The organism is Prevotella sp. P4-51, from assembly GCF_002251455.1.
Lineage (GTDB): Bacteria > Bacteroidota > Bacteroidia > Bacteroidales > Bacteroidaceae > Prevotella.
Map to the genome: position 1 here is coordinate 57,672 of NZ_NPJM01000066.1, position 57,671 is coordinate 115,342.

A 57,671-nucleotide genomic window follows, 5' to 3' on the forward strand; every position below is an offset into this window, starting at 1 on the left:
TATATATACGCATACTACATGATGTGCAGGGCGATAAACGACGGAGTGCAAGACACCCCAAGAGACAAGACCATGTAAGATAAAAACAATTACCCACAACCACACGCGACAGATATGATATCCATCCATTGCACCCTCGTAGGTTTCAGACATCACGCATGGCGTGGCACACAGCTCGAAGAGCGACTGGCTCGGGCCATAGGCCAAGAGGTGGTGCTGATGCGCGACCGTGAAAACCACCGCAACCCCGAGGCCGCCATTGCCTGCATAGACAGCGAGGTGGTGGCATATGTCAACAACGACGACTGCCACCGCATAGCCGCCTATCTCGACGCCACGGAGTATGGGCTGCTCTACGGCGTGATAACTGCTGCCGACGCCCACTCCTGCCGGTGTCATGCCGAGATGGAGGTGGACAAGGAGATATACATAGAACCCCTGATGAGCGACGGGCGATATGACGAATGGGATGAAGCCTGGAGCCATATACCCATAGCCCGACTGGGCGACGACGAACTGCGCCAGGACATGCTCCAGCGCCATGTGCTGGCACAGCTGAGCCACCACACGGCGGCGAGCGACAATCTGTGCAGAGACATAGAGCGATATATGCAAGGGATGCGCTATGACCTGAGTGGCGAGGCTTCGCAGACGCGACGCACCATAGCCGACAGGCTGCTGGCGAGTGGCGACGAGCAGCTGGCAGAGTATGGCCGACGCATGGATGTGGCCATAACCGAGATGGGCAACAACGAGGTGTGTGCAGACATAGCCCACCACATCACCCGCAGACTGGCGCAGAGTGCGGGCGTGGCCGACGCGCTGCGACACATAGGTGGCATAGACCGCCACGAGATGGAGCAGGCGCTGAAGGCTATGCCCCACGGGCTGCACGACGAGTATCGGCTGTCGGTGGCCGACTTTGTGTCGCGCGCCTACTATCTGCAGATACCCCGCCGCATACTGCGCCGTTTTGTCAGTGCCGAGCTGCTACTGGACCGTCTCGTCCATGCCGATGCCGCCGACGGCGCCAACGAAGAGATAAGACTTGCCGCCATCGAATATATAAGTCGCGCCAACCCATATATCACCCCGGGATGGCTGTCGAGGGCCGATGCGCTCTGGAGCGACATCATCGAGCAGTATGCCCTAAGGCTCACCCGCCTCAACGGCGCCAAGGACACACGGTTCAACGCCCGGTTTGTCTGCCAGGTCATGGGCAGGCTCATAGACTTGGGCATCTATGACGACGCGGTGTCGCAAGCCGAATACGGACGACGCATGGCGCTGAACGGAAGAGACATGCGGTCGTCGATAAACCGGGCGCTGATAGACGACGAGGAGACCCGCAGAGCCATCGGGATGATGGTAGAAAGATACAGATAGGCAGAGGCCACGAGGGCGATGGCCATGGCTGTCACCACTGTTACACACCTGTTATATTTCATGTACACTATATCGTTGATGGCAAAGTTGGAAGTGCTTAACTTTGCAGCGTCTAATCAAAACTAGCAGGTAACATGAAACAGAACAAAAGAAAAAGAAACAAGCTGTGGACAGCGATAGCTGCGACATGGCAGAGATGGAAACGACGACACCGCACGGCAGCCCAAACCATACTGGCAGACGAAGAACTGTGGCTGCAGGCTCTGATGACAGCATCACTGATAGCACTCTACATGAAAAAACACTGAGAAACACACTGACTGAAACACAACAGACAAACTACAGGATAACAATGGAAATTAAACTTACACGAATAGCCCGACGCAAGGACTACACCATAGGTAGGATGGAGATAGACAACGAGTATATCTGCGACACGCTCGAACCCACGTGGCGCGACCTGGCCCACGGCGGTCGCAAGCAGAAGGGAAAAACAGCCATACCCGAAGGGCGGTATGCCCTGGTGGTGACCAAGTCGCCTAAGTTCAAGAAGTGGCTGCCTCTGCTGCTCGGCGTGCCAGGTTTCGATGGTGTGCGCATACACTCTGGCAATACGCCCAAAGACACGCAAGGGTGCATACTGGTGGGACAAAACCGGAAGAAAGGCATGGTGCTCAACTCGCGCATAGCCATGGAAGAGATAATGAAGATACTGGACAGCCGCAAAGCCGGCGAACCGGTTTTCATCACAATCGTGTGAACGCTGCAGGAGCAGCACCACACGCCGGGTGACGACGGAAAGAGGCGTGACCCCCGACAACAAAAATAATAAAACAATCTGCCAGCCACTGGAGCGCTGGCAGATTGTTTTGCGTTTATACCCAGAGGGTCGGCAGAAGGATGTCTATGACCGAGACTGCGATGGAGCCACTCGGACAGCCCACAGGGGTACGGAACAGCGATGCAGCCATAGGGGCAGAGCCCGAGGGCGGATCATCGCTGGCTGAGTTTGTCTATCATAATGCGGGCGGCATTGTCGGGTGCCACCTCGTCGCCCAACCGTCGCTGCACCTCGGCATAGCCCTCGAGCATGGTGGCGCGGTCGGCTCCGCCAGGGAGTATGCGCTCCAGATGGGATGCGATGCCTTCGAGGGTAAAGCGGTCGGCAAGCAGCTCGGGCACCACCTCGCTGTCGGCGATGAGATTGACCAGACTGATGAAGCGCACATGGATGATGTGGTTGAACGCAAAGCGGATGAGCCGTGGCACCGGCGTCTTGTAGCACACCACCTGGGGCACGCCGAAGAGTGCCGTCTCGAGGGTGGCGGTGCCGCTGGTGACGAGCGCCGACACAGCATGGGAGAGCAGCGGATAGGTCTCGTTGCGCACCATCGCCACATCGTGACCCTCGAGGAAGGGCGCATAGTAGGCATCGTCTATCGAGGGTGCTCCTGCCAGCACCATCTGGTACTGGCGGGTAAGTCCGCGCCGCTCGAGCAGCCGCTCGGTGGCAGCAATCATCATAGGCAGATTGTCCTTGATTTCCTGTCGACGGCTGCCGGCAAGCAGGGCTATGATGGGGCGGTCGTCGAGCTGGTGACGGATGCCGAAATCCTGGCGCGACTCGGTGTAGGATGCCCTGAAGTTGCGCACCTCGTCGGCAGTGGGGTTGCCCACATAGTGGATGGGATAATGATGGCGCTCCTCGAAGAACGGCACCTCGAAGGGGAGGATGGAGAAGAGCTCGGAGACATCGCGCTTGATGTTGCGGATGCGCCACTCCTTCCACGCCCATATCTTGGGCGAGATGTAGTAGAACACGGGGATGCGGGTGTGGCTGTGCAGATACTGGGCGATATTGAGATTGAAGCCCGGATAATCGACGAGGATGACCACGTCGGGCTGCCACTCCACAATGTCGCGCTTGCACATGGCCATATTGCGGAAGATGGTGGGCAGATGCAGCAGCACGGGCACGAAGCCCATGTAGGCCAGTTCGCGGTAATGGCGCACGCGGGTGCCGCCGACTGCCGTCATCAGGTCGCCGCCGAAGAAGCGGAACTGGGCGTCGGCGTCATACCTACAGAGCGACTGCATGAGATGGCTGGCATGCAGGTCGCCGCTGGCTTCGCCTACGATAAGATAGTATTTCATAGTTTCCAGTTGTTGACAGTATCTATCATCTGATAAGCAGTAACATCAATGGTGGTGGGGGTAACAGCCACATAGCCGTGGGCAAGTGCCCACTGGTCGGTGTCCTGGGCATCGGGCTCGGCATTGCGGTAATGGCCCACCATCCAGTAGTAAGGATAGCCGAGAGGATGGCGCTGGGGGGAGACCTCGTTGACCCACTCGCCGAAGGTCATGCGGCAGGCTCGGATGCCTTCAAAGGTCTTGCGGTCGGGGAAGTTGACATTGAGGCAGACGCCCTTGGGCAGTCCCTCGGCCAGCACCCGCTCTACCACGCGGCGCACATAGTGGGTGAGGTGGGTCTGCGACGACTGGGGGTTGTAATCGCAGTTGGAGAACGCCACCGAGGGAATGCCCTTGATGCAGCCCTCGACAGCCACTCCCATGGTGCCCGAATAGTGGTTGTTGACGGTGGAGTTGTCGCCATGGTTGATGCCACCGATGACAAGGTCGGGAGTGCGGCCTCCACAGAGCTCATCTACAGCCAGTTTGACACAGTCGACGGGGGTGCCGTTGGTAGACCATACCTCGACTTCGCCCATATTGTTGCGGCGCGTCAGGCGCAGGGGGACAGTGGCAGAGAAAGCGCGGGAAAAGCCCGAGCGGGCAGAGTCGGGCGCGCAGACGATAATCTCGCCCATATCGCCAATCATCTCGACAAGCGAACAAATACCTACGGCATCGAAGCCGTCATCATTGGATACCAATATCAGTGGTTTATTAATACTCATTATTTTTCGTTATTTTTTCGCTACAAAAGTACGAAAAAAGGGCCAAGAATACGACTATATCATATAAAATATGTATCTTTGCAGTCTAAATAATCGATAGAATTACATAGGAAATGGGAAAAATTATAGCTGTGGCAAACCAGAAAGGCGGTGTAGGTAAAACTACTACTACGATAAACTTGGCCGCCTCGTTGGCAACTTTAGAGAAAACCGTGCTGGTGGTAGATGCCGACCCACAGGCCAACGCTTCGAGCGGATTGGGCGTAGACATCAAGGAGGTGGACTGCTCGCTCTACGAGTGTATCATTGACCACACCGATGTCAAAGAGGCCATCTACACCACCGACATCGACGGTCTCGACATCATACCCAGCCATATCGACCTGGTAGGTGCCGAGGTGGAAATGCTCAAGATAAAGAACAACCGCGAGAAGATGATGAAAGAACTCCTTGCACCCATGCGCGACGAGTACGACTATATACTGATAGACTGCGCGCCTTCGCTGGGACTTATCACCGTCAACTGTCTCACTGCCGCCGACTCGGTTATCATCCCCGTACAGTGCGAATACTTTGCGCTCGAGGGTATCAGCAAGCTGCTCAACACCATCAAGATCATCAAGAGCAAGCTCAACCCGAGACTGGAGATAGAAGGCTTCCTGCTCACGATGTATGACAGCCGTCTGCGTCTGGCCAACCAGATATACGACGAGGTGAAGCGCCACTTCCAGGAGCTGGTCTTCAAGACTGTCATCCAGCGCAACGTGAAGCTGAGCGAAAGCCCGAGCCACGGACTGCCCGTGATCCTCTACGACGCCGAATCGGCTGGTGCCAAGAACCATCTGAACCTGGCCAAGGAAATCATTGACAAAAACATGTAAGACTATGCCTCCACACAAGAAATTCAACATATCGGGCAAAGGCACCGCGCTGGGACGCGGACTCGATGCGCTCATCTCAACCGAAGATGTAAGGACGAGCGGGTCGTCGACCATCAACGAGATTGCCCTCAACCAGATAGAACCCAACCCCAACCAGCCACGCCACGAGTTTGACCAAGAAGCTCTCGACGAACTGGCTACAAGCATACACGAACTGGGCATCATCCAGCCTATCACGCTGAGACAGGTGGCCGATGACAGGTATCAGATTATTGCCGGCGAGCGCCGTTGGCGTGCCTCCCAGCTGGCTGGGCTTGAAACCATTCCCGCCTACATCCGTACCGTCAACGACGAGAACGTGATGGAGCTGGCTCTGGTCGAGAACCTGCAGCGCCAGGACCTCAACGCCATCGAAATCGCTTTGGCCTACGAGCATCTGCTCGAAGGTAGCGGCATGACTCAGGAACGCATCAGCGAGCGCGTGGGCAAGAGCCGTACTGCCATCACCAACTATCTGCGTCTGCTCAAGCTGCCTGCTCAGGTCCAGATGTCGCTCCAGAAGAAAGAACTCGACATGGGCCACGCCCGCGCTCTGTTGTCGCTCGAGTCGCCTACCCAGCAGATTAAGCTCTTCAAGGACATCATCAAGAACGGTTACTCGGTGCGCAAGGTCGAAGAACTGGTGAAGCGCATCAAGAACGAAGAGCAGATGGACAATGACCAGAGCAACATACAGAAGAACCCGCTCAGCGAGAAGTTGGGCACGCTGTCCAAGCAGCTTTCGGGCGTACTGGCCACCAAGGTCCAGATGACCTGCACCAGTAAGGGCAAAGGCAAGATAAGCATCCCCTTTGCCAACGAGAGCGAGCTGGAGCGTATTCTGCTGATGTTCGACAAACTCAAAGGCTAATCAACGTGAAGTCATACACTAAGTTATATCTCATAATACTGGTGGTTTGCATGGCCATGACTATGCCCCTGACAACCGCTGCCCAAAGCCGGAAGACCGACTGGGGCACCACTCCCGCGCCGCAGAAGAAGGACACGGTCAAGGTGGTAAAGGGCACAGCCGAGGCGATCAAGGACACGGTCAAGGCTACCAAGGACGCAGAGACAGTTATCTCTACCAAAGGACTCACCACGCCCGACACTGCGCAGACTGTGCAGGCAGAGACGCCGCTGACCCTCACGCCCGACACGCTGACCCAGAAGAAGAAGAGAGACTGGAGCACGTGGCGCCCAGAGACCAAGCGCGCAATGTGGCTTGCCCTGGTGCTGCCCGGAGCCGGACAGATATACAACCGCAAGTACTGGAAGCTGCCCATCATCTACGGTGGTTTTGTAGGCTGTGCCTATGCGCTGCGCTGGAATAACATGATGTACAAGGATTATTCCCAGGCCTACATGGACTTGATGGACAACGACCCCAACACCCAAAGCTACAACAAATTCCTTTATTTGGGCAACCAAATAGATAACAGCAACAAAGAATATTACCAGAAACTGTTCAAGAACCGTAAGGACAGATACCGCAAGTGGCGCGACATGAGTGTCTTCGCCATGGTTGGCGTGTATCTGATATCCGTGGTCGACGCCTACGTTGACGCGTCGCTGTCAGAGTTTGACATATCGAGAGACCTGAGTATGAAGGTAAGTCCCGCAGTCATCAAGGAGCGCAGCGAATGGACAAGCTACAATCCGCTCAACTCGTCGGCAGTGGGGCTGCAGTGCTCGCTGACATTCTGAACTATCTCTGGGAAGACAAAAGACAAACAAGAAAAGATATCTTATTATATAATGAAGAGAATATATGCGATTATGACCGTTTTGGCCCTGTGTGGATGGAATACTACCCAAGCCCAAAACGTGGAAACTGAAATAACGGTAACAGACAAAGGAAAAGAAGAAGTAATCGAACTGCCGCAAGGTATGATCACAGAGGTTGACAGCCTGCTGCATCTGTATAACACCAAGACTTACATGAAGCCGGCGACAGACTGCAATGTGCCCAACGTCAATCCCATATATACCAAGGAGGAGTATATGGAGAGGCTCAAGCGCATCCCGTCGGTGATAGAAATGCCCTACAACGACATCGTCCAGACATTCATTGACCGCTACAGCAGCCGCTTACGCCGTTCGGTAAGCTACATGCTGGGCGCACAGAATTTCTATATGCCCATTTTTGAACAGGCGTTGGAAACCTACGGACTCCCCCTCGAACTCAAGTATCTGCCCGTAATCGAGTCGGCGCTTAACCCCAAAGCCGTATCGAGAGTCGGCGCCACTGGTCTGTGGCAGTTCATGCTCAAGACAGGCAAGAACTACGGACTGGAGGTCAACTCGCTGGTCGACGAGCGCCGCGACCCCGTCAAGGCATCCTACGCCGCAGCAAGGTATTTGAGCGACTTGTACAAGATATTCGGCAACTGGAACCTGGTGATTGCCGCCTACAACGCCGGACCTGAAAAAATCAACAAGGCCATTCACCGTGCCAACGGAAAAGCAGATTATTGGGAAATTTATCCCTATCTCCCCCAGGAGACGAGAGGCTATGTACCTGCTTTCATAGCCGCCAACTACATCATGACTTATTACTGCGACCACAATATCTGTCCGATGGAGACCGACCTGCCCGCCAAGACAGACACCGTGATGATAGACCGCGACGTACACTTTGAGCAGATAGCCCATGTGCTCAACATGGACGTGCGCCAGATAGAGGAGCTCAACCCCCAGTATCGCCGCGATATCGTCAACGGCACCTCCAAGCTGTCTGCGTTGAGGTTGCCATCGACCCAAATCACCCAGTTCATCGACAATCAAGACTCCATCTTCGCCTACAAGGCCCAGGACCTGCTGTCCAAGCGCGAGGAGGTGAAAGTCAACGACGACGTGCCCACCTACACCAAGTCGAGCAAAAGCAAGAGCCGACGAAAAGGCAGAAGAGGCAGAGGCAGCAGACGTGTGACCATCAAGAACGGCGATACGCTGTCTGAAATTGCACACCGCAACCACACCACGGTAGCCAAGCTCAAGAGGCTCAACAAGATAAGTGGAACCAACATCAGAGCCGGCAAGAAAATCAGAGTCAAGTAAACCCTCGTATATCAACCCTACAACCCTAAGGATATGGAAAGTCAGTTGCCTAAGACCAAAGAAGAACTGGAAGAGCAGATGGTAGACGATGCCTTCCAGCACCTCAAAGATACGTATCTCGCGTCGCGCCACCGCAAGAAAATAGATATTATCAACAAGGCTTTCAACTTCGCCCGCCAAGCCCACAAGGGCGTGAAGCGACTGTCGGGCGAGCCCTATATCCTGCACCCCATCGCTGTGGCGCAGATAGCCTGCGAGGAGATGGGACTGGGCTCGACCAGCATCAGCGCAGCCCTGCTCCACGACGTGGTCGAAGACACCGACTACACCGTCGAGGACATCGAAAACATCTTCGGTGCCAAGATAGCGCAAATCGTTGACGGACTAACCAAAATCAGTGGAGGCATCTTCGGCGACCATGCCTCGGCACAGGCAGAGAACTTCAAGAAACTGCTGCTCACCATGAGCGACGACATAAGGGTCATCCTCATCAAAATCTGCGACCGACTACACAACATGCGAACCCTCGAGTCGCAGCCCGCCAACAAGCAGTACAAGATAGCAGGCGAGACCCTGTACATCTACGCCCCCTTGGCCAACCGACTGGGCCTCAACAAAATCAAGACCGAGCTCGAGAACCTCAGTTTCAAGTTCGAGCACCCCGAGGAGTACGCCAACATCACCAACAAGCTCAACTTCACCAAGGAGGAGCGCGACAAGCTCTTCGAAGAATTCACCGCCCCCATCAGGCAAGCCCTCGATGCGGCTGGGGTGAAATACAAGATTATCGCCCGCGTCAAGAGCCCATACTCTATATGGAACAAGATGCAGACCAAGCACGTCACCTTCGAAGAAATCTATGACCTCCTTGCCGTACGTATCATCTTCACACCCAAGGTAAGGGAAGAGGAAATCAACGAGTGTTTCAAGATTTACGTCGCCATAAGCCGCATCTACAAGTCTCATCCCGACCGCCTGCGCGATTGGCTCAACCACCCCAAAGCCAATGGCTATCAGGCCCTGCACGTCACACTGATGAGCAAGCAGGGACGATGGATAGAGGTGCAGATACGCTCCGACCGCATGGACGAGATAGCCGAACAGGGATTTGCCGCCCACTGGAAGTACAAGGAGGGCAACGACAGCCAGGACGGAGATATCCAGGAGGACGAGGTGGAACTCAACAACTGGCTGCGCACCATCAAGGAGATACTCGACGACCCACAGCCCGACGCCATGGACTTCCTCGACGCCATCAAGCTCAACCTCTTTGCCTCAGAGATTTTCGTCATCACCCCCAAGGGCGAAATCAAGACCATGCCCGCCGGCAGCACCGCCCTCGACTTCGCCTTCCAAATCCATACCTTCCTCGGCAGCCACTGCATCGGTGCCAAAGTCAACCACAAGCTGGTGCCGCTGAGCCACAAGCTGCAGAGTGGCGACCAGGTCGAAATCCTCTCGTCCAAGGCACAGCACGTGCAGCCCTCGTGGATTAACTTCTGCTCGTCGGCCAAAGCCAAGGCAAAGATACAGGCCATCCTGCGCCGCGAAAACCGTGAAATCCAGAAGAAGGGAGAGCAGGTTCTGACCGACTGGATGAAGAAGAACGACTTCGAGCTTACCACCTCCAATCTGGACAAGCTCTGCGAGTATCACGACATGCAGAAGCACGACGACCTGTTCCTCGCCATCGGCGAGCGCACCATCCTGCTCGGCGAGAAAGACATAGACAAGCTCAACGAGAAAGACAAGAAGAGCACCTCGACCTCCAGCTGGCGCAAGTACGTGTCGTTCCTCGGCCTCGACAAGAAAAAGAAGAAGGATGAAGACGACACTGTGGAACCCGTCACCGTCAAGGAGGGGTTCAACAAGAAGAAGCCGTGCATTATCAACGAAGAGCACATCGGCAAATACTTCTTCCGCGACTGCTGTCACCCCATTCCCGGCGACGACATCCTGGGTTACATCGACAACAAGAACCATATCGAGATACACAAGCGCAACTGCCCCGTGGCGAGCCGACTCAAGACGAGCTACGGCAACCGCATACTCGACGCCAAGTGGGATATGCACCGGCTGATGTTCTTTGATGCGACCGTAGAAATCAAGGGTATCGACCGCAAGGGTATGATATTCGATGTGGCCAAGGTCATCACCGACGAGCTCGACATCAACATCCACCGCGTCACGGTCACCGCAGACGAGGGCATCTTCGACGGTTCGATAGAGCTTCGCGTCCACGACCGTAGTGATGTCAAACTCATCATGGACCGGCTCAAGAAAGTGGATGGCATACAGGAAGTGATGCGCATCAACTGATACTGCCGCCATGCCTGCCACAAGCGCACGCACAGGATACAGCAAGGTAAGACTCCACATCGGGTCTTACCTTTTTTTGTTGTCCTCCCAGCAGACGGGCATTGCCGCCTGCACGCCAGTCATTATCGCCACAGCCGCGCAGAGCCCATTCACGCTCGCACTGACCACAGCGGGTAGCTCGTAACATAAGCCACGTGGGCTCGTGTCGTATGAAACGTGGGCTCGTGCCTTACGTTACGTGTCCTGTACCTTACGTTACGAGCCAGCAACCATCATCACAGACACGACTATCCATGACCATTATTGCAATGTCTATCATAGCAGATGCCCAGATTGCACTGAGCAGCGCTCTCGCCCTGTTCGGCAGCGAGCCGATACCAGTGGGCATCCTCGTCGTCGCTCTGGCCTCCCCCCAGCCCTTCCTGAAAACAGAAGGCAAGATAGTACTGGCCGCGACCGTCGAAATCAAGGGCATAGACCGCAAGGGTATGAACTTCGATGTGGCCAAGGTCATCACCGACGAGCTCGACATCAACATCCACCGCTTCACTGTCACCGCCGACGAGGGCATCTTCGACGGTTCGATAGAGCTTCGCGTCCACGACCGTAGTGATGTCAAACTCATCATGGACCGGCTCAAGAAAGTGGATGGTATACAGGAGGTGATGCGCATCAACTGAGACTGCCGACGCGCCAGCCACTGACACGCACACAGGATATAGCAAGGTAAGACTCGCCATCGGGTCTTACCTTTTTATTCGGCAAGCCCCCATAGGCGGAGCCGTAGGGCTGACCTATGGGGGCGAGTACTGTGCAGACGGGGCTGCGGCAGCCATGCCGTCTTATCTCATTGTCTATTACCTTTTACAGCTTTACCACCTTACCCATAAAGAGGATGGCACCCGTGGTGTTCTCGCGGACGGCGTAGATGAAGGGGTGGTCGAAGGAGAGATTGGGCATAGGAGTCATAGCGCCGTCGATGCCAACCCCTGCCGACACACCTGCTGCCTTTGTGCCATTCTCATTTACATGGATGGCCACCTTGTGGGCGATGAGGGTAATTACGGTATTATTATATTCATTAATAACTTTAGGAATAGCAGCCCAGTCAAGTGAGGGCATACCCAAAGATTCCATCGCGCGCATAATGTTCTTCCAACTGGCCTCTGCCGAGAAGCGTGGAAGCCGAATGATAGCCATGCCCTTGGTCATCTGGTTGTGCCATCCCCACCAGTCGGCTTTCTCAATAATATCGTTCAGGTATTCCGACTTCTTGGGCATCACCACCATCATGCTGTAGTAGCCCTGTCCGTAAGGCATTTCCACCATCTGCAGCGAGTCGTCTTGATAGTGGTTCACCTCTTCCGTGTTGCACATGGTCATCACGTTGCGTTGGTTGCCATCAAGGCCATAGAATGGAAGGGCTTTGGATTCGGCGGCATTGAAAGGATTGGACCATTTACCGTCAAAATAGTTTGCATTTACTACAATGAATTCTGTTCTATCGTCTATACTCAAAGGGAAACTGGTGATAAGTCCTTTGGTGCTTTCCTTAGCCCATGCGTCAACCCGTTGCTGCATTGCTTTGGGATTGTTGCGAATATCCACCACGCTCAGGTTTGCCTTGTAATACTGATCCATCGTGCTCTTAAACCCAGACCGATAGGTATATTTCTTGTCCAACCAGGCGCTGTTGTTTAGGCCTATCTTTACATATTGGTCATCTTCGCCCAACTTGTTGAGCATAGCCAGATTCTCCTGGTTCAGACTCTCTATATCGTCATACCCCAAGGCTTCCACTATCTCTTTCGCCGCAACATCGTCAACGCCATTGGCCAGCATCGAGAGCACATACTGCATGCTCATGGGAGCCACGCACACGTTCTCACCCTGCTTCTCTGGGTCGGCCGAGAGCAAGGCCATCAACTTGTTGGCAAACTTGTTGCTCTGCTGTGCAAACTCGGTCTGCTGCACCTGGCTGTATGCCAGCGGTATGGGCTTCAGATCCACATCATTTCCACCGCCGTTTCCCTTGTCGTCGGTGCAACTTGCCATCGACACCAATAGCGCCGAAATGGCAAACATAGAAATCATCTTTCTCATAATCGCTTGATATTTATCAGTTAATATTATTTCTCTAATTTGAAGTATCTCCAGTTTGTGTGATATCCAAGAATATTACCTATCACATAATAGGTATCATCGGCATCCGAACCTAATGGATGGAAACTTAGATTTCATCCGAAATTGCCCTGGCAAGCATAATCTCGTTTGTAAGCCCTGCTTTCTCATACACTACAAGGATACTTGCAGCCGTCTATCACGAACAGGTGCTGCTGCACGATGCCAAGAAGGCCAACAAGGGCAGAAGCAGATAGATTTTTGCTTTCTTTGTCATAATGATGTCATTTTGAGTTTAGTCCAACGTTTCAGGTGTTTGGCTTCCTCCTTTGGGCAGCGTGGTCTGGTATATCGTGATGTGTTAGATAACTATGGTTATACTAATAGCGTTTGTAGGCTTTTACGGCTGTAAAGATATGAATAATAAGAGAAACCACAAAAAAGCAGAAAAATTCATTCTGTGACGAAAAAAAAGACAAAATGCTGAAACATCATGACTTATAAGGGTAATTGGTATGCTGTGCTTTATCCCAAATCGGTCATTAAGGCTTGCATGGATTTTACTTTAGAAGAGTGGATTTGGGTTGGGTTAAGCCACAGGTCTGATACTCTGATTGCCCATAACCCACCATCTTAATCCTAACAAACCACATAGCAGCAAGTTCCCAAGCAGCGGCAACTCTGAACCGCAGGTCACCGGCGCGGAGCGGAAAGGTAATGGAGTTGCGATTCCCCAGCCCAGGGTTGCGGGCGAAGCACGCTACCCTGGGTAGCTGACACCACTATTATAGCTACTCTGTAGGAGTTGCGCTTAGCCGTAGGCGTCATGTGTGTCTCGTGCGCTTCGATATTCTCTGGATATACTCGCATAAGAAGATACAAAAAGTCCGTAGGCGGTAAAAAAAGTCCGGCTTGCGCCGGTAGAAAAAGTGATTAGCTTATTTCTTGTCGATATATAACACCTCTTCTTCATTGCTCTCTTCGAAGAACCACACAAGCAGTTGTTTTTTTACCGCCAACGGCGGACTTTTTGAACGGCCAACGGCCGCTTTTTTTACCATGCCGGCTGTTGTCGCCATGCGGCGCATGGCGTTGGGGATGGTGGTGATGACAAGGAGGAAAACTCGTTTTCCAACTGGCGTCACCGCCGTCAACAAAAAGGCGAAGCCGACAACAGCCGCCATGGCTTTTTGTATTTATATCATCCTATATATTATGTCCTGCTGCAGGTAACGCCTACGGCTAATCGCAACTCCGTTACCTTTCCGCTCCGCGCCGGTGACCTTCGGTTCAGAGTTGCCCCTATCTACGACCAAGGCTGGACCCTACACGGTGGTAGCGTCCAGCCCTGGCTGTATCTGTGCGCCCGTTATGGGCGGCTGCGTCATAATAATATAATAAGGTGTACCCTCTCTCACCGCTCAGACCATTCCGCCGAGCTGGCGCTTCAGCTCCTGCAACTGCGAGCGCACGGAGATGAGCGTCTCGAGCACCTCGCTGCTGCGGTCGGCGCCCCGGCGGTTTTCGTTGAGCATCTTGCGGGCGGCGGCGAGCTTGAAGCCACGCACCTTGACCAGATTGTATATCGTCTTGAGCAACTCCATATCCTCGGCGGTATACTGGCGCACCTTGTTGAGCGCCTGGGTCTTCGGCTTGAGCTGTGGGAACTCCTTCTCCCAGTATCTCAGCGTGCTCTCGTTGACCCCCAACTGCTGGGCCACTTCCTTGATGGAGTAGTACAATTTCAGTTCCTTGTCCTTTTTAAGCATCTTACTTGTAGCTTTTTATTCCAATTTCTTGCAAAAATACTCAAAACTTGGTAACTTTGCAAGTGTTTTCATAAAATGTTGAATATTAAGCATAATAAAAAGCAAAATAAAGATGATGACAGCTAAAGAAATCCGCGACTCGTACAAAAAATTCTTCGAGTCTAAAGGACACGTTATCGTTCCGTCGGCCCCGATGGTAATCAAGGACGACCCTACGCTGATGTTTACCAATGCCGGTATGAACCAGTGGAAAGATATCATACTGGGTACCAAGGACCCCGAGCCACGCCGTCGGGCCGACACGCAGAAGTGTCTGCGCGTAAGCGGCAAGCACAACGACCTCGAGGAGGTTGGCCACGACACCTACCACCACACCATGTTTGAGATGCTGGGCAACTGGAGCTTCGGCGACTACTTCAAGGAGGGTGCCATCGACTATGCGTGGGAGTATCTCGTCGACGTGCTGCATCTCGACCCCAACGACCTCTATGTCACCGTCTTCGAGGGCTCACCCGAAGAGAATATCCCCCGCGACGAAGAGGCTGCCCGTTACTGGCTCAAGCACGTGCCCGCCGACCACATCATCAACGGCAACAAGCACGACAACTTCTGGGAGATGGGCGATACCGGCCCCTGCGGCCCCTGTAGCGAGATCCACGTAGACTCTCGTCCCCTGGACCAGCGTGGCGACGTGCCCGGCCGCGACCTTGTCAACAAGGACGACCCACAGGTCATCGAGATATGGAACATCGTGTTCATGCAGTTCAACCGCAAGGCCGACGGTTCGCTTGAGCCGCTGGCTATGAACGTCATCGATACCGGTATGGGCTTCGAGCGTCTGGTGCGCATGATGCAGGGCAAGCACTCCAACTACGATACCGACATCTTCCAGCCCATCATCAAGGAGGAAGAGCGCATCACCGGCAAGAAGTATGGTGAGAGCGAAGAGACCGACGTGGCTATGCGCGTAGTGGCCGACCACCTGCGTGCCGTGGCCTTCTCTATCGCTGACGGTCAGCTGCCGTCCAATGCCAAGGCTGGCTACGTCATCCGCCGCATCCTGCGCCGTGCCATCCGCTATGCCTATACCTTCCTCGGACAGAAAGAGGCATTCATCTACCGTCTGCTGCCCGTGCTCATCCAGGAGATGGGCGACGCCTTCCCCGAGCTGCCCGCACAGCGCGAGCTCATCGCCCGCGTGATGAAGGAAGAAGAAGACTCGTTCCTCCGCACACTCGAGAAGGGTATCAACATGCTGCAGACCGCCATGGACCAGCTCAAGGCTGAGGGCAAGAACCAGCTCGACGGCGTTCAGGCATTCCGACTCTTCGATACCTATGGTTTCCCCCTCGACCTCACCCAGCTCATCTGTCGTGAACACGACTTCACCGTCGACGAAGAGCAGTTTGACGCCGAGATGCAGAAGCAGAAAGAGCGCGCCCGCAATGCCGCTGCCGTAGAGAATGGCGACTGGGTCGACGTGGCCGAAGGCAACCAGCAGTTTGTGGGTTACGACTACACCGAATACGAATGTCACATCCTGCGCTACCGCAAGGTGACTCAGAAGAAGAACACCTTCTACGAGCTGGTGCTCGACTATACACCCTTCTATGGTGAGATGGGTGGCCAGGTGGGCGACACCGGCGTGCTGGTAAGCGAGGACGAGACTGTAGAGGTAATCGACACCAAGCGCGAGAACAACCAGTCTATACACATCGTCAAGGCTCTCCCCAAGAATATCAACGCACAGTTTATGGCATGTGTCGACACCGACAAACGTGCCGGCAGTGCTGCCAACCATACCGCTACCCACCTGCTCGACTATGCGCTCAAGCAGGTACTGGGCGACCACGTAGAGCAGAAGGGCTCGTATGTCAGTGCCAATACGCTGCGTTTCGACTTCTCTCACTTCCAGAAGGTTACTGATGACGAACTGCGTCAGGTTGAGCGTCTTGTCAACGACATGATACGCCAGGACATCCCTCTCGACGAGCATCGCGACACCCCCATGGAGGAAGCCAAGGAGCTGGGAGCCATCGCCCTCTTCGGCGAGAAGTATGGCGACCGCGTACGCGTGGTGCGCTTCGGTCCCTCATGCGAGTTCTGTGGTGGTATCCACGCCCAAAGCACCGGCCGCATCGGTATGTTCAAGATTGTAAGCGAAAGCTCGGTAGCCGCCGGCATCCGCCGTATCGAGGCACTTACTGGCAAGACTTGTGAAGAGGCTTACTACGCTCTCGAAGACAGCATGCGCCAGATTAAGGCTCTCTTCAACAACGCCAAAGACCTGCAGGGCGTCATCGCCAAGTATATCGAGGAGCACGACGCCATGAAGAAGGACATCGAGGCATTCCGTGCCCAGGCTGTAGAGCGCATGGCGAAGACTCTGGTAGAGAAGGCCGAGGTGGTCAATGGTGTCAACGTCATCAAGGCGGTCATCCCCTTCGAGCCATCGGCAGCCAAGGATCTGGTGTTCAAGATCCGCGAGGCTCTGCCCGAAAATCTGCTCTGCGTCATCGGCTCTACCGCCAACGAGAAGCCTATGCTCTCTGTCATGCTGAGCGACGACATGGTGAGCAACCATGACCTCAACGCCGGCAAGATGGTACGCGAATCCGCCCGCCTCATCCAGGGTGGTGGCGGTGGTCAGCCCCACTACGCCCAGGCTGGTGGCAAGAACCTCGACGGTATCTCTGCCGCTGTAGACAAGGTTATCGAGTTGGCCAATCTGTAAGCAGACATCTACTGAGTACATATAACGCAAGTGGCAGCCCATTCCGGCTGCCACTTTTTTTGTTACTCCGTCTGTCAAAGCCAAATCGGTCATTAGGGCTTGCTTGGTTTTTGCTCTTGCTTGACCACATCGGGACACGGCAGGCTTCAGCATATTATTTTCGCCCCCAGCCATCACTTTTCCCCCGATTTCCTTTGCGCGTGTGTACATTATTATTATATTTGCAATGTAAACATCTTAACCCCTGACCATGCGCCACCAGATTGTCATAATGCTGTTGGGGCTCATGACCACTCTGAGCCTCCCTGCTTTCGCCATTGCCGGAAGCAGAGAGAGTGACCACGCTACCCAACCCTACAAATACATTACTCTTATGGAAAAGGAAAAAGACTGGGTGCCCACTTTACCCGACCAATAAATAAAATTCTTAATCTCAAAAGTAGATAATATGTATAGGCTTATAACTTTTATACTTTTATGCGCGAATATATGCATCGCAGATATATTTGCCGCTACTGTAAAGGAGTGTGAAGTGGACAGTATGTACAACGACACGCTCATCGTAGGCAAGAAAGTGATATGCGGGCAAAATATCTATCCACAAAGAGATGATGTCATAACTGCGTGCTTGGCACACGAAAGAAGATTATACCTTGTAGGGAAGTTGAAAGACACTCTTCTCGTCATCACCGATGCCCCTGCTCTTTTTTCTAATGATGCATTCTGCGATGTCAACTTCAAGCATTTCAAGAGCCTATACTATAAATGTATCAAGAAAAAGCAGGGGAAGACACGGTATGTACATGTAGTCAACAAAACAGACACTTTGATATTCAAGAAAAACGACAACAAGTCCAGCTACAGTTTGCAAAGAGGAATATCAAATGGTCGTTGCTTATCATGCACATTTATTTATTTTCCAAGCAACGTTTCCAAGCTGATGTATTTTTTCAGCCTGTCGTTCAAAATCGACTTTGATAAAATATCCCATGTCATTATACGCCCCCTCAAAAATGACGAACGCATTTGGTACTCAAAATACGACATTCCCATGAATAGTTCAAAAAGTCTATTCCATGAAATTGTCTTAGATAAAGATCAAAACGAAATAATAAATGAAGATATATATATGACAACTTTCAAATAGTATTCATTATGAGATACTCATTTTTATTAATCACACTATTGGTTGCTGGTATCAGCAATTTGTGGGGATTCACGCCACACCCGCCATGTGAAAAAGACACTCTCCTGTTTTCACAAGGCCCTTATTATTCATGCGATAATGCTTGGCATTATCCCAAAATAGGGGTGCGTATCTTTCCGAAATACGACTCCTTTGAATATGCAGTTCTGGCACGTTCGTTGGGATTGTACCTTGTTGGTATTGTGAAAGATACTATGGTTGTCGTCACCGACAATCGCAAATACTACTATAACAACTCGCTGCAGAATTTAACGACGAAAGAATTGAAGAAACGCTATAAAAGCAAGTTCAAGATAGACATACAAGATAGGTATGACCGAGCAGATTATGCCATACTAACCAATAAGACAGACACATTGATTTTCGACCGCTCTGGGGAAGATGAACTGTTCGACCTACTCGCTGGAAGCGTAGAGGGAAAGTTCTGTGACACGGACGATCTGCAGGCTGGTGTATATTGTGCCAATATTGCTTCGGAGTTAGGTTTTGTATGGGATGACAAATACCCAGTAAAACACATAGTTATAATGCGTGCCGGAACCGAAGGGAATACGTGGTATACTAAATATGAGATAGGACACAGACCGTTTTTAGATAAAGAAGTATTCATTCCCCTATTCTATGATACTATTTTGTTGAACCTGGATCATGACAGCAGTGGAAAATCCTTTGTCAAGCGCATTGGAATAAATTGGTGTAACTGGGAGTAGAGTCTCTATAAAGATTATGATTTCCATGACGCGGATGAGTAGCTTTGGCCTCGAGCAGGCTACATCTATATTATTCTCTCCCCGAGCCATCACTTTTCCCGCAATTTCCTTTGCGCGTGTGTACATTATTATTATATTTGCAATGTAAACATCTTAACTCCTGACCATGCGCCACCAGATTGTCATAATGCTGTTGGGGCTCATGAACATACTGAGCCTCTCTGCTTTCGCCAATGTCGAAAGCAGAGAGAATGACCACGCCACCCAACCCTACAAATACATAGGCAAAGAGCTCGACCGCCCCCACGGCCTCGACTGGTACGACCACGGTGCCCGCCACTACGCCCCCGTGACGGGACGATGGAACGCAGTGGATGCCTTGGCGGAGAAAGACTACGCATGGTCGCACGATGAGCGTGCATCATACGCAGATGGTTCACTCTCAGAAAAAATGGGAGGACTACCTGTTCTTATCGTGGGGCATGACGGATATACACGAGGATTTATTTATAATGATAGAGAAATAGAATTGGTTAGGAATGGAGTGCAAATCTATTAAGGGGAAGAGTAAGAATATGTCTAAAAGGGCTTTAAGAGTTTTATTGACTTTGTTTTTTGCATTTGTGATGATGCTATTGGTTGGTTGTAAACCTACTTTGGTAGGATTTAAGCGTGTTTACGGAGATGGCATAGAGCTAACTGAAATAAAACAGAACGACTCGATTATTAGTATCATAAATGACTATATAAAACGGCACCCTAAATACAATACCTTTGTCTTGAGTCGTCCCATCTTGCTGTCTTGGGATGATAGTATTGTATTGAAGGGTCTCATCTTAGGGCCAGGGTACCGTCCTCTTTATGGGCGACGAGAAAAATTGGATACACTATGGTTACATGGGAAATGTGTGATATGCTTTGACTCCATCAGCGATAGAGACCTGTACTATAAAGAAGGCTTTGTAGAGTACAAGAAAAAATACAAAAATGTACAAGATATTTATATACAAAGCAATGGATATGTCGTTGATGGTGAACTTTATAATTATATTTTCCGGTCTATCTATATAGACAGAAAGGATGATAAGTTAATAGTAAATACAAGGCCAGACACCCTGTTCTTACCAATATTTGAGAAATCAAATATTAGATTCACCTGTCCTAACCCAAGTTTCGCACCTTAGAATTATTTTTAACCCAAAGCGGTCATTAGGCCGTTTGGGGTTGAAGGTATCTTCGGCTCTCAGGGCAGCGCCTTGCCATAGTCCCAGGAGCCGTACCTTGTGTCCATTGTGCCTTGCGCTGTTCTACGACAAGGTTGTGGGTTGGCCAATCTGTAAGCAGACATCTCCTGAGTACATATAACGCAAGTGGCAGCCCATTCCGGCTGCCACTTTTTTTGTTACTCCGTCAATCAAAAGTATCTTCGGCTCTTGGGGCTACGCCTTGCCATAGTCCCAGGAGCCATACCTTGTGTCCATTGGGCCTTGCGCTGTACTACGACAAGGCTGTGGGTTGGCTAATCAGCCCAAATCCATCCATTCTCGTCAGGCTTTACTTTGTCATAATCTTCTGGCTTGGCGAAAGGAATGGACTCAGTTGACCCTTGCATAATCGCTACTGTTCCGATGTTGATGACTTGGACGGCGGGTTTCTGATAATTTTTCTTCTCCATAATTACTAAGGTTTAATTCATTATTTATTACTCAAGTGTTACATTTGCGGCACAAAAGTAGGAAGAAGAAACGAGAATGGCGTGTAGCTTTGCCGTTTTAGGTGTGGCTTTGCGTCATTTTGGGTGTAGCTTTGACAGAAAGGCTACACCCATTTTGACCCAAAAAGCCCTTTCCGCCACGCAGAAAGGGCTGTCCGTTTATCCCAAACATGTATAAACCCCTTTTACACCAGTAGGATAAAAATATACTATTTATAGAAGAAACACACCTAATGGGTAGAACAAATACCATGCCCACCATGATTTTGCGACATCACACAAGAAGCGCTTCAGTTCGTTTGAGTATTCATGTCAAGTATTTCCATGAATCATACGTTTATACGTGATTTGTGTTTTATACTGATGGGGTGATAATTAGTCTCCAAGAATTATCTTTCTCTGTACGAGCTATATAGCCTTTGTCTGTAAGCAGTCGCAATTGCTTGTTTACCGCTGTAAGACTGATACCGGCAGCCTCTGCCAATTGAGGTATAGTGCTATTCGGCTGCTCATACATGCGATTCAGTATTATGCTGGTGGTTGCACTACGGAATTTTACACGTTCGCCATCAAACCACCATACATTATCTCCGCGCTCAGTCAGGAACTGTATGTCGTATGATACCTCGTCAATAAAGAGATTCGTAAAATAAGTAAGAAACTGTTGGATGTCACGCTTTGAAGCATATGCGCCAAGTGAAGGTGCTGCACCGACAGTCAGGTCTGTACGATGCAATGCCTCTAAATATTCTTTTTTCTTACGGCTACGCACTACTATCATAGGGTAATCATGGCGAGTGAGGATGTAATTGACCATCAATCGAGCAATACGTCCATTGCCATCTTCAAATGGATGAATACGAATGTAGCGATAGTGGAATATTGCGGCAAGCTCTATTGGAGTGAACTTTCCCGATCTTTCTGCATCGTTGTACCAATCTACCAAATCGCTCATCAAAGCAGGAGTCTCTTCAGGCGTTGCATACTCGAATTGGTCACCATAACGAGTAATGACGGAATTGGGACGAGTTTTGTATTGCCCGGCATGAATGACGTAGCTCGTCTGAACACCTCCAGGCAGTGTGCGATATACTGTGTAATCCTCACGCAAGAGGGTCTTATGTAATGTTCGTATAAAATGCTGCGTCAAAGGAGTCTCTTTAAGTAGAGCCTCCTCCTTCATCATTTTTAGACCAACATTGCTGGCAGTCATTTCGTGTACATCACGAACATCAGCCTCGCCAACAATCTTTCCGAACATGAGCAAGATCTCTGTCTGTCCATAAGTCAGTGTATTACCCTCAATGTGGTTGCTGTTATAGTTGAAATCAATTGTGAATCGACGGCTAAGCATCTCTCTGTCTCTATCAGACAAAGGCTGCAAAGCGTTCCACTCATTCATTACATCTTCTATTTTTTTCATATATGCGCTTTTTGCAAGAAATCACATTAAAAGGTGTATGTCATCAACCTTTATCGGGTGTAAAGTTACAAAAATTTCCCTCAAACAATAGCAATATAACACATAAAAAGGTGTATTCTAATAACCTTTTTTAGCATTATTCGTTATTCTTGTGCTATTTCATCCGGCATTTTTGTGGTACTTTGTTTTGGTGATGCAATGTATCGTGCGTGTGCGTATATATTATAATGAGTAATCTGACAAAACAAGATTTTCATATTTGCTATCCATAGATAACAATACACAAATCTATATACCTTCTGCTGAATATACTATTCGTTTTATTGTTTCCTATTTCAGTTTGCCTTAACTGCCCTTAATAGATTTCCAAGACGTTCACGTGTGTCTGTAAATTACAGATACACTATACTGTTTATATTCGATAGGTGGGGGGTATAGGAACCATTGGGCTGTCGGCTCTCGGCTTACTGCCGTTTCGACAGACCGTCGCGCCACGCCGTAGGGGTACATCCCTCCTTGGCTTTGAAGATGCGGTAGAGCTGGGTGCGCGCAGAGAAGCCACACTCGGCAGAGATGGCGTCGTTGCTATAGTCAGGATATTCGCGCATCATATCCTTCGCCACCTGAAAACGTATTCCGCTAAGCCATACGCGGAAGGTGCGGTGCTGACACTGGTCAAAATACTGGGTGAGGTCCCTCTTAGAGATGCCCACGCTGCGCGAGAGGGTCAGCAGGTTGGCTGCGCTGTCCTTGTAGCCCATGTTGGCACACCAGTCGTCGAGCCGCTGCTGGATAAGGGTGCATCGCTCGGCAGAGAGCATAGCATGCCGGTCGTCGGCAATGGCCTCGCCCGCCACGGTCTGCTCCATAGCCACCGTCGGGGTCTGCTCCACAGCCACGGCGACAGCCTCTGGCTCAGCGTCTTTCTCCTCCTCGCTGTCCAAGAGTTCGTCGGTGGGCACATAGCTGTTGCCGAGCGAGATGAAGTTGACGATAAAGAACAGGAAGGCCAACAGCCCCAGCGGGCCTATTATATATAATAAGGTGGTGGAAAGGATGGCTGCCGGTATGGCAAGCGCAGACACGCAGACGATGAAGACGCTGGCTCGCGAGTAGCGCACGTAGGGCATTATGTCAGAGGCTGCCATCGTCTCCAGCATGCGCCGGCGACGCAACATCTCGCGCAGGATGACACCCACGCAGTACACGTTGCCGATGACATAGAAGAAGAGCATGACGTAGAGCCACAGCCCGATGTGGAAGCTGCCCGCACGCCAATAGCCGATGCCGAAGACAGCCAGGATAATCAGGTAGATAGCCGAGCAAACCACCGTCATGCGGCGGCTGAACAGCTGTGTCGCCTCGACATTGTATATAGCCTTGGAAATCAGCATGAAGCACGGCGTGTAGACCAGCATGTTGACCACAGCCCCGAGGTCGTCGCCCGCGACCCTGATTTTCATCGCCATCTGCAGCAGATAGTGTGCGCCCAATACCAGTAACGCCAGAAACAGCATCCACCGCGACCGCTCAAAACGACGGTTGCGCCAGTGCACATGCAGACTGCTGAGCCCGAGATAACCGGCGCTCACCAGCATGAAGACGAAGCAGGCGAACTGAAGTAGATATAGTTTGTCCATGTTACCTATGCAGTTAATTAAGTCATTCTTTATATGTCCCAACATGCAAAATTAGAAAAAACAACCCAAACAACCATCGCAAATGACCATTTATTTTTAATGTTTTCGGCAAACTTGGCTCTCGGGCGATACCTTGCTGCCGCGAGTTGATGACAAATACGAGTGTAATCGTTAAAATCGCCATAAAGGAACGCCCAAAAACAAATAACAGGCTCATTTCTATCGCAATTCAGTCCAAAATGATTACCTTTACATCCAAATATAAACCATCCAACCCTGCCAATGGCAACTTTATAAGTTACAACACTATGAAACAATTACTATCCCTACTCCTTCTCATGACCCCGTGCATGATTACTGCACAGGTGAAAGTAATCCCAAGTGACACTTTACCCTCGGAAAGAAAGCCTGTGTATCAGTATGACTCTACTGACATTTCTACCATCCACCCTGAAAAGTATATCGGGCAGAAGGTAATACTGTATCAGAACAAGGGAGTATTGCGGTATGGATGGGACAACAAAACCTATAATGCCCCATTGTTTACATATTTCGAGATAACCGGGTTCAAGGCACCACAGACTTTTCAAATGAAGAGATGTGACAATGGTGATGAATGTAGCTTTGATTTCTTCGGCAGTGGCGTCAAACCTGTTATGGCTGTTGGATATTATGAATCTATTGCCAAGGCAAGAGACAAGAGTCGATGGATAATAGAAGGCAAAGATGGAGTCTGGCAGATTATCGACACTTGGCTTGGTGAAGGAGGCATCCGACATAAACTCAAGATGGTCGGAGACACACTATCCATAAGCCTCCATACGCTATGGGGGCAAAAGAGCTATGCCCACTATGTAGACATGATGGACAAATATCGCAACAACGAATGGGTCGTGGACGAGAACAACAGCTATGGGTGGGTTGATACGATAAAAGTCATCAACGGTACCCCTTACCTGGTATTCAAGGACGGCAGAAACAAGACATATACATTTGATATGAGCAGAGCACAAGGTCGTCATTACATCAGTATTGGTGACTTGCCATTCTTTACAAAATCAGATGGCGTCAAGTATACTCACAAATACGGCATTACCCGATGGAAACAGATTCTTGGTGGTGACGTAAAGATAGGTTTTACCAAAGAGATGGTAGCATTATCAATAGGTTATCCCAACCAATCGGCGTCAAAGACCAACGCCTACGATGACATGGACATTTGGGAGTACGGCACAGGATTGGAAACCATCGTATTCAAGAACGGCAAGGTTTGTGAGATATGGAACAAATAATGTAAGGGCAACTCATCGTTCGATGCCACGCCTTTCTGCACGCTCAACGCAGTACTATTGGCAGCCCATACACACAACCAAGCCACCCCTTCACCGCCTACATCCCTTGCCAATGGGCGGCAGCGCATCCCTCTGGAATGGGAAACCGGCGAGAGCGGCATCGGCGGTAGCACCCATGCAAAAGGGCACAGTCTCATGACCGTGCCCTTTTCCATTATTCTTAAAGCGGTTATCCTACTTCTCCTTCTTCATACGCAGCTCGTAGAGGTCTTTGCGACGGTCGCGCAGATTGCGCACGCTGCCATAGGTATGCAGCTCGTTGAGCAGCGTCAGGTCACAGTCGGCCACCAGTATCTGCTCCGTGCCAGGCGTAGCCATGGCTCCCTTACCGTCGGTGGGGAAGGCAAAGTCGCAGGGGGTAAACACAGCCGACTGGGCATACTGGATGTCCATGTTGTGCACACGGGGCAGGTTGCCCACACTACCCGCAATGGCGACATAACACTCGTTCTCCACGGCGCGAGCCTGGGCACACACCTTCACACGAGCATAGGCATTCTGCGTATCGGTGTTGAAGGGCACGAAGAGTATCTGCATGCCCTCGTCGGCCATGAGGCGCGAGAGTTCGGGGAACTCCACATCGTAGCAGATTAGGATGCCGATGCGGCCACAGTCGGTGTCAAAGGTCTTGACCTCGTCGCCGCGGCTCAAGCCCCAGCTCTTCTGCTCGTCGGGCGTGACGTGTATCTTCTCATACATGTCATACGAACCGTCACGGCGGCAGAGGAAGCCCACATTGTAGAGACCGCCGTCGGCCTTGACAAAGGGCATGCTGCCGGTGATGATGTTGATGTTGTAACTGATGGCCAACTCGACGAAGCGGTCGCGTATCTTCTCGGTATACTGCGCCAGTCCGCGTATGGACTGCGCCTCGCCCATATCATTGAAGCGCGCCATAAGCGGTGCGTTGAAGTATTCGGGGAAGAGCACGAAGTCACTCTTGTAGTCGCTCACCGAGTCGACGAAGAACTCCACCTGCTCGAAGAGGTCGTCCAGATCCTTGTAGGGACGCATCTGCCACTGCACCAGACCCAGTCTCACCGTAGGCCGTTTCTCCACATACGAGTCGGTGGCAGGCTGGTAGTAGATGTTGTCCCACTGGAGCAGCGTGGCACAGTGTTTGGACTCTTCGTCATTGGGCAGATAGTTGCGGATGACGCGGCGCACGTGGAAATCATTGGACAACTGGAACGTAAGCACCGGGTCGTAGATCTCGCGCGAACGCACCTTCTCTATATATTCCTTCGGGCGCATGGTGTCGGCATACTTGTAGTAGTTGGGTATGCGACCGCCAAACATAATGGCCTTCAGATTGAGCTTCTCACAGAGTTCCTTGCGGTATTCATACATGCGGCGTCCGAGTCGCAGCCCGCGATAGTCAGGATGGATAAACACCTCGATGCCGTAGAGGATGTTGCCTTGCGGGTTGTGGGTGTTGAAGGTCTCGTTGCCCGTCACCTTGGCATAGGTGTGGTCGCCCTTTACCATATTATAGTCTACGATAATCGAGAGGGCACAGCCTACAATCTTGTCGTCGACCACTATCACCACCTGACCCTCGGGGAAGATGGTTATGAGCGTCTTGATCTGCTCGTGGGTCCAGAAGACATCGTGGTCGGCATAGATGCGCTTGAACGATTTGGCCAGCTGGTCATAGTCTTCCATACGCAGGTTGCGCAGTTCCACTTTATTGATTTTGTGAGTCGTTTCCATAAAAACACTATTTACCTTGATGATATTAACGGTGCAAAAGTAGCAAAAAACCACCACATATATCGCAATTTCAATGGTTTTAACGCCCGTCGGGGTTATTTTTGGACGTTTATATTGGCTGTTAGTGGGTTTTTGCGTAACTTTGCATCCATCAACGACCACTAAGACCACCACTATGCATCGCATCGTTATCCTGCTATCCACCCTCTGCTGCGCCGTCACGCTGATGGCCCAGCCCGCTCTTCCCCCCGTTTTCGCCCAGACCGACGCCGCCCGCATGCGCGCCGACGCCATCACGCGTGTCTACCTCGCCCCGGTGAGGGTGATGCAGAGCCACGGCGCCACCCGCCCCGACGTGCTCACCCGCATCACCAACGGCCAGACCGAACTGGGCCGCAACGGCATGTGCCTGCTCTCCAGCGCCGAGGGCGACACCGCCTCTATCACGCTCGACTATGGGCGCGAGCTCCACGGCGGACTCCGCCTCACCCTGGGCAGCAGCAGCCGCCCCGAGCCTTCGCTCGTGCGCATACGCTTCGGCGAGTCGGTGCAGGAGTGTATGAGCGACACCCGCAACACCAAGCCCTGCGTGGGCTATTCCACCGACGACCACGCCAAGCGCGACATCGTGGTCGAGATACCACGCGACGGACAGATGGAGATAGGCAACACGGGCTTCCGATTTGTGCGCATCGACCTGCTGCGCACCGGCGTCACCGTAGCCATCAAGGAGGCTGCCGCCATCTTCCGCTATCGCGACCTCCCCTACGTGGGTTCGTTCAGTTGCAGCGACAGCAGGCTCGACTCCATCTGGCTCACAGGAGCCTACACCGTACAGCTGTGCATGCAGGAGTTTCTCTGGGATGGCATCAAGCGCGACCGCCTGGTGTGGATAGGCGACATGCACCCTGAGGTGGCCACCATCAACGCCGTCTTCGGCTACTCCGACGTGGTGCCCAGATCGCTCGACTTCGCCTGCAGTGAGTTCCAGCTGCCCCGCTGGCTCAACAACATTCCCGCCTATTCGCTCTGGTATCTCATCATACAGCACGACTGGTGGATGCACCATGCCGACAGAGCGCTGCTGGAGCGCCACCGCGACTATATCACCCAGCTCGTAGACCAGATAGACCTCACCGTCGACAGCGTGGGCCGCTTCCGCGCCAATGTCTTCCTCGACTGGCCGTCGAGTGCCGACAAGGCAGGCGTGCGCATCGGAGTCCAGGCGCTCACGGTGTGGAGCATGGATGCCGCAGCCAAGCTCTGCCACATCCTCGGCGACTCGGCACGAGAGGACAAGTGCCGCGCCGTGGCCCGACGCATCAGCAGCCACATCGCCACCCCCAAAAAGCTGCGCCAGGCGGCTGCGCTCATGGTGATAGCGGGCTGCATGGACGCCGGCGACATGGCTGAGCGCTATATGCACGGCATCGGCGGCTTCTCCACCTTCTATGGCTACTATATGCTCGAAGCCCTGGCACGCGCGGGCCGCTACGACGACGCGCTCGACGCCATCAGCCGATACTGGGGCGGCATGCTCGACCTCGGAGCCACCACCTTCTGGGAAGACTATGACCCGGCGTGGGGCAGCAATGCCAACCGCATCGACGAGATAGGCAACCCCGCGCGCAAGAATGTACATGGCGACTTCGGAGCCTACTGCTACCCGGGCTTCCGTGGCAGCCTGTGTCATGGCTGGGCTTCGGGCCCCACCGCCTGGCTGTCGCGCCACGTGCTGGGGTTTGAGGTAGTCCAGCCGGGATGCCGCACCCTGCGCATACGTCCGCATCTGGGTCATCTCGACTGGGCCGAGGGCTCCTACCCCACCCCCTATGGCGCCGTCAAGGTAAGGCACGAGCGCACCGCCGGCGGCCACATCAAGACCACCATCCTCGCCAAGCCGCGCGGCGTCAAGGTCATCACCGACAGATAAGCCCCCACCCCGCTGCCCACCACCGCGGCAACGCCCGAGACTATCTTGGCAACGCCCGAGACCAACTTTACAATGCCCGAGACTATCTTGGCAACGCCCGAGACTAACCTGGCAACTCCCGAGACTATCTTGGCAAGAGCCGAGACCAACTTTACAACGCCCGAGACTATCTTGGCAAAAGCCGAGACCACCCAGAAGCCTGGAGAGATGACATCAGCGCCGTCTCTCCAGGCTTCTGCTTTGTCCGAGTGCGTCTACATCCTGACGGCAAAGCACGAAATAGTGGTTTCGGGCTTTGCAACGACGATTTCCTACCACGAAACCATGAAATCAAGCCACGAAACAAGATTATCCGTCATCGCGGGCATGATAGCATTGACTGCGCCGACTTTGTCGACTAAAGCGCTGTCTTTTAGCATAAAACCGACCGCTGCAGCGTACGCCGCGAAAGTCACAGAATTGGTCTAAGAAGTCGCAAATGGTAACAATTTATAATTATTTTAATAAAAAAGACGCCGAATTGTTTGCATTATTGATTTTATTCTTTAACTTTGCAATTGGTTAAACGTAATCCATTACACAGATGATGAATACTATTATTATTAGCAGCCTAATTATTCTACAGCCGACAGTTGTAGGTGAAGAGGCGTGCGTGGCAACATGATAATAAAGCATCCATCGAGAGACAGAGCCTTTCCACTTACAAGTGAGAAAGGCTTTTTCATTTTCAGGACAACCCAAACCAACGGTAAAAGCAAGTATAAAAACAAGTAGAGTTATGAGCGAGAGATTATTTGTATTCGACACCACCCTGAGAGACGGCGAGCAGGTTCCCGGATGCCAGCTCAACACCGTCGAGAAGATACAGGTGGCGCGCCAGTTGGAGCAACTCGGCGTCGATGTCATTGAAGCAGGCTTCCCGGTATCAAGTCCCGGCGACTTCAACTCAGTGATAGAGATTTCAAAGGCAGTGACCTGGCCCACGATATGTGCGCTGACACGCGCCGTGGAGAAAGACATAGACGTGGCAGCCGACGCCCTGAGCTACGCCCGCCACAAGCGCATCCACACAGGCATAGGCACCAGCGACGAGCACATCCAGTACAAGTTCAACAGCAACCGCGAAGAGATACTGGAGCGTGCTGTGGCGGCGGTGAAGTATGCCAAGCGCTATGTAGAGGATGTGGAATTCTACGCCGAAGACGCCGGCCGCACCGACAATGAGTATCTCGCCCGCGTGGTCGAGGCTGTCATCAAGGCGGGAGCCACGGTGGTAAACATCCCCGACACCACCGGCTACTGTCTGCCCGAAGAGTATGGCCGCAAAATCAAGTACCTCATGGAGCACGTGGACCACATAGACCGCGCCATCATCTCTACACACTGCCACAACGACCTGGGCATGGCCACAGCCAACACCCTGAGCGGTGTGCAGAACGGCGCGCGCCAGGTCGAGGTGACCGTCAACGGCATAGGCGAACGCGCCGGCAACACAGCCCTCGAAGAGATAGCCATGATACTCAAGTGTCATCGCCAGATGGGCATCGAGACCAACATCAATACGCGCCGCATCAGCGCCACCAGCCGCATGGTGAGCAGTCTGATGAATATGCCCATCCAGGCCAACAAGGCCATCGTGGGGCGCAACGCCTTTGCCCACTCCAGTGGCATCCACCAGGACGGAGTGCTCAAGAACGTGAGTACCTATGAGATTATGGACCCCAAGGATGTGGGCGTCGACGACACGTCGATAGTGCTCACCGCCCGCAGTGGCAGGGCTGCCCTCAAGCACCGTCTGAGCGTGCTGGGCATAGACTACGACGACCCTGGGAAGCTGGACAAGGTCTACGAGCGGTTCCTCCGTCTGGCCGACAAGAAGAAGGAGGTAACCGACGATGATGTGCTGATGCTGGCGGGTGCCGACCGCAAGGACTCCCACGCCATCAAGCTCGACTTCCTGCAGGTTACCACCGGCATGGGCGTGAGAAGCGTCGCCAGCATAGGCATCGACATCTCTGGACAGAAGTTTGAAGAAGCCTCGACCAGCAACGGCCCCGTAGACGCTGCCATCAAGGCGCTCAAGAAGATAATACTCAAGCAGATGACGCTCCGCGAGTTTACCATCCAGGCCATCAACAAGGGCAGCGACGATGTGGGCAAGGTACACATGCAGGTAGAGCACGACGGACATCTCTACTACGGTTTCGGAGCCAACACCGACATCGTCACCGCTTCGGTCGACGCCTATATAGACTGCATCAACAAGTTCAAGACCGCTGGCTGACTGTAGCCAGAGCACAACCTTTCAATACAGAGAATACAATGAACACGCTATTTGACAAGATTTGGGACAGCCACGTGGTACAGCAGATTGCCGACGGCCCCACCCAACTGTACATCGACAGACTCTACTGTCACGAGGTCACCTCGCCGCAGGCTTTCGACAGCCTCCGCCGACGGGGACTGCAGTGCTTCCGTCCCGGACAAATCTACTGCATGCCCGACCACAACATCCCCACCCACGACCAGGACAAGCCGATAGCCGACCCTGTATCGCGGACTCAGGTGGAGGCCCTCGAGCGCAATGCGGCTGAGTTTGGGCTGCCCTACTACGGTGTGATGCACCCCGACAATGGCATCATCCATGTGGTGGGCCCAGAGAAGGGTCTCTCACTGCCCGGTATGACCATCGTGTGTGGCGACTCCCACACCAGCACCCATGGCGCCATGGGTGCGGTGGCTTTCGGCATCGGCACGAGCGAGGTCGAGATGGTCATGGCCTCGCAGTGTGTGCTCCAGCAGAAGCCCAAGACCATGCGCATCACCATCGACGGCAGTCTGGGCAAGGGCGTCACCGCCAAGGATAGGGCGCTCTATCTCATGAGCCAACTCACCACCTCGGGAGCTACGGGCTACTTCGTCGAATACGCCGGCGAGGCGGTGCGCAGACTGTCGATGGAGGGCAGGCTGACGCTCTGCAACCTGTCAATCGAGATGGGGGCGCGCGGCGGAATAGTCGCCCCCGACGAGGTGACGATGGCGTATGTCAAGGGGCGCGACTTCGCTCCCACGGGCGACGCCTGGGACAGGGCTGTGGCTTACTGGCAGACGCTCAAGAGCGACGACGATGCCGTCTTCGACCGCGAATACCACTTTGACGCCGCCTGCATAGAGCCGCGCATCACCTATGGCACCAACCCAGGTATGGGTATCGCCGTCACGGGCCACATCCCCACCCTGGAGAGCATCGAGAGCGAGGGCCGGGCATCATTTGCCAAGGCGCTGCGATACATGGGATTCGCGCCGGGCGAACGGCTGCTGGGTCACAAGATAGACTATGTCTTCCTCGGAGCCTGCACCAACGGCAGGGTGGAAGACTTCCGCGCCTTCGCCTCAATCGTCAAGGGCCGCAAGCGTCACCCCGACGTGGTGGCGTGGCTGGTTCCTGGCTCGTGGCGCGTGATGAGAGAGATAGAGGCCGAGGGCATCGACGTGACGCTGCGCGAGGCGGGCTTCGAGATACGCCAACCGGGGTGCTCGGCTTGTCTCGCCATGAACGACGACCGCGTGGGCGAAGGCAAATACGCCGTCTCGACCAGCAACCGTAACTTTGAGGGTCGGCAAGGACGTGGAGCACGCACGATACTGGCAAGTCCGCTGGTAGCGGCTGCGGCTGCCATCACCGGCACGATAGCCGACCCGCGAGAGCTGATGACCGTGTGAGCGCATATAATATAATAAGGTGTAAAGACCATAATGAATAAAGACGACAAGGAGATGAAACAGAAATTCAATGTCATTACCAGCACGTGCGTACCCATCGAACTCGAAAATATAGATACCGACCAGATTGTGCCGGCGCGCTATCTGAAAGCCACCACGCGCGAGGGCTTCGGCAAGTTGCTCTTCCGCGACTGGCGCTACCACGAGGACGGCACCGAGGTCAAGGACTTTGTGCTCAACGACCCCAAGTACAAGGGCGAGATACTCGTGGCGGGCAAGAACTTCGGTTCGGGCTCGAGCCGGGAGCACGCGGCGTGGGCCATAGCCGACTACGGGTTCAGGGTGGTCATCAGCAGCTTCTTTGCCGATATCCACAAAAACAACGAACTCAACAACTTTGTGCTGCCGGTCGTCGTGAGCGACGGCTTCCTCAGCCACCTCTTCGCCGCGATACGCTCCGACGCCGACACGATGGTAAGAGTGGACGTGGTAAACCAGTCGGTGACCAACCTCGCCACCGGCGAGCAGGAGCACTTTGATCTCAACGGCTACAAGAAGTTCTGCCTGATGAACGGGCTCGACGACATAGACTTCCTCGTGGCCAACCGCGACAAGGTGGCTGCCTACGAGGACAGCAGAAAGCAACAGAACAAGGACAACTAAAATCACAAGCGATATGAAACTCAACATAGCAGTATTGGCGGGCGACGGCATAGGGCCCGAGATTATGGAACAGGGAGTGGCAGTGGTCAAGGCCGTGGCAGAGAGGTTTGCCCACGACGTCAGCTTCACCCCCGCGCTCTGCGGAGCCGCCGCCATAGAGCGGGTGGGCAACCCCTTCCCCGAAGAAACCTTCACCACGTGCATGAACGCCGACGCGGTGCTCTTCGCCGCCGTGGGCGACCCCAAGTTCGACAAAGACCCCACCGCACGGGTACGCCCGGAGCAGGGGCTGCTCGCCATGCGCAAGCGGCTGGGGCTCTTTGCCAACATACGGCCCGTGCAGACTTTCACAGGGCTCATCCACAAGTCGCCCCTGAAAGACGAGATAGTGAGCGGGGCAGACTTCGTGTGCATACGAGAGCTCACGGGCGGCATGTACTTCGGCGAGAAATATCAGGACGACAACAAGGCTTACGACACCAATTACTACACGCGCGAGGAGGTGGAGCGCATACTCAGGGTGGCCTACGACTACGCCATGAAGCGCCGCCGCCATCTCACCGTAGTAGACAAGGCCAACGTGCTGGCGTCGAGCCGACTCTGGCGACAGGTCGCCAAGGAGATGGAGGGCCTCTACCCCGAGGTCAAGACCGACTACATGTTTGTAGACAACGCCTCGATGCGCATGCTCGTAGAGCCCACCTTCTTCGACGTGATGGTCACCGAGAATACCTTTGGCGACATACTCACCGACGAGGGCAGCTGCATATCGGGAAGCATGGGGCTGCTGCCGTCGGCGTCGACCGGGATCCACACGCCGGTATTCGAGCCGGTACACGGGTCATGGCCCCAGGCGGCGGGGAAAGACATAGCCAACCCCGTGGCACAGATACTGTCGGCAGCGATGATGATGGAGCACTTCGGACTGGCTGCCGAGGGCGCACTGATACGCCGCGCCGTCGACGCCGCCCTCGATGCCCACGTGCGCACGCCCGACATTCAGGTCGAGGGTGGCCAGCACTACGGTACCCGCGAGGTGGGCGCATGGATAGCGGGCTATATCGCCACCCACTGACCTCGCGCCAACTCCCGCGACCATCACCCCCACCCCATCGCTCACCCCCACCATCAACAAGCATATCAACCAAAGCAACAAGACAAATATGGACGAAGCAATCAAGCAAATCAGTGAACGCCTGAAAGGGCTGAGAGACGTGCTCGACATCACGGTAGAGGAAATGGCCAACACCTGCGGCATCACGACTGTCGAATATCTCGCCATGGAGAACGCCGAGAGCGAGCTGCATGTGAGCAATCTGCAGAAGATAGCCTTGAAGTATGATATACCACTCGACGTGCTCATGTTTGGTGAAGAACCGCACATGAGTTCATACTTCCTCACCCGCAAAGGCAAAGGACTGAGCGTAGAGAGACGCAAAGCCTACCAGTACGAGTCATTGGCAAGTGGGTTCAGAGGCAGAAAGGCCGACCCATTCATCGTCACCGTGGAGCCAAAGCCTGCCGACACGCCCATCGAGACCAACACCCACGCCGGGCAGGAGTTCAACATGGTGCTCGAGGGCGACATGGAGCTCACCATCGGCAAGAAGACGCTCACGCTGCACGAGGGCGACAGCATCATCTTCGACTCGACACAGCCCCACGGCATGCGCACGCTGGGCGAGAGCAAAGTAAGATTTCTCGCCATCATCTTTTAAGTTTTCACCCAGGATAACAACAACGCTACGATTATGATAGAAAGATTCTTAGCACAGACCACATTCACTTCAGAGGAAGACTTTAAGGAGCACTTGAAGTTCAAGGCCAAGGAGGACTTCAACTTTGCTTACGACGTCATGGACGCATGGGCCGAAGAGGCTCCCGACAAGCTGGCGCTGCTCTGGACCAGCGAGCGGGGTGAAGAGAAACGATTTACCTTTGCCCAGCTCAAGGAGCAGACCGACCAGGCAGCGAGTTATCTGCAGAGCCTGGGCATAGGAAGGGGCGACATGGTGATGCTAATACTCAAGCGCCACTACCAGTGGTGGCTCGCCATGCTGGCGCTGAGCAAGATAGGAGCCGTGGCGATACCCGCCACCCACATGCTTACCGCCCACGACATCGTGTATCGCAACAACCGGGCAAGCATCAAGGCCATCGTCTGCGTGAACGATGACTACGTGACCGCGCAGGTACATGCCTCGCTCGCTGAGAGCCCCACGGTCGAGGTGCTCGTCGCCGTAAACTCTGACACCGAACTGGGCAAAGCCGTGCCCACAGACTTCCACAGCTGGAACGAAGAGTGGGACAAGGCGCCTGCCTTTGTGCGCCCAGAGCATGTCAACACCAACGACGACACACTGCTCATCTACTTTACCAGCGGCACCAGCGGCGAGCCCAAGATGGTGGCCCACGACCACCTTTACGCCTTAGGCCACCTGGCCACAGGTGTGTTCTGGCACAACCTCAACGCAGACAGCATACACCTCACCGTGGCAGATACAGGCTGGGGCAAGGCCGTGTGGGGCAAGCTCTACGGCCAGTGGTTTGCCGGCGCCACGGTCTTCGTCTACGACCACGAGAAGTTCACTGCCGAGAAAATCATGAGGCAGATAGAGAAATACCGTATCACCTCGTTCTGCGCGCCGCCCACCATCTACCGCTTCATGATACAGGAAGACTTCACGCGCTACGACCTCTCCTCGCTCAAGTACTGTACCACCGCGGGCGAGGCGCTCGAACCTGCAGTGTTCCAGAAGTTCTACGAACTCACCGGCATACGCATGATGGAGGGTTTCGGGCAGACCGAGACCACCATGACCCTCGGCACCTTCCCCTGGAACACGCCCAAGCCCGGCAGCATGGGCAAGCCCAACCCGCAATACGACATCCGTCTGCTCAAGGCCGACGGCTCGGAGTGTGAGGACGGAGAGAAGGGAGAAATCTGCATCAAGGTGGGCGAGCACAAGCCCTATGGACTCTTCAAGTGCTACTATCGCGACGAGGAGATGACCCACCAGGTGTGGCACGACGGACTCTACCACACCGGCGACATGGCATGGCGCGACGATGACGGATACTACTGGTTTGAAGGCCGCATAGACGATGTCATCAAGTCGAGTGGCTACCGCATTGGGCCCTTCGAGGTAGAGAGCGCACTGATGACCCACGAGGCTGTGGTGGAGTGTGCCATCACCGGAGTGCCCGACGAGGTGAGAGGCATGGTGGTCAAGGCCACCGTGGTGCTGGCGCGCGACTGGAAGGACAAGGCTGGCGACGCCCTCATCAAGGAACTGCAGCAGCACGTGAAGCGCGAGACCGCGCCGTACAAGTACCCGCGCATCATCGAGTTTGTAGACGAGCTGCCCAAGACCATCTCAGGCAAGATAAGAAGAGTGGAAATCAGAGAGAAGGACCGCAAGTAATCTCACGACATAGCCCGCACCGCGCGGGCTATGTCTGTATCTGCCCCTCGCGCCAGTTGACGAGGAAGAGGCGCTCACGGGCTCGGGTGAAGGCGGTATAGAGCCAGTGGATATAATCGGGAGTAAGCATGTCGTCGGTCATATATCCCTGGTCGATGTAGACGTGAGCCCACTGTCCGCCCTGGGCTTTGTGGCAGGTCACGGCGTAGGCAAACTTGATTTGCAGAGCGGTGAAGTAAGGGTCCTGGCGCATGGCGGCCATGCGGTCGGCCTTGCAGGGCAGGTCGGCATAGTCGTCGAGCACGCGCTGATAGAGCTGGTCGCTCTGCTCGCGGGTGAGCGCAGGCGCATCGGTAGAGAGGCTGTCGAGGACTACGGTAGACTGGTACTCATAGTTGTCGTAGTCGGGGAAATGGAGCCACACGTCGGCGAAGTTGAGACCATGCATCTCGCGCTGACGGCGCACCTTGACCACGCGACAGCAGTCGCCATTGGCAATGAAGGCAAAGGGCGGACGGTCTTCGCCCTGGACAGAGGCTGGCGGGAGATAATGGTTCTTGACTATCATGAGCCTGTCGCCCGAGGAGAGCAGGTCGTCGCCACGGTCGAGGATGGTGGAGCGTATGCCGAGATTGTAGATACGCGCCGTCTTGTTGGAGCGGGTCACGACGATGGTGTCGTCGACGCCCACGTGTTGGTAGCTCTGGCTGAGCGCCTCGATGAGTTCGTTGCCGGGCACCACGCTGACATCGGCAAAACCCTGCAGACGTATGCGCGGCAACTGGGTCATGGCGTCGTGGGTAATCATGGTGCGTATCAGGGTGGCGTTGTAGAGTATTCCGCTCTCTCCAGCCTGTCTTACCACCTCGTCGAGGTCGGCTTGGAAGACCGAGAGTCCATAGCCCTGGAGCACCTCGGCAGCGAGCGCCGGAGACTCTTCCTCGCCCACAGGCGGGAGCTGGGCGGTGTCGCCGATGAGCATGAGCCGGCAGTTGCGCCCGCCATAGACATAGGTGATAAGGTCGTCGAGCAGACAGCCCGTGCCAAAGACGCTCTCGCCCAAGCCCTCGTTGGCTATCATCGAAGCCTCATCGACCACGAAGAGGGTATCGGCATGGAGATTGTCGTTGAGATTGAAGACGCCGCCCCCCGCTGCCACGGAGCGCTCGCGGTATATCTTGCGGTGGATGGTGAAGGCTGCCATGCCGCTGTAGTGAGACAGCACCTTGGCGGCTCGCCCGGTGGGTGCCAGGAGCACCATCTTCTGCCGGAGACTGGCGAGCGTGCGCACCAGGGCAGCGGTGAGGGTGGTCTTGCCCGTACCCGCCGAACCGCGCATCACCATCACGGCATGGTCGTGACGGAAAGCGAGAAAGCGGGCTATCTCTGTGACAGCCCGATGCTGGTCGGCGGTGGGGCTGAAGCCCATCTGCTGCTCCACGCGTGAGATAAATTCGTCGATAGTCATAGTGATGACAAAAGTAATCATTTTAGGCGAGACGCCGACCAAGGGATGCAAGTTTTTTGGTCAGGGCGGCAAAACTCGCAGCCACTCCCGGCGCCGTGGAGAGGGTCGTGGCTGGCTCGTGACATAAGGCACGTGGGCTCGTGACATAAGAAACGAGCCCACGTATCAATTGGCACGAGCCCTCGTTTCTTCCGTTACGAGCCGACAGCGATGGTCACGACGACGCCGAATCATTGGTCTACAGCCACTTGGAACAACGGCCAAAGCAGCGTGAAAAACAGCGGCGGCAGCCAAGCAAAAAGGAGCACTACCCGTGATGGTGGTGCTCCTTGTATATAGGATGGAATGATGGCGGAAGGGACTATCTGAAGATGGAGAAGTTGACACTGCCGTAGACTCTATGCTCCAGATAGCGCGGATGGCACACAAAATTGTTGGCCTTGCCATGCTCAACGACGAGGATGCCGTCGGGCTTGAGCAGATTGTGCTCGAAGATGAGGTCGGGGATGGTGTCGATGTTGTCAAGGGCATAGGGCGGGTCGGCAAAGATGAAGTCGAACTGCTGGCAGCAACTCTTGATAAACCTGAACACATCGCCGCGGATGAGCACGTTGGCATCGGTGCCCAGCTTGGTCATGCACTGGCGGATGAAGTTGGCATGGTCGCGGTCGGCCTCGACACTGACCACCTGGGAGCAGCCTCGCGACAGCATCTCGAGCGATATGCTGCCCGTGCCGGCAAAGAGGTCGAGCGCCATGGCACCGTCGAGGTCTATATATCCATTGAGCACATTGAAGATATTCTCCTTGGCAAAGTCTGTAGTGGGTCGCGCCTTGAACGAACGTGGTATATCGAAGTGGCGTCCCTTATATATTCCTGTGATAATTCTCATCTTCCTCGCATATAAAGTGTAACTACATCGAGCGCAATGCCCTTGATTTCGGTGATAGGTGCACGGTTGAACTCTGCCGAGGGGCTCATGGTGTAAGCCTTGCGCAGATAACGGTGCAGAGAGGTCATCATCTCGTCGCTATCGACAGGGGCGCCCGCGATGTAGAGCTCGTCCTTGTCGGCATCCATCTGCAACTGCTGCCACACGTAGAGCATATAGTATACGCTGTCCTGCGCGCGGGTGGCAGAGTAGGTGTTGCAGAAGCGGAAACGGTGCTTGTCGAAGGCGAAAATGCTCACACAGCCATCGTGGAAGTAGGCATAAAGGCGGCGGCAGAGATGGGTCTCGGCGCGACGGTGCATATAGCTCCACACGGGTTGCTCGACAGGCATGTAGATGACGTCGGCATAATGGTCGTCGATGACCGCCTTGAGGTCGCGGTTGATGGCCATGATGGCGACGGCATTGAGCTGGGGCAGCACGCTGCAGATTACCTCCGTATTGGCTTGGGCGGCAAAGCTGTAGCGATAGAGGGTCTCGGCCTTGGCCTCGTCGAACTCCTCTACAGGTACAATCATGGTGGGTGCCGACAGCATTACCTGCGCTCTGCCCGTAGGGTGAGAGAGCAGTTGGGACTGGCGGAACGCCTCGCGCAGGTTAGCTGCTATCGAGATGCCGCTTCTAACGGTATAGGTCTCGTAAGCCACGCCCTTGACTGCCGTCTTGTCGGCTATGGCAAAGGCGAGCGACGTGTCGCTGATGCGGAGTGTCATCCGCGGTTGCTTCATTGTTTCATTCCCAGTTTCCAGCATTGTTGTCAGGTGTTGTGAGGTCTCCTATTTTCAGTCCGGCAAATTTGCCGTTGTCATTGGCTTCGCGCGTGAGGCGCTCTATCTCTTGTGGATCGAGCCCCTGGAGGTAGTCGTCGTAGGTGGCTCCACACTCCATGAGGCTGACGGCTGCTCCCGAGGCACCGGTGGCTACCGCCGTGCGTATCTCAAACTTACGGCCGCCGCTGTGGGGGATGACGGCGGCAGTGGGCGTGAGCAGCCGGGCGCCGACAAGCGAGTCGACAGATGGTGCGTAGGTGCCGTGGACGGTATGATAGGCTTCCTGGGCTGCACGTATCTGGAGCAGACAGCCTATCACGGCCTGCTCACGCTGGTGGCGTTGGGCGTCGAAACGCATCGGCGCACTGATACTGAGCCAGCATAGCACCACAAGCAGCGCCACACATCCGCCCAAAAGCAAGTTGCTGCCTCTCTTGACATTCATACGAATGCAAAGTTAGACAAAAAACTCCGATTAAGGGGTGTGTGGCGCCAATAAATGATATGTGCAAGGCACAAAACTTACATTTTTGCTGCCCAGAGACCATGCAGATTGCAGTATTCGCGGGCTCCGGTAACGTGGGCAGTGGTCTGGAAGAGGGCGACGGGACGGTCGGTCGGCGTGAGTTCGCGTCGCAATACGCCCTCATCGGTGAGCAGCTCTATCCACTGGATGTAGTGCTCGGGGGTCATGGGATGCTCGACGCTGCCCACGGTGACGCGGTAACCGCCGTCGACGCGCTCGATTACGGGCACGTGCTTCTCCAGGGCGGCATCGGTGGTGTTGGCTTCGAGCAGCTGCATGGGCTGTCCGCAGCACACGAGCGTGCCGGCGCCGGCATGCAATACTTCTACGATGTTGCCGCAGATGGGGCAACGGGCTACTTGTCTGATTGTCATCATATCTTATCCTTTCTTTAGAATGGTGAATAACAAGGCTAAGTTACGGCTATTTCGGATAGGATGGCACTTATGCCGCTTAACTTTAACGATTATTATACTTTCAAGCGTCATCTCCGCGCGTCCAAAGCAAGCCACGGCGGTCGCAAAGGCCATCAAAACCATCGCCAAGGGCATGGAAATTCGCCCTTAGGTGCCTATTTTTGCAAAAAACACGGTTTCTAAGGTGCCTATTTTTACAAAAAATGCCGTTTCTATGATGCCTATTTTTGCAAAAAAGTATGGTTTTAAGGTGCCTATTTCTGCAAAAGTTCGTATCTTTGCATAAGATAGGCGGCACCTCAGCCATTAAGCGAGCTTATGGCGTTCGGCTTGCACTATCTTTGCAAAAGATTGGCGCAGAGACAGCCATTTGTACCATACTGACAGTCAAGGTCTGCGCGCAAACAGTCATCACGAAAACAAAAAAAGACGAGAAGATGAAATACTTGGAAAGAGCCATTGACGGAGAACTGAAGAATTGGAGCGAAAGCGAAAATCACAAGCCGCTACTGCTGCGCGGCGCGCGCCAAGTGGGCAAGACTTCAGCCGTGCGCCATCTGGGCGAGCGGTTCAAGCATTATGTGGAGATAGACCTGAACGATAGGCAGGATTTGCATACCCTCTTTGAAAAGGGATATAGTCCGCAGCAAATCTGCCAGCAACTGTCTGTGATACTGGACACTCCCATCGAAGAGGGCAACACACTGCTGTTTTTCGATGAAATACAAGCGTGTCCTGCCGCTATCAACAGGCTGAGATACTTCTATGAGAAGATGCCTCTGCTCCATGTCATCGCCGCCGGTTCGCTGTTGGAGTTTGCGCTGAGAGACCTGCCGTCATTCGGAGTAGGACGAATACGCTCGCTGTTTATGTATTCGTTCAGTTTCCAGGAGTTCTTATGGGCGCTCGACAAACGCACGCTCGCCGACATGGTGGTCCAGGCTACGCCGGAAGACCCATTACCCGAGCTCATCCATGCCAAGGCGCTGGAATACCTTAGGGTATTTCTCGTCATCGGTGGCATGCCCGAGTGTGTGGCCCGTTATGTGGAGACTGGAAGCATGCTGAAATGTCAGCAGATATTGAGCGAACTGATGATTTCGTATCAGGATGATTTCAAGAAATATCACGAGAAGTTTCCCGTCAACGTGCTGAGAGACGTACTGCGGTCGGTAGCCCTGCAGGGACAAGGCAAATTTGTATATACACAAGTGGGCAGCGACTATCGCACCCCTGTAGTGAAGGAAGCGTTGGACATGCTCTGCATGGCGGGACTCATCTATACAGTGGTACACACCGACAGCAACGGTGTGCCGCTGTATGCTGAAGCCAAAGAAAAATACAAAAGATATATCTTTATGGATACGGGGTTGCTGCAACGGACTCTCGAACTCGACTTGACGGACATACTCGTCTCAGACGACATCAAACTCGTAAACCGAGGGGCTCTGGCAGAGGTATTTGTAGGCGACGAACTGGTGAAGAGCCGCCCGCCATACCTGAATGACAATCTCTATTGCTGGCACAGGGAGAAAAAGAACTCCAATGCAGAGGTGGACTACGTAGTCTCACGCAAAGGAAGAATATATCCGATAGAAGTAAAAGCCGGAGTACGTGGCACGATGCAGAGCATGCGCATCTTCATGGATGCCAAGCAACTGGACAAAGGCATCCGTACATCTCTGGAGAACTTCGGCGAATTTGACGACATCCTCATCTATCCGCTTTACGCTATAGGCAACATCTGCCGGTGATTACCGCGGCAACGGGGTCTACATCAGTGGCGAGAACATACGCACTACGCCGTCGGCGAGGCGCTGATGGATAGTGTGGTGCTGGAAAAGGTAGTTATCGTCCAGGGGACTGCAATGGGCGAGGTCGCCAAGGAACAGATGCTTCATGCGGAGCGCCATCTCGGTGTCGTAGATGAAAAGATTGGACTCGCAATTGTTCTCAAAACTACGGAAATCGATATTGGTGGAGCCACAGGAGCAGACCATATCGTCGATGATGAGCAACTTGGAATGGTTGATGCCTGGCTGGTAGAGGTAGAACTTGACTCCGGCATCGTGGGCACGGTCTATATAAGAGCGGGCGGCGTGCTCGACAAACCAGCGGTCGGCATGCTCGGGCAGCATCACGCAGACATCGACGCCGGCGAGGGCCTTGGTGGTAAGCGCCATAAGCACGGGCTGGGGCGGGATGAAATAGGGCGTCTCGATGTAGACATACTTGCGCGCCTCGTAGATGAGGCTGACATAGCCCTGCATCAGTCCGTTCCAGGGAAGAAGCGGGCTGCTCAGCACGACCTGTGCCAGACAGTCGTTGGGCTCGACAGTGGGGGCTGGATAGTACTTGTCGTCGCGCAAAATGGAATGGTCTACGAGATACCAGTCATCGATAAAGGAGCGCTGGAGTGAAGAAACGACGGCACCACAAACGCGGAGGTGGGTATCGCACCAGTCGCGACCACGACCGCCCTTGGCATAGCGCAGCGCGAGGTTCATGCCGCCGATATAGCCCACCTTGCCGTCGACGACGCATATCTTGCGGTGGTTGCGGTAGTTGACCTTGCCGGTAAAGGCAGGGAAACGCACGGGCATGAAAGACACGACATCGACACCGGCACCACGCAAACGCTCGAAGAAACGGTTGCTGGTCTCCCAACTGCCCACATCGTCGTAGATGACGCGCACTTCGACACCCTCGCGGGCCTTGTCGATGAGGGCATCGGCAACGAGACGGCCCAGGGCATCGTCGGTGAAGATATAGGTAATGAGATGGATATGGCTCTGGGCCTGACCGATGTCGTGAAGGAGGTTGAGAAAGAAATCGGAGCCCTCGGAGAGTATCTCAATGCGATTGTTCTTGAAGGGAAACGCCAGGGTAAGGCGGGCAAAGAAGTTGATGACGCGCTCATGGCGGGCTGGGATGACGAGGTCGTCCTGGGCGGTAAATCCCTCATAGATGCGCTCGGCGATGAGCATATGGGTGCGGTCGCTGAGGAGTCGCTTCTTGTGGAGATTCTTGCCGAAAAAGAAGAAAAGCACCAATCCCAGAATGGGCACGAAGATGATGGTCATCACCCAGAACATTGCCTTGAAGGGCTGCAGCTCTTCGAGCAACACCTTGACCAGCGCCATTATCACCAGAACAATGTCGATGGCAAGCAACGTCCACAGGATAATCGATGTCATAGTTTCTCTTTTTCTTTCTGTATCTCGGCGAGTCGCTCAATGGCAAAGTCGCTGTTGGGATTGCCGTCGAGCATGGTGCGCAACAACTGCTCGGCCTCGTCGACGCGGTGGGCGTTGAGCATGAACTCAACCTTGCGGCGCTGGAGGAAGTAATAGAAGTTGAGACAGTTGCTGTTGAGGCTGCCCATGTCCATCGAGCGCTTCAGATTGGCAAGCGAGGAGTCGATGAAGCGCAAGGCATCACAGTTGCCCATGCTCACCATACAGTTGACATACTGCATGGTGTATATCAGGTTGTTGATGGAAAGGGTCTGGAAGAGATAGAAATGGGCTATCTCGAAACGGCGCAAATGATAATAACAACTGCCAAGGAGATAGCACACCTCATAATAGCTGCGACGCTCGTCGGCGCCCATCTGGTCGTAGCGGGCGGCGTAGCGCTCATAGGCTGCACCGAGCGGGGAGAGGGCATCAAAGAAGCGGCGTTCGAGATAACGCTGGCGACCCAGGTAGATATACTGTGCCAGGTCGGGCTGCTCGCAATGGGCAAGCACCCGCTGGGTAGCGGTGAGCTGGCTCTCGCCGCCAGACTTGAACTTCTCGCGGGCTTCGTGCCACTGGTAGTTGATGGCGTCGGTCTGCTGCTTCGTGGGTACAAGCTCATAGCCAGCCACAAACGTATGACAGTCGCCTGGTTTGGGTAGCAGGACGGGGCTTACTACCGGTGGGACGAACACTGGCATCAGCGTGAGGGTCACGCGGTAATAGAGCACCGACGGGGTAGTCATCTCGGAATCCAGATGGATGCCAAGATTGTGACTGACGCCATCGCCACTGTCGTCATGATAGGTAAGTTCGACGCCAACCCAACTGTGGATGAACTTGCCATCGGCAATAAGCAACGCGGAGAGGGGGAAGTTGGCAATATCGTCGTCCTCGCCCATGTGGATGTGGGTTTCGTCGTTGGTCCAGGCGGAAAGCGAGTCGATATGGCTGTCGGTGATGCCAAACATGGTGGCAAGGAGCGCACGAGGGGTGATGACGGGATGGGCGGCAGCCTCGTGGTGACTGAAGACGGCAGGCTGGCGGTCTATCTCGAGTTCGTGGAGCAGTTCCAACTCTCCACCCCACTCGACTGTGGCAACTTCATAATCGGCGCAATCGACACTGCGAGCCTTCTGGGTCTCGCTCTCGATTTCGGCCACGACCAACCGCCTCATCTCAAACATCTGCGCCATGACCTTCGTCAGCAATTCATGGGCGTTGACCTCATTGAGAAGAAGACTACAGATGATGTGGATAGCGGCACCGTGGTGTTCCTGATTGACGGAATAGACCACCTTGAACGGGTTCTTGGTGGAGGAATACTTGTTGCATACCGCGCGGACGACGTTGATGTCTTCCAACGACACGAGATGGATGTAATATAATGAGAGTTGGGTGAAAGGGTCATTGTCGGTAAGTTCGATACTGAAGTGGGCACCCTGGTAGTCGAAATGACAGACATTGGACTCGCCCTCCTTGGTCCAGGCGTAGGTGCAAATCATCTTGCGCAGGGTGTCGCTGACCACCTCGAGATTGGTCTGGGCATTGATGTTCTCGAGCTTGAACATCTCCAACTTGGAACCAATGTATTTCTGATAATAGTATCTCACTACGGCACCAACGATAGAAGCCAAGAGAATAAAGACAAGAAAACCGTAACTCATAGGCGTTTATCTGATGACGTTATTGCCTAATTTCTGTGCATAGGCATTGCGCACTTTCTGTATGTCAGCATACTCCTTGAGCAGGCTGGTCATACGGGCTGGGTCGCTGACCGCCGCATTGATTTCGTCGCCAAGCTGCTTCAGGCGACGCTCGGTATAGTCCATGCGGAAGTCGAGCAGCAGATGGACGGTATCGACGCGGAGCCGCTCTTCGGCCTCGAGCTGCAGAGCCTTGACCTCGTCAGCGGTGAGCTTTTTCTTGGGCTCTTCGTTCTTGATGAGCTGCAGCTGGTCGACACTCAGCTCGGCAGCCACCTTGCAGATGTCAATGTCGGAGTGGTGGACAAAGTATTGGAGGGAGTCGAAGCCCTCGTCGGCGCTATGCCGGAAGGCGTCGTCGAGGATGCGGGCGTAGAGGGGATTGGACAGCGCGAGATGGTCGGCCTGCAAATCATAGTAGATGTACTGCGCCACGGTGAGGTCGATGGTGGCATCGCCGGCGGCAGGGATATTGCGGAAAGCCACCTTGCTGCCATCGCGCACAATCATCTGGGCAAGCATACGCTCTACCTTCTCCTGCGGAGAGACCGACGACGCGGGGGCAGCCATCACATTGGTGGGGGTGACCACCTGAGGCGCTTCCTGCTCACGGCGGGCTTCAGAGTTTTTGCTCTCCTTCTGCTCGCGGATGAAGCGGTTCATGGTGTTGATAAGGGTAGCCTCAGCCACACCGGTGCGCGCCACGCAGCTCTGCACGTAGGTGTCGCGGAGTATGGGGTTGGTCACGAGCGAGATGCTCTTCACGATAGAGTTGATGGCTTCGGTGCGCTTAATGGGGTCGGTGACATCCTTGAGCAGCAGGTTGGTCTTGAACTGGATGAAGTCTGTCTCGTGCTGCTCGATATACTGCTTGAGCTCTTCAGCCGTATGCTTGCGGGCGAAGCTGTCGGGGTCTTCGCCGTCGGGCAGCAGCAGCACCTTGAGGTTCATACCCTCGGAGAGCAGCATGTCGGTGCCCTTGAGGGCGGCATGGAGTCCGGCCTCGTCGTCATCATAGATGAGAGTGATATTGGAGGTGAGACGGTGCAGCATGTGTATCTGGGCAAAGCTGAGGGCGGTGCCCGAACCGGCGACCACGTTCTCGATGCCGGCCTGGTACATGGAGATGACGTCGGCCTGACCCTCGACGAGATAGACGCGGTCGAGCTTGGCGATGGCCTTCTTGGCCTGGTAGATGCCGTAGAGCAGACTGGCTTTGTGGTAAACCTCGGAGTCGGGCGAGTTGACATACTTCTTCTCAACGCCCTTGGTACGCTGGTCAAGCACACGGGCGGTAAAGCCGACAACCTTGCCGCTGAGTCCAATCCACGGGAAAACGACTCTGCCGGCGTATCGGTCGATGAGGTCGCCACGGTCGGTCTTGTAGCAGATGCCGGTCTTGAGGAGGAACTCTGCCTGATAGCCTTCGCTCTTGGCACGACGGGCGAGCGCAAAGCGGTCTTGCAGGTCGTAGCCCAGACGGAACTTGGCGATGATATCGTCGCGGAAACCACGGCTGCGGAAGTAAGCCAGACCATAGGCAGTGCCCTCGCCATCAGTCTGGAGCTGGCTCTCGAAGTATTTGGCGACCCACTCGTTGACGATGAACATCGACTCACGCTCACTCTGCTGCTTGCGTTCCTCGTCGGTCATCTCGCGTTCCTGTATCTCGATGTGATACTTGGCTGCAAGCCAGCGCAGAGCTTCGGGATAGGTCATCTGCTCATGCTCCATGATAAAGGTCACGGAGTTGCCGCCCTTGCCGCAGCCGAAGCAGTGGCAAGTGCCACGGGCAGGAGAAACGAAGAAGGAGGGAGTGCGCTCATTGTGGAAGGGACAGAGACCCTTGTAGTTGGCCCCACTCTTGTGGAGGGTAACAAATTCGGAAACTACATCAACGATATTGCACGCATCTTTAATCTTCTCTACGGTCTGTCTGTCTATCAGTGAGCTGCTCATGGGTCATACTTGTCTATCTGATGCAAATATACTCTTTTTTTGCGACATCGGACAACTTTCCATCAATAATGTGAGAAAAAAGTGCAACGTCGACCGCCGTCCCAGCCATGACCGCAGGCTGGCAGGGGCATATATATATAATAAGGTATAGGGGATATGATAATTATGCTGGCTGCGAACAGGCTGTCTCGGCTTATGGCTATGGCTCTTATAACCCAAACAAAGACAACCACAAAGGGCTGATACCTCGCGAGGAGTATCAGCCCTTTGCTGTTTAGAGTGAAGAGATTTATCCTGACAGTAACGCCATTAGTATTCGAGTGAGTAAGTAACGCCACGCCTCATCATATCCTTTGCGGTAGGTTTCAGACGCACGAGGAAGTTGCCATAAGAAGGCTTGTTGCGTGTCCATCCAGCCTCGGCAAGAGCAATCGCGCGCGGATAAGCCTGATAGTAGATACGTTCGGGCGAAGTGATGCACTCACTCCACAGCGTTCCAGCAACACCAAAGAGGTTGTTGTCCTCGAAGCTCTGGTCTCTGCCCCACGACGGGTCAATAGAGTAAGTAGCCTCGAGCGATGTAACGGGCATACCCCAGTTTACCTCCGGCATATCGCCCTTGGCCATGGGATAGTCGAAGTAGCAGTGCTCGCCCGGGCAAAGCATTATGCGTGCGTTGTTATTGACAGCGGCTTCAAGGGCCTTGTCGGTGAGTCCGTCTCGCCAGGCAAAGGTGACACATCCAGGCTGAATCTTCTTGAAGTCGGTCTCGTACCAGAACATGGGAGTCTTGTTGTAGGTATCGCGCAGAAGCCCGATGATACGGTCAAACAGGTAGCCCTGCAGTTTCCAGTTTTCCGAACGGTCGATGGTGGTAATGCCGAGCTGTCTCTTCAGAGCCTGACACTTGGGGCAGTCGGTCCAGCAGTCGAGGGCGGGGTTGCCAGCCTCGTCGCCGCCGAGATGGATATACTTGGAGGGGAAGATGTTGGCTATTTCCTGGAATACATTGCCCAGAAACTCATAGGTGAAGGCATTGCCGGGGCACAGCAGCTCGTTGGACACACCGCAAGTGGTGCGGATAGGAACCTGACGCTGATGGCAAGTAAGTTCGGGGAACACGCTGATGGCAGCCACCTCATAGCCAGGCATCTCGATTTCGGGTATAATCTCCACATGATACTTGGCAGCATACTCCACCAAGTCGCGCATCTGCTCCTGGGTGTAATAGCCCTTGTAGGGCATCAGCAAGTCGTCCTGTCCCCAGCGCATGGAAGCCTGCTCGGTGAGCTGGGGATATTTTTTAATCTCGATGCGCCAAGCCTGGTCGTCGACCAAATGCAGGTGGATGGCATTGAGCTTATAGCGGGCCATCTCGGGGACAAACGCCTTGAGCTCGTCTATAGGTATGAACGTACGGGCAGGGTCTACCATCAACTCGCGTACGTGAGTACGGGGCGTATCTTTGATGGTAAGTTGCGGGATGGCGTCAACACATTCCTTGTTGCCCGAGCCGCGCAGAACCTGGTCGAGAGTCATCAGTCCCCAGAACACACCGCGGGGAGTCTTACCCTTGATGCACACGCCCTTAGAGTCGACGACCATGGTGTAAGCCTCGTCATCGGCAAGTGTAGGGTCGATACCGAGCACGAGCCGTACACCGCGCTGACGGCTGTTCACTATATTGCCAATACGGTTGCTGAGCATCTCGCGAGCCCGCTCTTTCTCATTGTCCAGAGCATTTGCATTGTCATCAGCAGCTGTCACCACGATGTGCCATGCTGTATGCACATTGAAGGTCTTCGCCCCCTTCTTGACACTCAGCTCCTGCGGCATGGGGATGAGACACTGCCGAGGGTCACTTACCTCGCTGGCAAGCCTCGGCTCGGCATAGAAACAGCTCCAGCCAGCCGCCTTCATATAAGCCTTCTCGCTGCCCTTGGGCACCACGAGCTTCACGCTGCCCGGCACGATGCCGTAGAAAGAAGACACCGAAGCCTTGGGCGGCGTCATTGAGTTTACCCTCACCGTCGTCAGTCCCGACAGACGCGCGAAAGCATACTCTCCTATCACGGGCGCACCCTCGATGGTCACTTCTGTCATGCTCTTGCATCCCGAGAAGGCGGCAGCGCCAATGGTATCTACCGAAGCGGGAATGGTGACAGCCTGCAGTTTGTCGCAGGCGAAGAAAGCCTGGGTTCCGATGGTTTTCAACGCCTTGGGCAGGATGATATTTTGAAGTTGGTGGCGCGAGTGGAAAGCGTTCTTGGGAATCTCGGTGCTTTGGGCATCGCCAAGGTCGATTGTACGCACTTGGAAACACAGGTCGCGCATCTGGCGATAGTCTCCCTTTGGCTCGGCCGATAGTCTGCCGGTGAGTTTCAGGCTTATAGCCATCGACTTCTGTTCCGGCTTCAAGTCGCTCATCGTCTTGACCGTCTGCGCCGACAGTGCCGCCGACGCCATTGCTGCGGCTGACATCAATAAGATTCGTTTCATTTGTTATTGGGTTTGATTAGTAACATCCGTTGATTAACCTACTGCAATATTAATAAAAGATATTGACATATGCAAAGGTTTCGGGAGGCTTTCTCTGCTGCTATATATATAATAAGGTGTATAGAAAGAGCGAGGGCGCCACTCCCATGACAGGAGTGACGCCCTCTATACTTAATATGTATAACCCGATTACTCTGCTGTTTCGGTCTCGACAGCGCGGAAGGCTGCGAGGTCCTCTGCTTTGAAGTTCTGGATGTAAGCAGCCTTGCCCAGTACGTTCTCTTCGGCCATGCGCACATATACGTGGGCACTCTTCTTGAAGAGTTCGGGAGCGCGGCTGGCGTCCTCGATGATAAGCAGTGACATGATGATTTCTGCGGTCATGTCGTAGAGACGACGGCCGAGGAAGTCATGAACCTCCTGGTTCTGGGCGTCCTTGACAGCATTGATGGCAGCCTCATACTGCTCTACCATCTTGGCCACACGAGCCTGCAGAGGCTTCATGCAGTCGCATACCTCAGCCTCGAGCATCTCCTTCATGATGGCGAGGTAGGTGCCGTTGGTGATATAGCGGATAGCAGCCACAACCTGCAGCTGGGTGGTACCCTCGTAGATAGAGAAGATACGGGCGTCGCGGAACAAGCGCTGACACTTGTACTCCATGATGAAGCCCGAACCACCGTGGATGCTGATGGCATCGTAGGCGTTCTGGTTGGCATACTCGGAGTTCATACCCTTGGCAACGGGAGTGAACGCGTCGGCCAGACGGGTATACTTCTTCATCTCTGCACGCTCCTCGGCGGTGAGCTTGCGCTCACGGGCGATGTCTTCGAGCGACTTGTAGATGTCTACATAGCGTGCTGTCTGATAGAGCAGCGAACGACCGGCATCGAGTTTGGCCTTCATGCGTGACAGCATGTCATATACGGCGGGGAAGTTGACAATCTTCTGACCGAACTGGGCACGCTCCTTGGCGTAGGCAAGACCCTCGTTGTAAGCCTCCTGCTCTACACCAACCGACTGGGCGGCGATACCGAGACGGGCACCGTTCATCAGCGCCATCACATACTTGATAAGACCCATACGGGTGCTGCCGCAGAGCTCAGCCTTGGCATTCTTGTACACGAGCTCACAGGTAGGTGAACCGTGGATACCCAGCTTGTGCTCGATATGACGTACGGTGACACCACCGTCGCGCTTGTCGTAGATGAACATAGACAGACCACGGCCGTCCTTGGTTCCCTCTTCCGAGCGGGCCAGCACGAGGTGGATATCAGAGTCACCATTGGTGATGAAACGCTTCACACCGTTCAGGCGCCATGTGCCGTCCTCGTCCTGAGTGGCCTTGAGCATCACGCGCTGGAGGTCTGAACCGGCATCGGGCTCGGTGAGGTCCATAGACATGGTCTCGCCGGCAGCGATACGGGGAATATACTTCTGGCGCTGCTCCTCTGAACCGAACTCATAGAGAGTGTCGATACAGCTCTGGAGGCTCCATACGTTCTGGAAGCCGGCATCGGCAGCAGAGATAACCTCTGACAACATAGAGAACACCACGTTGGGGATGTTCAGACCGTTGTAGCGACGAGGCATAGAGATGCCCCAGAGTCCGGCCTTACGTGTAGCGTCGAGGTTCTCGAAGGTCTTGCTGGCATACACCATGCGACCGTCAACGAGGTGTGGACCCTCAAGGTCTACATCCTCAGAGTTAGGCTCGATAATGTTAGCAGCCACATCACCGGTGATATCCAGGATGCGCTTGTAGTTCTCGATGGCGTCCTCGTAGTTGACGGGGGCGTCAGCAAACTGGTCTTTGTCTGCATAGTCGCGCTCCTTGAGCTCAACGATGCGCTTCATCAGAGGATGGTTCAGGTGGAACGCGATCTCTGGATGGTCTGTATAATAATTAGCCATAATCTTATATTAGCCCCACCCCGACCTTCCCCAAGGGGAGGGAGTAGAAAATGAAGGCTGTTTATTTGTTTTTTATTCTATTGTCTATCTCTCTTAGCACATTCTCGATTTCCTGGAGTACCTGTTTATTGGAAAAGCGTATTACCTCATAACCTCTCTGCTCGAGCCATTCGCTCCGCAAACTGTCATCGGCCGCCTGGCGCGGCTCTGCATGGTAAGCGCCAGCTATTTCAATTACAAGTTTCTTCTCAACACAGGCAAAATCGACAATGTAATCGCCTATGATATGCTGCCGGCGAAAATGGTAACCACAGCTTCTGGTTCTTCTCAGATAGTTCCACAGCAAGGATTCACACGGAGTCAAGTGGCGGCGGTTCTCCTTGGCAAAGGCCTTCAATATGGGATAAAGGCAGGGAGAAGCATCCTGAAATCCATAAGCTGTATCACCTTTTTTCATCAACAACACCCATCCCCCCTTTGATACCCTCCCCTTGGGGAGGGATAGGGAGGGGCTTTACTTAGAATTTTGTTTGTAATACTTGATGAGTTTGGGCACTACCTCTTCCACGTTACCCACGATGACATAGTCGGCAATCTTGTTGATGGGAGCCTCGGGGTCGTTGTTGATAGAGATGATGATGCCTGAGTCCTGCATACCGGCAATGTGCTGAATCTGACCGGAAATACCACAGGCGATATATACCTTGGGATGAACGGTGACACCGGTCTGACCAATCTGGCGGTCGTGGTCTACCCATCCGGCATCGACAGCGGCACGGCTGGCACCAACCTCACCATGCAGCTCCTTGGCCAGTTGGAAGAGCTGGTCGAAGGCTTCCTTGCTACCTACACCGTAACCACCGGCTACCACGATGGGGGCACCCTTGAGGTTGTGCTTGGCAGCCTCGACATGACGGTCGAGAACCTTGACTACGTAGGCCTCGTCAGAGACATACTTGCTCACCTCGGGATAGACAACCTCACCCTTGGCGTTGCCCTCGTAGAGAGCTTTCTGCATCACGCCAGAGCGTACGGTGGCCATCTGAGGACGGTGGTCGGGATTGACGATGGTGGCCACGATGTTACCACCAAAGGCAGGACGAATCTGATACAACAGATTGTCGTAGTGCTTGCCGCTCTTCTTGTCGTCATAGTCACCAATCTCGAGCTGGGTACAGTCGGCTGTAAGACCCGATGTGAGTGATGAGCTCACGCGGGGACCCAGGTCGCGGCCAATCACGGTTGCACCCATCAGAGCTATCTGTGGCTGCTCCTCCTTGAAGAGGTTGACCATGATATCGGTATGGGGAGCCGAGGTGTAGGGGAAGAGACCCTCACCGTCGAACACGAACAACTTGTCAACGCCGTAGGGAAGAATCTGGTCTTCCACCTGGCCCTTGACGCCTGTACCGGCAACGACAGCGTGGAGCTCCACACCCAGTTCGTTGGCCAGCTTGCGGCCTTTAGTAAGCAATTCCTGAGAAACCTCGGCAACCTGTGTGCCTTCGACTTCGCAATATACAAATACGTTGTTCATATCCTTAACCTATAATCTTTTCGTCCAACAATTCCTTTACCAGACCCTCGACGTCGGCGTCGCTCGCTGTAAGGGTCTTGCTTTCCTTGGCCTGGAACACGATGTTCTTTACAGCCTTTACCTTGGTGGGTGAGCCAGCCAGACCACACTGTCCGGGGTCACCATCGACGTCGGCTACCGACCACTGATTGAGGGTCAGATAGGGGCGCTCGTCATAGAGAGCAGACCAGGGCTCGTCGCCCTTGCGCTCCATAGGACAGGTAGCATACTTGTACTTCATCACCAGCTTGGCATTGCAGGGGCGGCAGGGAGCAGCGCTTCCGTTTACCGTTACCACTACAGGCAGAGGAGCCTCGACTGTCTCCACGCCACCGTCGATGTGACGACGGATGGTGGCCTTGCCGTCTTCTACCTTGATGATTTCCTCTGCATAGGTCACCTGGTTGAGACCCAGCTTCTGGGCTACCTGAGGACCTACCTGGGCGGTATCACCGTCGATGGCCTGACGACCTCCGATAACGATATCTACATTGCCTATCTTCTTGATGGCTGTAGCCAGTGCATAAGAGGTAGCCAGGGTATCGGCGCCGGCAAACAGACGGTCGGTAAGCAGCCATCCGGTATCGGTGCCACGATAGAGGCCCTGACGGATTATCTCGCCGGCACGGGGAGGACCCATGGTGAGCACTCCTACGGTGCTGCCGGGATTCTGCTCTTTCAGACGCAGAGCCTGCTCAAGGGCGTTCAAGTCTTCGGGGTTGAAGATAGCGGGCAACGCGGCACGGTTTACAGTGCCTTCTGCGGTCATCGCGTCTTTGCCCACATTTCTTGTGTCTGGTACCTGCTTTGCAAGTACAACAATGTTCAAACTCATAAAAAATATATTTAATTATATTGATTTTAATGCAAATACGGCGCAAAATTACAAATATTTTACAGCTTATGCAAATTAAAGAGAAAAAATTTGCACAGTCTTACGCAAACTGTGCACAAAGCGCAACTTTTGTGCAATTTTTAGATAGCATCTCGGTGATGAGAGTCCGAAGCTGCGCCATCAGCGCCACGCTATATATATAATAAGGTGTAATCACGGCGATTGTCACGACGACCTGGCAGCGGCGCGCGGAGGGAGCGGCGATGGGGTCGGTGCCCACACGGCTATGGGCGGAGGGAGCGGCGATGCCCTCTGCCCGCCCCGCGCCCACCTCCGCGCGGTGGCTCACCCGCGCAAATACTGCCGAGGGCCACACCATCCTCGTGGCGAAGCACGAAATAAGAATTGCGAAGCATGAAACGATGACGGCAAACCTGGATATACTCGTTTCGTGCCATGATTTCAACTTTAAGATGGCTGCGTCCATAATTACATGCCTCTGAGAAAACCTTACATCAAGCGGCGCCCTACTCTCCCCGCCCTCCACCATCGCGATCTGGAGCACGGCAACAGCCACGATGGATGCCCAGAAGCAGTAGAAAACCGCCTAAATGGCGGTGCAGACAAGGGTGTAGCCACTTTTTGTCAGCAAGCCAATAGAAATTATAGAAAAATAATTTGCCATATCAGAATAAATGACGAAATTTGCAATAGTTATTGTCGTGTGCATAATGAATGACACACAGCGGTATCAGACAGAGACAATGTCTTACTTGAACAGAATATTATAACAAGATGTGTATACCATCTATGCCTTGCGAGATTTTCCACCGCCCCGCAAGGCTGTCATCGGGTAACAGCGGCAAACGGCTATCCATCATGCTTGCCGCCATCGTCTGCACCATCGCGTGCATGGCACAGCCAGCCTCACCCGCACATCACTACGAATTCAGAAAGTGGTTTCGCACATTGGCACAAAACCGCGTGGAGTACAACCGCTACAATGACAGCATCTTCCAGATACGCGACCACGACCAGTGGACGAGGTTTCTACAGGTGCGGGCAAGGAAGAACCATGAGATAAACCTGTCCAACAGGCTGATTATCGACAGCATCAACCACGCCGTGACCGTCGGAGAGGTGCTCAACGACCGCAGCCTCTACAGCGAATTCATCAGAGCTTTCACCCTGGATTATTTGAGAGCCGGCAAGGCCGACCCCTTCAACACGCTCACCCTCTGCGACGCCATGCAACGCTACAGCGACCACCAGCCCGACAGCCTGCGCATGGACAACTGGCTGCACCTGTGGCGGGGAGTGGCCTATTTCCACATCTTCAGTCTCGACAACGACACCACCACGCTCCGTACGTCATACAACCACTTCAGAGCGGTGCTCGGCAAGGAGAGCGAGCGTTTTCCCGCCTACAAGCAGTGTCGCGTCACAGCCCTTTACAACCTGTCGAGCTTTGCTTGGTTCAACAGCAAGATAATGACCGTAAGACAGTTGCGCACGAACATGCGCACCATGCGCCTCATGCTCAATGACACGACCATCCACATCTCTCCGAGTCTGATGGCAAGACTGAAGAACAAGGCAGAAAGGATGGACGAGCTGCTGATACGCAACGTGTATCTCTACGACAGCACCATGATGAAGAGCCAGGAAGCCACATGGCTTATGACCAAGCTGGTAAAGAGCTACAAGAAAAAGAAAAACATGGACGACGAGCAGTATATGAACATGCTGCTCATGCAGGTAAGGCTCCAACAAATCACCGCAAAGGAAGCTCTGGACGCCTACAAGAGCCGGTATGCCCGCAACTGGAACCTGATAAAGGGCGTAAGGCTCAACGACGAGGAGTTCATGGACTTCATCCAGCAGTATTACTCGATACTCTACCTCAACGACATTGCCGATATCCCCTACAGAGAGAAGCGCCGTACGGTCAAACTGCTGTGCGGACATATTGTAACGGCGTTCAGAAACCGCCACGATGACCAGCACTCCACCCAGTTTGTAAAGATGCTCAAGACACTGGTCGTCTACGAGCGCATCACGCGATACCTGAAGCCCGAAGAGAGGGTCGACTTCCTCGAAGAGCTCATCGTGACCACCGACTTGCCCACCTATGCCCACTCGGTGCACGTGGCAGAGATAGCCACGACCATCATCAGCGCCATGGTGAAGAAAGAACCGCAGCTGCTGGTAGGCTACCTGGGCTGTCAGAACGCGCGCAACGTGACCAGGCACAAGAAGCTGTTCGTGGAATACATGCGCAGGGCGGCAGAGTTTCACGACTTGGGCAAGACTATCATGGTTCCCGTGGTCAACAACGACTTCAGACCGCTCACCGATATGGAGCGCAAAATTATACAGGGGCATCCGCGTCGCGGACTGCGGTTTCTGGAGCTCGACCCACGACTGGCGCCATTCCACGATGCCATTCTGGGTCACCACAAGTGGTACAACGGCAAAGGAGGTTACCCTGCAGACTTCGACAACACCCGCTCGCCTTACCGCCTGCTCATCGACATACTCACCCTGAGCGACTGCCTGCAGGCAGCTACAGAGCGCATAGGCCGCAACTATAAGAACCCGAAGACATTCAACACCGTAATCAACGAGTTCCGCCAAGAAGCCGGCACCCGATACAACCCCCAGGTGGTAGAGTTTATAGACCGTCATCCGGAGTTGGCCAACAGGCTCAGATGGCTGCTCACCGACGGATGGCTGGACATCTACTACATGATATACAAGAAGTATTTTGCCAATACCGACAAGCAGTAGCACCCCACCGCCAGCCACCATCGTCCCAGCCAGCCATCGCCCCGCAGCCGGCTGAGCAGGAGTGACAGCGGGGATGACGATTTGTCACATAATTTTGTAGGAAAAGCTGAAATTAAATGTGCAGAATGGATAGGGCATCATACATTAATGTTGGTGCCCAGACATGAAAAAGCCACTAGGATATTAGAGTTGTCAACTGGCTATTCTTGGAATGATGCCCAAGAGAGTATGACCATCAACACTCCCAACGGTATTTTCGAGCTGAAAGGGATGAACAGTTTGACATAT

50 protein-coding genes (2 of these 50 cut by a window edge) are annotated in these 57,671 nt (G+C 53.9%); 27 read left to right on the forward strand and 23 right to left on the reverse strand.

Annotation, left to right across the window (positions count from 1 at the left end; translation table 11 throughout):
* The 4 genes from CIK94_RS12305 to CIK94_RS12315 form a co-directional block, all read left to right on the forward strand.
* Positions 1-78 carry the end of a hypothetical protein gene (locus CIK94_RS12305; RefSeq protein WP_094423202.1) on the forward strand. It extends 546 nt beyond the left edge of the window, so 78 of the gene's 624 nt are visible here — the last part of the coding sequence; the start codon falls outside the window, past its left edge; it ends in the stop codon at positions 76-78.
* A gap of 36 nt (positions 79-114) precedes the next feature.
* Positions 115-1,386, forward strand: a complete 1,272-nt coding sequence (locus CIK94_RS12310; RefSeq protein WP_094423203.1) for a hypothetical protein — start codon at positions 115-117, stop codon at positions 1,384-1,386.
* A 134-nt stretch (positions 1,387-1,520) separates the two neighbouring features.
* Entirely contained in the window at positions 1,521-1,694 is a 174-nt protein-coding gene (locus tag CIK94_RS14500; protein ID WP_022310901.1) for a hypothetical protein, read from the forward strand.
* Positions 1,695-1,738: 44 nt separating this feature from the next.
* Positions 1,739-2,146 carry a DUF5675 family protein gene (locus CIK94_RS12315; protein ID WP_022310900.1) on the forward strand — a complete coding sequence of 136 codons (408 nt, stop codon included), beginning with the start codon at positions 1,739-1,741 and terminating at the stop codon, positions 2,144-2,146.
* A gap of 233 nt (positions 2,147-2,379) precedes the next feature.
* Here the strand turns inward: CIK94_RS12315 and lpxB are convergent, their stop codons facing one another.
* On the reverse strand, positions 2,380-3,540 hold the full coding sequence (gene lpxB, locus CIK94_RS12320) for a lipid-A-disaccharide synthase (RefSeq protein ID WP_094423204.1): 1,161 nt from the start codon (positions 3,538-3,540) through the stop codon (positions 2,380-2,382).
* Positions 3,537-4,307: a 5'/3'-nucleotidase SurE gene (gene surE, locus CIK94_RS12325; RefSeq protein WP_173845718.1), complete on the reverse strand. Its 771-nt coding sequence runs from the start codon at positions 4,305-4,307 to the stop codon at positions 3,537-3,539. Before surE ends, lpxB begins: the two co-directional genes overlap by 4 nt.
* Positions 4,308-4,420: 113 nt before the next feature.
* On the opposite strand from surE, the gene CIK94_RS12330 reads away from it, so the two are divergent.
* From CIK94_RS12330 to CIK94_RS12355, 6 genes are all read left to right on the forward strand, one after another.
* Positions 4,421-5,188 (forward strand): ParA family protein, encoded by a 768-nt coding sequence (locus CIK94_RS12330; protein WP_022310897.1) that lies wholly within the window; start codon positions 4,421-4,423, stop codon positions 5,186-5,188.
* 4 nt (positions 5,189-5,192) lie between these two features.
* Entirely contained in the window at positions 5,193-6,098 is a 906-nt protein-coding gene (locus CIK94_RS12335) for a ParB/RepB/Spo0J family partition protein (RefSeq protein WP_094423206.1), read from the forward strand.
* A gap of 62 nt (positions 6,099-6,160) precedes the next feature.
* Positions 6,161-6,934, forward strand: a complete 774-nt coding sequence (locus tag CIK94_RS12340; RefSeq protein WP_254046218.1) for a DUF5683 domain-containing protein — start codon at positions 6,161-6,163, stop codon at positions 6,932-6,934.
* A gap of 51 nt (positions 6,935-6,985) precedes the next feature.
* On the forward strand, positions 6,986-8,287 hold the full coding sequence (locus tag CIK94_RS12345) for a lytic transglycosylase domain-containing protein (RefSeq protein ID WP_094423207.1): 1,302 nt from the start codon (positions 6,986-6,988) through the stop codon (positions 8,285-8,287).
* Between the two features lie 33 nt (positions 8,288-8,320).
* The gene (locus tag CIK94_RS12350; RefSeq protein WP_094423208.1) at positions 8,321-10,606 is read left to right on the forward strand and encodes a bifunctional (p)ppGpp synthetase/guanosine-3',5'-bis(diphosphate) 3'-pyrophosphohydrolase; all 2,286 of its coding nucleotides are present in this window, start codon (positions 8,321-8,323) and stop codon (positions 10,604-10,606) included.
* Positions 10,607-10,914: 308 nt separating this feature from the next.
* Entirely contained in the window at positions 10,915-11,286 is a 372-nt protein-coding gene (locus CIK94_RS12355) for an ACT domain-containing protein (RefSeq protein ID WP_254046073.1), read from the forward strand.
* A gap of 184 nt (positions 11,287-11,470) precedes the next feature.
* On the opposite strand, the gene CIK94_RS12360 is transcribed toward CIK94_RS12355, so the two are convergent.
* From CIK94_RS12360 to CIK94_RS12370, 3 genes are all read right to left on the reverse strand, one after another.
* Entirely contained in the window at positions 11,471-12,709 is a 1,239-nt protein-coding gene (locus CIK94_RS12360) for a serpin family protein (RefSeq protein ID WP_094423209.1), read from the reverse strand.
* A gap of 956 nt (positions 12,710-13,665) precedes the next feature.
* Positions 13,666-13,911 carry a hypothetical protein gene (locus CIK94_RS12365; RefSeq protein ID WP_094423210.1) on the reverse strand — a complete coding sequence of 82 codons (246 nt, stop codon included), beginning with the start codon at positions 13,909-13,911 and terminating at the stop codon, positions 13,666-13,668.
* A 237-nt stretch (positions 13,912-14,148) separates the two neighbouring features.
* Positions 14,149-14,496 carry a MerR family transcriptional regulator gene (locus tag CIK94_RS12370; protein ID WP_022310239.1) on the reverse strand — a complete coding sequence of 116 codons (348 nt, stop codon included), beginning with the start codon at positions 14,494-14,496 and terminating at the stop codon, positions 14,149-14,151.
* Between the two features lie 112 nt (positions 14,497-14,608).
* Here CIK94_RS12370 and alaS point away from each other — a divergent pair, with 112 nt between their 5' ends.
* From alaS to CIK94_RS12395, 5 genes are all read left to right on the forward strand, one after another.
* Positions 14,609-17,230 carry an alanine--tRNA ligase gene (gene alaS, locus CIK94_RS12375; protein ID WP_094423211.1) on the forward strand — a complete coding sequence of 874 codons (2,622 nt, stop codon included), beginning with the start codon at positions 14,609-14,611 and terminating at the stop codon, positions 17,228-17,230.
* Positions 17,231-17,771: 541 nt separating this feature from the next.
* Positions 17,772-18,377 (forward strand): hypothetical protein, encoded by a 606-nt coding sequence (locus CIK94_RS12380; RefSeq protein ID WP_094423212.1) that lies wholly within the window; start codon positions 17,772-17,774, stop codon positions 18,375-18,377.
* 8 nt (positions 18,378-18,385) lie between these two features.
* Positions 18,386-19,147, forward strand: coding sequence for a hypothetical protein (locus CIK94_RS12385; protein WP_144008400.1), 762 nt, complete (start codon positions 18,386-18,388; stop codon positions 19,145-19,147).
* A 202-nt stretch (positions 19,148-19,349) separates the two neighbouring features.
* Complete coding sequence (locus tag CIK94_RS12390) at positions 19,350-19,706, forward strand: RHS repeat-associated core domain-containing protein (protein ID WP_254046219.1); 357 nt, start codon at positions 19,350-19,352, stop codon at positions 19,704-19,706.
* A 16-nt stretch (positions 19,707-19,722) separates the two neighbouring features.
* Complete coding sequence (locus CIK94_RS12395; RefSeq protein ID WP_144008050.1) at positions 19,723-20,331, forward strand: hypothetical protein; 609 nt, start codon at positions 19,723-19,725, stop codon at positions 20,329-20,331.
* A 335-nt stretch (positions 20,332-20,666) separates the two neighbouring features.
* Here CIK94_RS12395 and CIK94_RS14505 read toward each other — a convergent pair whose 3' ends face one another.
* From CIK94_RS14505 to CIK94_RS14780, 3 genes are all read right to left on the reverse strand, one after another.
* On the reverse strand, positions 20,667-20,822 hold the full coding sequence (locus tag CIK94_RS14505) for a hypothetical protein (protein WP_158216580.1): 156 nt from the start codon (positions 20,820-20,822) through the stop codon (positions 20,667-20,669).
* A gap of 394 nt (positions 20,823-21,216) precedes the next feature.
* Positions 21,217-22,284, reverse strand: a complete 1,068-nt coding sequence (locus CIK94_RS12400) for a Fic family protein (protein ID WP_094423215.1) — start codon at positions 22,282-22,284, stop codon at positions 21,217-21,219.
* A 464-nt stretch (positions 22,285-22,748) separates the two neighbouring features.
* On the reverse strand, positions 22,749-23,924 hold the full coding sequence (locus CIK94_RS14780; protein WP_254046220.1) for a helix-turn-helix domain-containing protein: 1,176 nt from the start codon (positions 23,922-23,924) through the stop codon (positions 22,749-22,751).
* Between the two features lie 308 nt (positions 23,925-24,232).
* Between CIK94_RS14780 and CIK94_RS12415 the strand changes: the two genes are divergently transcribed.
* A complete protein-coding gene (locus CIK94_RS12415) occupies positions 24,233-25,216 on the forward strand; it encodes a hypothetical protein (RefSeq protein WP_144008402.1) in 984 nt (327 codons plus the stop codon).
* Positions 25,217-25,450: 234 nt separating this feature from the next.
* Here the strand turns inward: CIK94_RS12415 and CIK94_RS12420 are convergent, their stop codons facing one another.
* Positions 25,451-26,989 carry a bifunctional GNAT family N-acetyltransferase/carbon-nitrogen hydrolase family protein gene (locus CIK94_RS12420; protein WP_094384587.1) on the reverse strand — a complete coding sequence of 513 codons (1,539 nt, stop codon included), beginning with the start codon at positions 26,987-26,989 and terminating at the stop codon, positions 25,451-25,453.
* 175 nt (positions 26,990-27,164) lie between these two features.
* Between CIK94_RS12420 and CIK94_RS12425 the strand changes: the two genes are divergently transcribed.
* The 8 genes from CIK94_RS12425 to CIK94_RS12460 all read left to right on the forward strand — a co-directional run bounded on the left by CIK94_RS12425 (position 27,165) and on the right by CIK94_RS12460 (position 36,733).
* Positions 27,165-28,922 carry an alpha-L-rhamnosidase C-terminal domain-containing protein gene (locus CIK94_RS12425; protein WP_094423217.1) on the forward strand — a complete coding sequence of 586 codons (1,758 nt, stop codon included), beginning with the start codon at positions 27,165-27,167 and terminating at the stop codon, positions 28,920-28,922.
* A 72-nt stretch (positions 28,923-28,994) separates the two neighbouring features.
* Positions 28,995-29,390: a hypothetical protein gene (locus CIK94_RS12430; RefSeq protein WP_094423218.1), complete on the forward strand. Its 396-nt coding sequence runs from the start codon at positions 28,995-28,997 to the stop codon at positions 29,388-29,390.
* Between the two features lie 310 nt (positions 29,391-29,700).
* Positions 29,701-31,206: a 2-isopropylmalate synthase gene (locus CIK94_RS12435; protein WP_094423219.1), complete on the forward strand. Its 1,506-nt coding sequence runs from the start codon at positions 29,701-29,703 to the stop codon at positions 31,204-31,206.
* Positions 31,207-31,244: 38 nt separating this feature from the next.
* A complete protein-coding gene (gene leuC, locus CIK94_RS12440; RefSeq protein ID WP_094423220.1) occupies positions 31,245-32,645 on the forward strand; it encodes a 3-isopropylmalate dehydratase large subunit in 1,401 nt (466 codons plus the stop codon).
* Between the two features lie 54 nt (positions 32,646-32,699).
* Complete coding sequence (leuD, locus tag CIK94_RS12445; RefSeq protein ID WP_094423233.1) at positions 32,700-33,308, forward strand: 3-isopropylmalate dehydratase small subunit; 609 nt, start codon at positions 32,700-32,702, stop codon at positions 33,306-33,308.
* A gap of 13 nt (positions 33,309-33,321) precedes the next feature.
* Complete coding sequence (leuB, locus tag CIK94_RS12450) at positions 33,322-34,383, forward strand: 3-isopropylmalate dehydrogenase (RefSeq protein WP_094384575.1); 1,062 nt, start codon at positions 33,322-33,324, stop codon at positions 34,381-34,383.
* A gap of 88 nt (positions 34,384-34,471) precedes the next feature.
* Complete coding sequence (locus CIK94_RS12455; RefSeq protein WP_094384573.1) at positions 34,472-35,026, forward strand: helix-turn-helix domain-containing protein; 555 nt, start codon at positions 34,472-34,474, stop codon at positions 35,024-35,026.
* Positions 35,027-35,059: 33 nt separating this feature from the next.
* The gene (locus CIK94_RS12460; RefSeq protein WP_094423221.1) at positions 35,060-36,733 is read left to right on the forward strand and encodes an AMP-binding protein; all 1,674 of its coding nucleotides are present in this window, start codon (positions 35,060-35,062) and stop codon (positions 36,731-36,733) included.
* Positions 36,734-36,761: 28 nt separating this feature from the next.
* On the opposite strand, the gene CIK94_RS12465 is transcribed toward CIK94_RS12460, so the two are convergent.
* The 5 genes from CIK94_RS12465 to CIK94_RS12485 all read right to left on the reverse strand — a co-directional run bounded on the left by CIK94_RS12465 (position 36,762) and on the right by CIK94_RS12485 (position 40,826).
* Complete coding sequence (locus CIK94_RS12465; RefSeq protein WP_094423234.1) at positions 36,762-38,201, reverse strand: ATP-dependent RecD-like DNA helicase; 1,440 nt, start codon at positions 38,199-38,201, stop codon at positions 36,762-36,764.
* 361 nt (positions 38,202-38,562) lie between these two features.
* A complete protein-coding gene (gene rsmD, locus CIK94_RS12470; RefSeq protein WP_094384551.1) occupies positions 38,563-39,093 on the reverse strand; it encodes a 16S rRNA (guanine(966)-N(2))-methyltransferase RsmD in 531 nt (176 codons plus the stop codon).
* Positions 39,090-39,881, reverse strand: coding sequence for a DUF3822 family protein (locus CIK94_RS12475; RefSeq protein WP_158214786.1), 792 nt, complete (start codon positions 39,879-39,881; stop codon positions 39,090-39,092). The genes rsmD and CIK94_RS12475 overlap by 4 nt, the downstream gene beginning before the upstream one ends.
* A 4-nt stretch (positions 39,882-39,885) precedes the next feature.
* The gene (locus CIK94_RS12480) at positions 39,886-40,368 is read right to left on the reverse strand and encodes a hypothetical protein (RefSeq protein ID WP_094423222.1); all 483 of its coding nucleotides are present in this window, start codon (positions 40,366-40,368) and stop codon (positions 39,886-39,888) included.
* Between the two features lie 77 nt (positions 40,369-40,445).
* Positions 40,446-40,826 (reverse strand): desulfoferrodoxin, encoded by a 381-nt coding sequence (locus CIK94_RS12485; RefSeq protein ID WP_094423223.1) that lies wholly within the window; start codon positions 40,824-40,826, stop codon positions 40,446-40,448.
* 476 nt (positions 40,827-41,302) lie between these two features.
* Here CIK94_RS12485 and CIK94_RS12490 point away from each other — a divergent pair, with 476 nt between their 5' ends.
* Positions 41,303-42,619, forward strand: a complete 1,317-nt coding sequence (locus tag CIK94_RS12490; RefSeq protein ID WP_094423235.1) for an ATP-binding protein — start codon at positions 41,303-41,305, stop codon at positions 42,617-42,619.
* An 18-nt stretch (positions 42,620-42,637) separates the two neighbouring features.
* On the opposite strand, the gene cls is transcribed toward CIK94_RS12490, so the two are convergent.
* The 9 genes from cls to CIK94_RS12535 form a co-directional block, all read right to left on the reverse strand.
* On the reverse strand, positions 42,638-44,062 hold the full coding sequence (cls, locus tag CIK94_RS12495) for a cardiolipin synthase (protein ID WP_094423224.1): 1,425 nt from the start codon (positions 44,060-44,062) through the stop codon (positions 42,638-42,640).
* Positions 44,059-45,771: a hypothetical protein gene (locus CIK94_RS12500; RefSeq protein ID WP_094423225.1), complete on the reverse strand. Its 1,713-nt coding sequence runs from the start codon at positions 45,769-45,771 to the stop codon at positions 44,059-44,061. Before CIK94_RS12500 ends, cls begins: the two co-directional genes overlap by 4 nt.
* A 6-nt stretch (positions 45,772-45,777) precedes the next feature.
* Positions 45,778-47,757: a DNA primase gene (gene dnaG, locus CIK94_RS12505; protein WP_094423236.1), complete on the reverse strand. Its 1,980-nt coding sequence runs from the start codon at positions 47,755-47,757 to the stop codon at positions 45,778-45,780.
* 321 nt (positions 47,758-48,078) lie between these two features.
* Entirely contained in the window at positions 48,079-50,268 is a 2,190-nt protein-coding gene (locus CIK94_RS12510) for a family 20 glycosylhydrolase (RefSeq protein WP_094423226.1), read from the reverse strand.
* Between the two features lie 189 nt (positions 50,269-50,457).
* Entirely contained in the window at positions 50,458-52,182 is a 1,725-nt protein-coding gene (locus tag CIK94_RS12515; protein WP_094423227.1) for an acyl-CoA dehydrogenase family protein, read from the reverse strand.
* Positions 52,183-52,243: 61 nt separating this feature from the next.
* Entirely contained in the window at positions 52,244-52,639 is a 396-nt protein-coding gene (locus tag CIK94_RS12520; protein ID WP_094423228.1) for an endonuclease domain-containing protein, read from the reverse strand.
* Between the two features lie 57 nt (positions 52,640-52,696).
* On the reverse strand, positions 52,697-53,719 hold the full coding sequence (locus CIK94_RS12525; protein WP_022311266.1) for an electron transfer flavoprotein subunit alpha/FixB family protein: 1,023 nt from the start codon (positions 53,717-53,719) through the stop codon (positions 52,697-52,699).
* 4 nt (positions 53,720-53,723) lie between these two features.
* Complete coding sequence (locus CIK94_RS12530; RefSeq protein ID WP_022311267.1) at positions 53,724-54,593, reverse strand: electron transfer flavoprotein subunit beta/FixA family protein; 870 nt, start codon at positions 54,591-54,593, stop codon at positions 53,724-53,726.
* 100 nt (positions 54,594-54,693) lie between these two features.
* A complete protein-coding gene (locus CIK94_RS12535; protein WP_144008403.1) occupies positions 54,694-55,080 on the reverse strand; it encodes a hypothetical protein in 387 nt (128 codons plus the stop codon).
* Between the two features lie 308 nt (positions 55,081-55,388).
* On the opposite strand from CIK94_RS12535, the gene CIK94_RS12540 reads away from it, so the two are divergent.
* On the forward strand, positions 55,389-57,383 hold the full coding sequence (locus CIK94_RS12540; protein WP_094423230.1) for an HD-GYP domain-containing protein: 1,995 nt from the start codon (positions 55,389-55,391) through the stop codon (positions 57,381-57,383).
* 81 nt (positions 57,384-57,464) lie between these two features.
* Positions 57,465-57,671, forward strand: the 5' portion of a protein-coding gene (locus tag CIK94_RS12545) for a hypothetical protein (protein ID WP_216820589.1). Its footprint extends 264 nt past the window's final position; the window shows 207 of its 471 coding nt (coding positions 1-207); its start codon is at positions 57,465-57,467; its stop codon lies off the right edge, out of view.

Excerpts from the sequence above, each read along its gene's own strand:
- CIK94_RS12310 (WP_094423203.1), top strand. The coding sequence starts at position 115 with ATGATATCCATCCATTGCACCCTCGTAGGTTTCAGACATCACGCATGG.
- CIK94_RS14500 (WP_022310901.1), top strand. The coding sequence starts at position 1,521 with ATGAAACAGAACAAAAGAAAAAGAAACAAGCTGTGGACAGCGATAGCT.
- CIK94_RS12315 (WP_022310900.1), top strand. The coding sequence starts at position 1,739 with ATGGAAATTAAACTTACACGAATAGCCCGACGCAAGGACTACACCATA.
- lpxB (WP_094423204.1), bottom strand. The coding sequence starts at position 3,540 with ATGAAATACTATCTTATCGTAGGCGAAGCCAGCGGCGACCTGCATGCC.
- surE (WP_173845718.1), bottom strand. The coding sequence starts at position 4,307 with ATGAGTATTAATAAACCACTGATATTGGTATCCAATGATGACGGCTTC.
- CIK94_RS12330 (WP_022310897.1), top strand. The coding sequence starts at position 4,421 with ATGGGAAAAATTATAGCTGTGGCAAACCAGAAAGGCGGTGTAGGTAAA.
- CIK94_RS12335 (WP_094423206.1), top strand. The coding sequence starts at position 5,193 with ATGCCTCCACACAAGAAATTCAACATATCGGGCAAAGGCACCGCGCTG.
- CIK94_RS12340 (WP_254046218.1), top strand. The coding sequence starts at position 6,161 with ATGCCCCTGACAACCGCTGCCCAAAGCCGGAAGACCGACTGGGGCACC.
- CIK94_RS12345 (WP_094423207.1), top strand. The coding sequence starts at position 6,986 with ATGAAGAGAATATATGCGATTATGACCGTTTTGGCCCTGTGTGGATGG.
- CIK94_RS12350 (WP_094423208.1), top strand. The coding sequence starts at position 8,321 with ATGGAAAGTCAGTTGCCTAAGACCAAAGAAGAACTGGAAGAGCAGATG.
- CIK94_RS12355 (WP_254046073.1), top strand. The coding sequence starts at position 10,915 with ATGTCTATCATAGCAGATGCCCAGATTGCACTGAGCAGCGCTCTCGCC.
- CIK94_RS12360 (WP_094423209.1), bottom strand. The coding sequence starts at position 12,709 with ATGAGAAAGATGATTTCTATGTTTGCCATTTCGGCGCTATTGGTGTCG.
- CIK94_RS12365 (WP_094423210.1), bottom strand. The coding sequence starts at position 13,911 with ATGGCGGCTGTTGTCGGCTTCGCCTTTTTGTTGACGGCGGTGACGCCA.
- CIK94_RS12370 (WP_022310239.1), bottom strand. The coding sequence starts at position 14,496 with ATGCTTAAAAAGGACAAGGAACTGAAATTGTACTACTCCATCAAGGAA.
- alaS (WP_094423211.1), top strand. The coding sequence starts at position 14,609 with ATGATGACAGCTAAAGAAATCCGCGACTCGTACAAAAAATTCTTCGAG.
- CIK94_RS12380 (WP_094423212.1), top strand. The coding sequence starts at position 17,772 with ATGTACAACGACACGCTCATCGTAGGCAAGAAAGTGATATGCGGGCAA.
- CIK94_RS12385 (WP_144008400.1), top strand. The coding sequence starts at position 18,386 with ATGAGATACTCATTTTTATTAATCACACTATTGGTTGCTGGTATCAGC.
- CIK94_RS12390 (WP_254046219.1), top strand. The coding sequence starts at position 19,350 with ATGAACATACTGAGCCTCTCTGCTTTCGCCAATGTCGAAAGCAGAGAG.
- CIK94_RS12395 (WP_144008050.1), top strand. The coding sequence starts at position 19,723 with ATGTCTAAAAGGGCTTTAAGAGTTTTATTGACTTTGTTTTTTGCATTT.
- CIK94_RS14505 (WP_158216580.1), bottom strand. The coding sequence starts at position 20,822 with ATGGAGAAGAAAAATTATCAGAAACCCGCCGTCCAAGTCATCAACATC.
- CIK94_RS12400 (WP_094423215.1), bottom strand. The coding sequence starts at position 22,284 with ATGAAAAAAATAGAAGATGTAATGAATGAGTGGAACGCTTTGCAGCCT.
- CIK94_RS14780 (WP_254046220.1), bottom strand. The coding sequence starts at position 23,924 with ATGGACAAACTATATCTACTTCAGTTCGCCTGCTTCGTCTTCATGCTG.
- CIK94_RS12415 (WP_144008402.1), top strand. The coding sequence starts at position 24,233 with ATGAAACAATTACTATCCCTACTCCTTCTCATGACCCCGTGCATGATT.
- CIK94_RS12420 (WP_094384587.1), bottom strand. The coding sequence starts at position 26,989 with ATGGAAACGACTCACAAAATCAATAAAGTGGAACTGCGCAACCTGCGT.
- CIK94_RS12425 (WP_094423217.1), top strand. The coding sequence starts at position 27,165 with ATGCATCGCATCGTTATCCTGCTATCCACCCTCTGCTGCGCCGTCACG.
- CIK94_RS12430 (WP_094423218.1), top strand. The coding sequence starts at position 28,995 with ATGCCCGAGACTATCTTGGCAACGCCCGAGACTAACCTGGCAACTCCC.
- CIK94_RS12435 (WP_094423219.1), top strand. The coding sequence starts at position 29,701 with ATGAGCGAGAGATTATTTGTATTCGACACCACCCTGAGAGACGGCGAG.
- leuC (WP_094423220.1), top strand. The coding sequence starts at position 31,245 with ATGAACACGCTATTTGACAAGATTTGGGACAGCCACGTGGTACAGCAG.
- leuD (WP_094423233.1), top strand. The coding sequence starts at position 32,700 with ATGAAACAGAAATTCAATGTCATTACCAGCACGTGCGTACCCATCGAA.
- leuB (WP_094384575.1), top strand. The coding sequence starts at position 33,322 with ATGAAACTCAACATAGCAGTATTGGCGGGCGACGGCATAGGGCCCGAG.
- CIK94_RS12455 (WP_094384573.1), top strand. The coding sequence starts at position 34,472 with ATGGACGAAGCAATCAAGCAAATCAGTGAACGCCTGAAAGGGCTGAGA.
- CIK94_RS12460 (WP_094423221.1), top strand. The coding sequence starts at position 35,060 with ATGATAGAAAGATTCTTAGCACAGACCACATTCACTTCAGAGGAAGAC.
- CIK94_RS12465 (WP_094423234.1), bottom strand. The coding sequence starts at position 38,201 with ATGACTATCGACGAATTTATCTCACGCGTGGAGCAGCAGATGGGCTTC.
- rsmD (WP_094384551.1), bottom strand. The coding sequence starts at position 39,093 with ATGAGAATTATCACAGGAATATATAAGGGACGCCACTTCGATATACCA.
- CIK94_RS12475 (WP_158214786.1), bottom strand. The coding sequence starts at position 39,881 with ATGAAGCAACCGCGGATGACACTCCGCATCAGCGACACGTCGCTCGCC.
- CIK94_RS12480 (WP_094423222.1), bottom strand. The coding sequence starts at position 40,368 with ATGAATGTCAAGAGAGGCAGCAACTTGCTTTTGGGCGGATGTGTGGCG.
- CIK94_RS12485 (WP_094423223.1), bottom strand. The coding sequence starts at position 40,826 with ATGATGACAATCAGACAAGTAGCCCGTTGCCCCATCTGCGGCAACATC.
- CIK94_RS12490 (WP_094423235.1), top strand. The coding sequence starts at position 41,303 with ATGAAATACTTGGAAAGAGCCATTGACGGAGAACTGAAGAATTGGAGC.
- cls (WP_094423224.1), bottom strand. The coding sequence starts at position 44,062 with ATGACATCGATTATCCTGTGGACGTTGCTTGCCATCGACATTGTTCTG.
- CIK94_RS12500 (WP_094423225.1), bottom strand. The coding sequence starts at position 45,771 with ATGAGTTACGGTTTTCTTGTCTTTATTCTCTTGGCTTCTATCGTTGGT.
- CIK94_RS12510 (WP_094423226.1), bottom strand. The coding sequence starts at position 50,268 with ATGAAACGAATCTTATTGATGTCAGCCGCAGCAATGGCGTCGGCGGCA.
- CIK94_RS12515 (WP_094423227.1), bottom strand. The coding sequence starts at position 52,182 with ATGGCTAATTATTATACAGACCATCCAGAGATCGCGTTCCACCTGAAC.
- CIK94_RS12520 (WP_094423228.1), bottom strand. The coding sequence starts at position 52,639 with ATGAAAAAAGGTGATACAGCTTATGGATTTCAGGATGCTTCTCCCTGC.
- CIK94_RS12525 (WP_022311266.1), bottom strand. The coding sequence starts at position 53,719 with ATGAACAACGTATTTGTATATTGCGAAGTCGAAGGCACACAGGTTGCC.
- CIK94_RS12530 (WP_022311267.1), bottom strand. The coding sequence starts at position 54,593 with ATGAGTTTGAACATTGTTGTACTTGCAAAGCAGGTACCAGACACAAGA.
- CIK94_RS12535 (WP_144008403.1), bottom strand. The coding sequence starts at position 55,080 with ATGGACGCAGCCATCTTAAAGTTGAAATCATGGCACGAAACGAGTATA.
- CIK94_RS12540 (WP_094423230.1), top strand. The coding sequence starts at position 55,389 with ATGTGTATACCATCTATGCCTTGCGAGATTTTCCACCGCCCCGCAAGG.